Here is a 57,671-nt window from a genome sequence, read left to right on the forward strand (position 1 = left end):
GGCGTATCCGCCGATATTCAGTCTGACGCCTAAAGCGTCTGGAAGCACGTGACTTTAGTCATGTGAGGTTTACTTTACAGGAATCAGTTGTAGGCGAACAGATTTTTGTGTATAATCATAAAGATATATGCCTGTTCAGGCACAAAAAATATTTCGAGAGATGTAAACGGTAACCGGTACATATTTTGAATCTGAAAGATTGTTGCAGAAATCAACTTGTTGATCAGCATGGTTGTTTGTAAAATAATGTACCGTACAGGAAGAAGACAGGAGAAAATATGAGCGATATTTATAGTACATTAAATCCTCAGCAGCAGGAAGCGGTTTACCATACAGAAGGTCCACTGCTGATCCTTGCGGGAGCGGGTTCGGGAAAGACAAGAGTACTTACCCACCGCATTGCTTACCTGATAGATAAAAAGGGAATCAATCCCTGGAACATTCTGGCTATCACATTTACAAATAAAGCAGCCAGTGAGATGAGAGAACGTGTAGATAAAATAGTGGGATTTGGTTCCGAGAGCGTATGGGTTTCCACATTCCATTCTACCTGTGTGCGTATTCTGCGTCGTTATATTGACCGTCTTGGATATGATACCAGATTTGCTATTTATGACACAGAAGATCAGAAAACTCTGATGAAAGAAGTGTGCAGAAAACTGAATATTGATACCAAGAAAACAAAGGAACGTTCTCTTTTGGCGCAGATTTCCCATGCAAAAGATGAACTGATCACACCGGATGAGATGGAACTGAATGCAGGTGGGGACTTTGTTAAAAAGAAGGTTGCTGAGGTATATCGGGAATATCAGGCTGCTTTGCGCAGAAATAATGCGCTGGATTTTGATGATCTGATCGTAAAGACCGTAGAGCTTTTTCAGAACTGCGGAGATGTTCTGGAAAACTATCAAGAACGTTTCAGATATATCATGGTGGATGAGTATCAGGATACCAATACTGCACAGTTTAAATTTATCAGCCTGTTGGCCTCTAAATATGAAAACCTCTGTGTAGTCGGTGATGATGACCAGTCTATCTATAAATTCCGTGGTGCAAATATTGGAAATATTCTTGGATTTGAGCATGTTTTTCCAGATGCAAAAGTTATCCGTCTGGAACAGAATTACCGTTCCACAAAGAATATTCTGAATGCAGCCAATGCGGTGATCGCAAATAATACCTCACGTAAATCAAAAACACTCTGGACTGAGAATTCGGAGGGGGAACGAATCCATTTCCGCCAGTTCATGAACGGATATGAGGAAGCAGAGTATGTGGTAGGCGAGATTTCCAGAGCTCACAGAGAGAATGGTGCGAAGTATAAAGACTGTGCAGTTCTGTACAGGACCAATGCACAGTCACGACTCTTTGAAGAGAAGTGTCTTCTTGCGAATATCCCTTACAAGATTGTAGGCGGTGTGAATTTCTATGCGCGTAAAGAAATCAAAGACCTGTTATGTTATCTGAAGACAATTGACAATTCCAGAGATGATCTGGCAGTCCGCCGTATCATCAATGTACCGAAGCGTGGAATCGGAGCCACAACTCTTGGCAGAATACAGGATTATGCGGATAAAATGAGTGTGAGTTTCTATGATGCCTTGCGTGTGGCAGAGGAGGTCCCGTCTATTGGAAGAAGCCTTTCAAAGATTGATGGATTTGTAACCTTTATTCAGAGTTTAAAGAGTAAGGCAGAGTCTTATACAGTACGTGAACTTCTGGAAGAAGTGATTGAACTTACCGGATATGTGGCAGAGCTGCAGGCTGAAGATACAGATGAATCGAAGGCAAGAATCGAGAATATTGATGAACTTATTTCCAAGACAGAATCCTATCAGGAAGCAATGGAAGAACAGGGACAGACTGCCACACTTTCAGGTTTTCTCGAGGAGATTGCACTGATCGCAGACATTGACAGCGTGGATCCGGATCAGGATTATGTGCTTCTTATGACACTACATAGTGCCAAAGGTCTGGAGTTTCCGAGAGTATTTCTCGCAGGAATGGAAGATGGGATGTTTCCGTCTTATATGTCCATTATATCAGATGACAGATCTGATCTGGAAGAAGAGAGAAGGCTCTGTTATGTGGGTATCACAAGAGCTATGGAGGATCTGACGCTGACAAGTGCCAGACAGCGGATGCTCCGGGGAGAAGTACAGTATAATAAAGTATCCAGATTTGTACGTGAAATTCCGCGGGAGCTTGTGGATCTGGGACAGGAAGCTCAGGAAAAGAAGAAAAAGATTGAAGAGATGATTCAGGCAGACAGAAACCTTGCAAAAATGAAAATGGCTTTTGAGACGAAAACATTCAAGCCCAGAGAATTTAAGGTGACGAAGGCTGCTGCACTGGATTACGAAGTGGGAGACACTGTCCGCCACATTAAATTTGGTGTAGGAATTGTTAAAGACATTGTAGACGGCGGAAGAGATTATGAAGTCACTGTTGATTTTGACAAAGTGGGAATAAAGAAAATGTTCGCAGGATTTGCAAAGCTGAAAAAAATATAGTAATGGGGCAGGTGACTTAAGTCACCTGCGGAGGCTGCGAAAAGCAATAAGCAGTAAGACGAACGATTTTATCCGCTTTATATATGAGACAGGAGTTCAGGAAGTTTCATAAGACTGTCAAATTCATGATCAGGGATGATTTCTGAAGTCTTCTCATGGCTGGGATTAAACCAGATTGTGCGGATTCCGGCATTGATGCCGCCCTGGATATCAGAGGTCAGGCTGTCCCCGATGATTACTGCTGTTTCCTTATGGAAATCAGGGATTCTGGAGAAACAGCAGTCAAAGTATTCCCTGCCCGGTTTATTGTATCCCAGTTCTTCGGAGATAAAAATACCCTCAAAGTAACGGGAAATTCCGGAACTTTTAAGCCGTCCCTTCTGGACACTTAAGGTACCGTTTGTAACCAGATACATCCGGTATTGACCGTAAAGAGTTTCGAGCAATTCTTCTGCACCATCTATGAAATAGTGTCCCTGGGCCAGAAGAGTTTCATAGGTATGTGCAGCTTCTTTTGCAGGTATATCCACATTCAGCTCTGCAAAAAGAAGCCGGAATCTCCGAAGCTTTACCTGGTCTCTGGTGATCTTGCCCTGTTCAAGAAGCTTCCACTGGGCGAGGTTGAGCTCACTGTAACGCTTCAGAACTGAAGGCTCGGGAACAATGTGAAAACTTTTCAGAGTTTTTGCGATAGCTGCTCTTTCTGCCCGGTTAAAATCAAGTAATGTATTATCAAGATCAAAAAAAAGTGTTTCTACCATAAGTATTTATCCTCTCTTATCAGATCGTTGCTGTCGGCATATTTTTAAGTCAGGGGCAAAATTCATTCCAGATTGCCTGCGGCAATGGAATTTTGGCTTGTATGTCTCGGGATTGTGTGAACAGTAACCCCCTGATATCATTATAATAAAGAAACTAACAAAAGTATAGAATAAATGCAGATATCTTATGGTAAAATTACAGAAAAAGTGTTATAATAATTTCATTAAACAGCAGACGGCAGAAGTGTTAAGTGTCAGCTGATGAATTATTGAGAGGATGGTGCGATTATGAATATCAAAATTGAAGAATTATTATCAGCATTAAACAGAAAAGAAGAAGAGAAAGAAAAAAATACAGTCCTCTGGGTACTGGCAATCATTGGCGCAGTTGCAGCAGTAGCAGGTATCGCATTTGCTGTATATCATTTCTTTGCTCCGGATTATCTGGAAGATTTTGAAGAGGATTTTGACGATGACTTCGACGATTATTTCGAAGATGAAGAAGAATAATTACCTGTAATATGAAAATGAAAGAATAGCTCCGGCTTATACCGGGGCTATTTTTATGGAGGTTATATGAAAAAAGGCGAAATTTATGAAGGCGTGATTGAGAAAGTAGATTTTCCCAATAAGGGAATTGTGATAACAGACGGACAAAAAGTTACCGTAAAGAACGGAATGCCCGGACAGAAAGTCCGTTTTATGATCAATAAGAAGCGTTCCGGACGTGCAGAGGGAAGACTTCTGGAAGTGTTGGAGAAGTCTCCGCTTGAAACAAGAGAACCGGTCTGTAGCATTTTTCCGGAATGTGGAGGATGCATGTATCAGACCATGTCCTATGAAAACCAGCTCAAAATGAAAGAATGTCAGGTTCGTGAACTGTTGGATGGTGCATTGAACGGCACTGATTACCAGTGGGAGGGAATTCATGGAAGTCCCATTGAATTCAGATATCGAAATAAAATGGAATTCTCCTTTGGTGATGCATATAAGGATGGTCCGTTGACGCTGGGTCTGCACAAAAAAGGCAGTACCTATGATGTTCTTACAGCAGATGACTGTCAACTGGTTCATGAAGATATGACGAAAATCCTGACTTGTGTGCATGAATATTTCCTGAAACGAAACGTTTCCTATTATAAAAAGATGCAGCATACAGGATATCTGCGCCATCTGCTTCTCCGCCGCGGTGTGACTACAGGAGAGATTCTGGTCCATGTGATTACCACCAGTCAGGAAGAACATGATCTGGAATCTCTGAAAGAAGAACTTCTTGCACTTCCGCTGGAGGGTAAAATTGTGGGAATCATGCATATTATCAATGATTCTCTTTCTGATGTGGTGCAGAGTGATGAGACACGTATCCTTTACGGTCAGGATTTCTTTTATGAAACGCTTCTGGGACTGCGATTTAAGATCAGTACATTTTCATTTTTCCAGCCTAATTCCCTGGCTGCGGAAGTGCTTTATTCTATTGTACGTGAGTATATCGGAGATACGAAGGATAAAGTAGTGTTCGACCTTTACAGCGGAACCGGAACGATCGCCCAGCTTGCAGCCTCCGTAGCGGACGAAGTGATAGGTGTGGAAATTGTGGAAGAGGCAGTAGAAGCTGCAAAGCAGAATGCAGCACTGAATAACCTGAGTAATTGTAAATTTATTGCAGGGGATGTCCTTAAAGTCCTGGATGATCTGACGGAGAAACCGGATGTGATCATTCTGGATCCGCCAAGGGATGGAATCCATCCCAAAGCATTGCCGAAGATTCTTTCTTATGGGGTAGACCATATTGTATATATTTCCTGCAAAGCGACCAGCCTGGCAAGAGATCTTCCGGCATTTCTGGCGGCAGGATATAAGCTGGAAAAAGCCTGCTGCGTTGATCAATTTTGCCAGACTGTTCACGTCGAGACGGTATGTTTATTGTCCAAACTAAATGTCAAGCATCATATTGAGGTGGAAATCACGATGGATGAGTTGGATTTGACGGCAGCGGAGAGTAAAGCCACTTACGATGAAATCAAGGCTTATGTACTTGAAAAATTCGGCTTTAAAGTCAGTCAGCTTTATATCGCCCAAATAAAACGGAAATGTGGCATTATCGAGAGAAAGAACTATAACCAGTCAAAAAAAGAAGATGCCAAAGTGCCGAAGTGCCCGCCGGAGAAAGAAGCGGCGATTATGGATGCGCTCAAGCATTTCCAGATGATTCCATAGAAAAACAGAATAGAGATGCCAGTTTCAGATTTAAAAGGTGTTGCTTTCGGGCAGCACCTTTTGTTTTAAGCATTTAGAATTTCTTAGGAGGGAGGTGTCATTCATGCCAGACCTTGCCATGCTGGACTACTTCTACGGAGATGAAGCGGAACAGTTCACTTTTTACCGGATACCCAAAGTGCTGTTCACTGACCCCAGCTACCGGCGCATATCTTCCGACGCCAAAATCCTGTACGGGCTTATGCTTGACCGTATGGGGCTGTCAGTTCGGAATGGCTGGCTGGACGAATACAACCGGGTATTCATTTTCTTTACCCTGGAGGATGCTTTGGAATATCTGTGCTGCGGGCATACCAAAGCCGTTTCCCTTTTTGGGGAACTGGATAAGGCGGGCTTGATCGAGCGCAAAAAGCAAGGCCAGGGAAAGCCGACAAAAATCTACGTTAAGAACTTTGTTCGGAATGCGGAAGTCTTGACTTCCGAAAAACGGAAGTCTAAAGTTCCGCAATCTGGAAGTCAAGACTTCCAAAAAACGGCCTCTAATAATACTGAGATAAAAGATACTGAATTGAGTGATACTGAACCATCTATCTATCCGGTCAGGGGGCTGCCGGAAGATAAATCGCCTGCGGCAGATGCGATGGATACGATGCGTGTCTATCGTCAGATTATCATGGAGAATATTGAGTACGACATCACTCGCAGGCAGCTCGGCTATGATGCTGACATTCTGGACGAGATTGTTGACATCATGGTGGACACGGTTTGCAGCACAAAGCCCATGATCCGCATAGGCGGCCAGGACTTCCCCTTAGAGGTTGTAAAGAGCCGGCTGCTAAAACTCAATTCGGAGCATATCAGCTATGTGGTGAGCAGTTTGAAATCTAACACCACCAAAGTCCGAAACATCCGGGCGTATCTGCTTACCGCCTTGTATAATGCCCCTACCACTATCAGCAGTTACTACACAGCTTTGGTCAACCATGACCTTTACGGCGGTGGGTAACTGCTTTTTTCATAATCGCCTATGGGCGGCTGCGCCAGTTCCTGGCCAGCCCCCTTAACTGCAAAAATGCAAATGAGCAGCACTGTGTCAAGAACGCACGGTGTGCGTTCATTTTCATTCTTGACACGGGGTTGCTCGTTTGCTACCCGGCACAGCCGGAGAAAGGAGCTTCCCCATGAAAAAGCCATTTGCCTACATTACAGCCGTCTGGAAAGGCGGCGAGTTTACCGTCATTGACCAGGCGGCGGTGTACTGCCGCAAAGTCTATGAAGCCGGGTTTACCCCGATCTGCCCGGTTCTCTATCTTCCCCATTTCCTGCGTGATTCCATTCCTGCCGAACACAAGGACGGCATTGACATTGGGCGTGAACTTCTGCGCCGGAGCCATGTGCTGATCGTCTGCGGGGACGAAGTTGACGAGTCCGTTAAAAACGATATTGCCGTGGCACAGCGGCTGGGCATTACCGCCACTACCCTGGATGGCATTCTGAAAATCCATGCTCAGGGAGAAAACGAGGTGGAGGGCTGATGCCTGATTACCTGTACCGGTTGACGCTGTTTCTGCTGCACCGGCTGGTGGTTCCGCCTTAGACCATTTCCTTTTTCAGCATTCCTGCCAGAGAAAGGAGTGATGAGGTTTGCAGGAAGAAGTTGAAAACAAATCGGTGGCGATTAGTATCAAAGCCACCAAGCTGACTGCCAATGTGCTGAAAGCCGCACTCCTGAAAGCCCTTGCGGAAATGGAGAAAAAGCAGAAAAATCCCAAGGTCTACAAGGGCAAACAGAGTGTGAAACACCTTGTCCGGCAGGGAGTTGGGGTCAGCAACATCGAAATCACGGACGGCAACATCAAGTCTTTTGAGAAAGTTGCCCGGAAATACGGCATTGACTTTGCTCTCAAAAAGGATGTTTCTACACAGCCGCCCCGGTATCTGGTCTTTTTCAAGAGTAAAGATGCCGACGCACTGACGGCGGCATTCCGGGAATATTCCGGTAAAGTCGTGAAAAGCCAGTCCAAGGAGAAGCCGTCCATCCGCAAGCAGCTTTCCAAACTCCAGGAAGTGGTCAAGGATATGGCAAAATCCCTCTCCCGGAACAAGAGCCAGGAGGTGGACAGATGAAGAAATTGCCAAAAATCAATACTTCCAAGCTGCTAAAAGCGGCTTTGCCGTATATCCTGGTCGGCCTGATGGCTACCAAGCTGGGGCAGGCGTACCGCATGGCATCCGGCGGCGATGTGCTGGATCGGATTTTTGGGGCGTTCCTCAAAATCGGGGAAGCCTTTACCAATCCCCTGCCCAGCCTGCATCCGTTTGACCTGCTGGTGGGGGCTGCCTGCGGCGCTCTGCTGTGGTTTATCGTATACCAGAAATCCAAGAATGCCCGGAAATACCGGCGTGGTGCGGAGTATGGGACTGCCCGATGGGGAAATGCAAAAGATATTGAGCCGTTCATCGACCCGGATTTTTCGCAGAATATCCTGCTGTCCGAAACGGAACGTCTGACGCTGGGAAAAATTGCAGACCCCGAAAAGAGAAACGTCAATCTGAATGTGCTGGTCATTGGTGGGAGTGGTTCGGGAAAGACCCGCTACCACATCAAGCCCAATCTTCTCCAGATGAACGCATCGTATGTCTGCTCTGATCCAAAAGGCACGGTCATTGAGGAAGTCGGGCGGGCGCTGGTGCGTGGCGGATACAAAATCAAGGTTCTAAATACTATTGATTTTTCCTGTTCCATGCACTACAACCCCTTTGTCTATCTCCATAGCGAAACGGACATTCTCACCCTTGTCACGGTTATTATGACCAATACCCAGGGAGAAGCCAAAGGCGGGGACGGATTCTGGGAGAAAGCGGAAGCCCTGCTGTATCAGGCACTGATCGCTTATATCTACTATGAAGCCCCAGCCGAGGAGCGCAACATGAATACCCTGCTGGATATGCTCAACGCCTGCGAGTGCCGGGAGGACGACGAGAACTTTAAATCAGCGGTTGACCTGCTGTTTGAACAGTTGGAACAGCGCAATCCCGACCACTTTGCGGCAAGGCAGTATAAAAAATTTAAGATGGCGGCGGGCAAAACTTTAAAAAGCATACTTATTTCCTGCGGGGCCAGATTAGCCCCATTTGATATTGCTGCCGTCCGGGAGATGATGTCCTATGATGAATTAGAGCTTGAAAAGCTGGGTGACGAGAAAACCGCCCTTTTTGCGGTAGTTTCCGATACCGACCCGACGTTCAACTTCATTTCAGCCATGATGTACTCCCAGATGTTTAACGTACTGTGCGACCGGGCGTTGAAAGTCTATCATGGCAGGCTCCCGATCCATGTAACCTGCCTGTTTGATGAGTTCGCCAACCAAAAAATCCCGAACTGGGAGCATTTGGTTTCCGTGATCCGGTCGAGGAATATATCTGCCCACATCGTCCTCCAGACGTTCAGCCAGCTCAAAGGAATGTATAAGGACAATGCGGAAACCGTTGCCGGGTGCTGCTCAACCATGCTGTTTCTGGGCGGGAAAGAGGAAAGCAGCTTGAAAATGGTGTCCGGGCTTTTGGGCAAAGAAACCATTGACACCATGAATGAAAGCGATTCCCGTGGTGCCCAGCGTACCTACGGTCTGAACTATCAGAAGCTGGGCAAGGAACTGATGAGCGTGGATGAGCTGGCCGTCATGCCCTCCAGCCGCTGCATCGTCCAGGTGCAGGGTGTCCGCCCGTTCTACTCCAAGAAGTACGATCTGACGAAGCATCCCCAGTACAAGTACACGGCAGACGCCAACCCCAAGTTTGCCTTTGATGTAAAGGCATACCTGCAACACCGGCTCAAAGTCAAGCCGGAAGAAGAATTTGAGGTCTATGACCTCGGAGAGATAGAACAGCCCCAAGCGGCTGCCTAAAGGCTCCACCGATGCCCCTTTGTGGGCTTTGAAATCGGTGGAGCCTTTTCTTTTTTGCCCAAAACCAGCCGGACACCGGCAATTTCAACACATGGGAGGTCAAAATGGGATTTTACGACGAAGCGGTTCATGTATTGGAAACGATAGCCAGGGCGTTAAACGGCGCTTTCTCCTATGGTTCAATGGCAGATTTTTATAACCGCTCCCCGGAGAAAACCCCGATCTGCCCGGAATTTTCCAAAACGGCGGTGCGGATGAAAAAGCATATCCGTCCGCCTGTCCGGGCAGAGCCTGAAACGGCGCTTCTCCAATCCAAAAATCAAACCGACAACTTATCAACACGTTTTTTAAATTCAAGGAGGATTTTATTATGAGTTTCTTTACGACTGCTGTTTCTACGATGTCTACTCTGGTTGTTGCCCTGGGCGGCGGCGTTGGCGTATGGGGTGTGGTCAACCTCATGGAAGGTTACGGGGCCGACAACCCTGCTTCCAAAAGCCAGGGTGTCAAGCACTTAATGTCTTCTATGTGAAAAGATTTTAAAGGGAAAATGCACATCCTACGCAGATAACATGACAATTTCATGCAAAGCGAAAGGAAACATCATGAAAATCGAATACACAAAAGTTGGAGATTATTATTTACCGAATCTTTACTACCCGGAGGAAACCAGACCAATTGGCTTCTGGGGAATGCTTCGGAAGGAATATCTGAAAGAACATAAATCTGGAACTTATACATATCTTCTTCTAATCGCCAGACTGGACAGCTATCTGGCAGATCTGAATGAACAGGCACAGGAACGCTTTGAGTTGATTGAAGCTCAGATGCGAAGTGCGGAGGGAATTACCGAGGAATTGAAGAGACAGAATCCTATGGAATGGGTGCATCACTGCAACAATATCCGCAACCGGGCTTCTGAAATCATCAAACAGGAACTGATTTATGTATAAGGGGGATTCCAGATATGAGAAGAGAATTGATTGAAAGCTATTATGAAGAATATCAGCGGGAGCTGGAAAAATTTCTTGAATCTGATCCGGAGATGTTCTCTCTGGAAGCAGAAATTCATCATTACATAGAAATACTGGAACCAGTCCTCAGAGATGCCGGACAGGAGATGTGGCAGGCATTGGACAGAATTATCTCAGCGAAAAATGCCATGGAAGGGATTGGGGCAAAAGAAATGTACATCCGTGGATTCCTGGATTATGAAAGGCTGGTGTGTGAAAAGGACAGTAACATTTGAATAATCATCTTACGAGCACTGATCATAATGGTCGGTGCTTCTTTTTTGATTTTTTTTCAAAATCATCTGACATTCTTCAAGTTCCCACGTGTGATTAGTGGAAAAATAATTTTTTCTGCAAAAGTACCGTCCAAATGCCCTCTGAAACTTGCTATTAGTGAGGGAATATTTCATTTATGCGAAAAAAAACTTGCAAAAGGGGGTTGGTAAATACCGTTTCTCAGGCTTTATAGGTAGAGGAACAATTATTTTAAAAATTTTTTACCTAAGTATGTCCGCTTTTGCCTGCCCCAGTACAGAGTAAGTGAAGGGACTAACAAAAGTAAAAGAAAAAATGATAAAAATGCAAAAAAATATCACGAATCTTTTGCATCTTGTCAGGTCATTTGACTTTAGTAATCAGAGGACGTTTTGGAATGTTCCTTCGCTGAACCTTGACAACCGATAAGTGCACCCTGGAAGCCTATCAGGAGTTCTGCCAAGACCTTTCTTTTTCTGAGAGCGAGCGGAATCATAATGACACTCCCGATGATGGGCGGCTGACCGGAGCCTTATGGTCAGTGACCTGCTAATGCAGGCAGAGGCAGTCTGAGACGGCTGCAGGTGACAGGGAAGCGCACGCCAGACCGCCGGACGAATGAAACTGATGACAATGTTTACAGGGCAAAATGCCCGGAAAGGAGCAGTTTATGACAGAACTGAAAATGAAAGAAATGCAACTGATCAACTGGTTTGGATGCCCGAATCTGATCTATACAAGGGAGAGAATCCATCTGGCTGCCATGCTTGCAACCGATGAAGAAATGAAAAAGAATCTTTACAGAGTATGCAGATTCCTTGCAAGAGAAGAAATCGCATATCGGTATCCAATCATGTACGAAATGATCCGGAAAATGTTTTCACCGGACGATACCAATCCACCGGAAGCATGTGCAATGGTTATGCCGGACAATGAAACAGATGATGATGAATATGCAATGGCAGCGTAGCTGCGGAAAGGACAGTAACGATTATGAATAAAGTGATTTTAATGGGAAGACTGACGAAGAATCCGGAGATCAAATATGCCGGGAAAGACAATGATATGGCAGTAGCAAGATACACACTGGCAGTAAACAGAAGATATAAACGTGACGGGGAACAGGAAGCAGATTTTATTTCCTGTGTCACATTTGGAAAAAGTGCAGAGTTTGCACAGAAATATCTTCACAAGGGAATGCGGATTGTGATCGGCGGTCGTATCAGCACCGGCAATTATAAGGACAAGGATGGGAAAACAATTTATACCACAGATGTGATTGTGGAAGAACATGAATTTGCCCAGAATAAGGATAATGGTGTCGGAGCTGATTCATCGGAAACACCGAAAACAGATAAGGATGGATTCATGGAAGTGCCGGAAGGTGAGGTTCCATTTAACTAAACTGAAGTAAATGGTTGGAGAGGTTGCCCTTTGTCGGGGTATCCTCTTTTCCATTTTACAGAAGATATCAAAATTACAGGTATTCAACCTAACGAAATCGTGATATAATCAAAATATGTTTAAACGAAAAGATGGAGGTAGCTTATGGGCGTAAGTTATAACAGATTATGGAAAATGCTCATAGATAAAAATATGAAGCGGATAGAGATGCAGTATCTCACCGGGATAAGCGGAAATATTCTTGCCAGGATGGGAAAAAACCAGTATGTATCAATGGAGACAATTGAGAAAATCTGCAAGAAACTGGACTGTACCGTGGATGAAATGATGGAATTTACAGATGATGAATAACAGGAGGTTGCTGCAATGACAGACACACAGCAAAGAGCAGCGGCGAAAGCATTTGCGAAAAACTGGAAAGACCGTGGATATGAAAAAGGCGACAGCCAGATCTTCTGGGTGGAGCTTCTGACAACAGTATTTGGAGTAACTGAAATCTCAAAGTTTATTTCTTTTGAAGATCAGGTACACCTTGACCACACCAGTTTTATTGACGGGTATATTGAGAAAACCCATGTCATGATTGAACAGAAAAGTATCAACAAAAGCCTGACGGCTGCTATTCGGCAGTCCGATGGCTCCATGCTGACACCATTTGAACAGGCAAAAAGATATTCCTCTGAACTGCCGTATTCAAAAAGACCAAGATGGATTGTAACCAGTAATTTCCAGTCATTCTATATTTACGATATGGAAAAGCCGGGCGGTGATCCGGAGATTATCCAGTTGGAGGATCTGGAAAAAGAATACTACCGATTACAGTTCCTTGTGGACGAAGGAAACACAAATCTCCAGAGAGAAATGGAAGTTTCCATTGCCGCTGGTGAGATTGTAGGATTGTTGTATGATGCACTGGCAAAACAATATGTTGACCCAACAACAGAGCGTGCAATGAAAAGCCTGAATATCCTTTGCGTCAGAATGGTATTCTGCCTGTATGCAGAGGATGCGGGTATCTTCGGACAGCATGGTATGTTCCATGATTATCTGGAAGAGTTTGATACAAGGCACATGAGAAAAGCTGTGATTGAGCTGTTCCAGGTGCTTGATACAAAACCAGAAGACAGAGATCCATATATGGAAGAATCTCTGGCACAGTTCCCATATGTGAACGGTGGGCTGTTTGCAAATGAAGATATTGAAATTCCACAGTTTACGGATGAAATCAGAAATCTTTTACTGGAAAAAGCGTCAGCAGATTTTGACTGGTCAGAAATTAGCCCGACTATATTTGGTGCGGTATTTGAGAGTACACTGAATCCTGAGACAAGACGTTCCGGTGGTATGCACTACACCAGTATTGAAAATATTCATAAAGTCATTGATCCGCTGTTTCTGGATGATCTGAAAAATGAACTGAAAGAAATTCAGCAGATAACGGTTCAGAGAACAAAAGATAAGAAGCTGAGAGACTTCCAGACAAAGTTATCAAATCTTCGGTGGCTTGATCCGGCATCGGGAAGTGGAAATTTCCTTACAGAGACATATATCAGTATCCGGCGATTGGAGAATGAAGTCATAAAAGAATTGCAGAGAGGACAGATTACTTTTGGATTTGATGAATCTTCTCCGATTCATGTTTCCATTGATCAGTTTTATGGAATCGAGATCAACGATTTTGCTGTCACAGTTGCCAAGACCGCATTGTGGATTGCAGAATCACAGATGATGAAAGAGACGGAAGACATCGTTCACATGAATCTGGATTTCCTGCCGTTGACGACCAATGCGTTTATAGTAGAGGGTAATTCTTTACAGATTGACTGGGAGAGAGTTGTACCAAAATATCAGGTGTCGTATATTATGGGAAATCCACCGTTTCATGGATTTACTTTTATGACAGCTGAGCAAAAACAAGACATGCAAAATATTTTTCCAGGTGTGAAGAATCTTGATTTTGTTTGTGCTTGGTATAAAAAAGCGTCAGATTATATTCGGGGAACAAAAATAGAAGTCGCTTTTGTATCAACAAATTCAATTGTACAAGGTGAAACGGTATCCAGATTTTGGGACTTTATGCAGGATGATATTATTAACTTTGCATACAGAACATTTGAATGGGATAGTGAAGCAAGTGTAAAAGCTCATGTACATTGCGTAATCATTGGATTTGCGAAATTCTCACGTTCGACTAAATATTTGTACGATAATGGAAGGACTACAGTGGCTGAAAATATCAATCGCTATTTGATGGATGGAGATGATATATTAGTACGTAGCCGGAATAAACCTTTGTGCGACATTCCTAAGATGATATATGGCAATAAACCAGCAGATGGAGGAAATTTGATTATTGAAGATGAGGACTTAAATGAATTTATTAAAAAAGATCCGAACGCAAAGAAATATATCCATCCTCTTTTGGGAGCTTCAGAATATATCAAAGGAAATAAAAGATGGTGCTTATGGCTTGTTGGTGCAGATCCGGAAGAATTGAAAAAATGTCCAATGATTATGGAGAGAATAAAGAAATGTAAAGAGGCAAGAGAAAACAGCGTTGCTGCAGGAATAAGAAAGTTTGCAGCTACGCCAACACTTTTTGCACAGAGAACTCAGCCGGTTGATAAAGATTTTATTATTGTGCCGAGAGTATCATCACAAGCAAGACGTTATGTCCCTATGGGATTCATTAAAGCTGGAACAATTGTAACGGATAGGGTTCAGGTAATCCCGGATGCTTCACTGTATGATTTTGGAATTATAATTTCAAATATTCACATGGCTTGGATGCGAGTAACATGTATGCGGTTAAAGAGTGATTATAGTTATTCAAAAGATGTTGTATACAATAATTTCCCTTGGCCAGAGCCAACAGAGCAGCAAAGAGAAAAAATAGAGAAGACTGCTCAAAGAATACTTGACGCAAGAGCACTGTATCCGAATAGCAGTCTTGCAACGTTGTATGATGAATTGACTATGCCGCCAGAATTGAGAAAGGCACATCAGCAAAATGATATGGCTGTCATGCAGGCATACGGATTTACAAAAGGTAGTGAAGCCTATAAAAGCGAAGCTGCCTGTGTTGCAGAACTTATGAAAAGATATCAGAAATTGTGTGAGGAACAGAAATAGTAAGGAGCAGAAAAGTTGAAAAATAAAAACACTGAGAAAATAGAGTTTCTAAAAATAGTTTATTTTGATGAAGCTGCTGCACAGGATTATGTTGATGTTACAAATGGAGGACGACTTGATTGGTCAACACAGGAAAATAAAGAAAAAATAGCTAAAATAGTTGCTGAAATTGAAGCTCAGGCAAAAAGTGGCTTTAATATTTTGAATTATATTAAAGCAACATTTCAGGGAAAAGTTGATGCCAGTGCTTCCGCTGAACTGACCAGCGCTTTTGACAAAACAATAAAAAATACGTTGCTTACAGATTATATACAGGCAGCATCGAAGGATAAACACGTAAAAAAATTCGAGAATGGTGGTGTTTATGCTCCGGAAAATTCTGTGACATTATATAAAATGCTCAGTTCATATTTGACCATTGTGCCTAAAGAAGAAATGCCAATAGATATGGAAAAATTAAATGAGGCAATATTAGGTGAACGGGGTTATTATGATATGCTGTTAAAGACAGAGAAAGAGCGGAAAAGCGTATTGAGATTTAACCTTCAAGCATTTAAAAATAATTATAACCTTGTCGATTTAAGCAAAATGAAACTGACATATTTCGGAATAAAGGTTGGAACTTGTGGCGAAAATCATTTATCAATTGATAAAGAGTTTGATTTTCAACCAGCTGAAGACAAGACTACAGCAGAAGAAATTGTTGAGGGAGAAAAAACTGCTGATGAAGAAGAGAAAGAATTAGATGTTTATGATATAGTATTGGCAGGTGTGGTACGTGAAGAAGATTGAAATTTTTGTAGGATCTGATTCTGCTTTTGAAAAGATTGTTCCGAAAAGTGCAAGAAATCTTAGTGAAATGGCAGCGAAACTTGATGATGGTAATAAAAAAATGGATGTGTTTGTTAACATTCCAGGGCAGCCAGAACCTAAGCCTAAGAAAAAGAAGAAACCGAGAGTTCAAGATTTTGTTATTCATGCGGATGAGTACTGTAGTGTTCAGGAACATGTAATTATAAACTTTATAAATTTTATTTTCCAAATGTCCATAACAAATATGTATATTCAAAATCCACCGAAAAATATTCGAGAGCAGATATATCGAACATTTGATAAAAGTATTATTCATGAAAAGCAACAGCCATATTTGGAAGTTTCAAAGGAAATGATACAAACATTTAACAGCCAATATAGTGAAAGAGTAATTGGTCAGGAAAGAGCAAAAAAGAAACTGCTTCAGGCAATATATCCTTTGGTAGATGGTAAGCAGAGTAAGCCTGTTGTAATATTGTTATATGGAGATTCGGGGCTTGGAAAGACGGAATCCGCACAGTATATGGCAGAATTGATGGGTGGAAAATTATTAAGAAAACAGTTTTCCATGTATCAGAATAATGAGTCAGCTAATTACATTTTTGGCGGAAGATATAACGAGAAAAGCTTTGCACAAGATCTTTTGGCTAGAGAAACAAATGTATTGCTGTTTGATGAGTTTGATAAAGCTTTATCTGTATTTCATAGTGCATTTTATCAATTATTTGATGAAGGAATTTATGAAGATCATAATTATAAAGTGGTAGTAAATAAGGCAATTATTATGTGTACTTCAAATTATAAAACAATTGATGAGATAAAAGAACATTTGGGATTGCCGATATATAACCGTTTTGACTCAATTATTAAATTTAATGATTTGTCAGGTATAGCAAAAGAGAAAATTGCAGAGAGGGAAATAGAAAGACTGAAGGAAGATTATGATATTGAAGACAGAGAACTATTTGACAAAATAAAGAAAGGTGCAGTTACTCAGTCAAATGCAAGAGAAATAAAACATTTGATAAAAGACACTTTCTCTCTTGTGGCACTAAAAAAAATATGCGGTGAAACAGAAATATAATTCTCTTAGCAAAGCTAAGAGCGCACTTCTATACAGGCAATTCCATCTGCCTGTATCGTGCGACCTGCGGTGCCATTCCCGGTTTTGAGAAATCTCAATCCGGGAAATACAGCGAAATCAGAGATTTCGGACAAGGGGAGTTTCCCCTTGCGGCACAGGTGCCTATCCCCAATAAAGAGTTTGTGACTGAATATTTCAGATACAGACATATAAAGTGATAGAAAGCGTGAAATATAAATTTGAAGGGTGACTATATATGAAGTATTTATATTTGCATGGACTAGGGCAAAAACCAGACAGTTGGAATAGAGTAATAAAAGAAACGAAAGTATCGAAAAGCAGTTGCAGTTTGAGTTTATCAGAGATGTTAGAAGGGAAATCTATTACATATAAGGAATTATATTTATCATTCTCATCAGAATGCGACAAGGAGAACGAAGAAATTGTCTTATGTGGGCTTTCTCTAGGAGCTGTTTTGACACTTAATTATGCGATAGACCATCCAGATAAAGTAAAGGCACTCGTATTAATTGCAGCACAATATAAAATGCCAAAAAAATTATTGAAAGTTCAGAACATGTTGTTTCATCTTATGCCAAATTCGGCATTCAATAAAATGGGCTTTAAAAAAGCAGATGTTATTAGCCTATGTGGTACGATGGCTGAATTAGATTTCAGTGACTCACTTTATAAGGTGTCTTGTCCGGTATTAATTGTTTGTGGAGAGAAGGACAAAGCAAACAAAAAAACTTCAAAAGAACTTTGTCATTATTTGAACAATTCCGACTTCTATGAACTTATGAAAACAGGTCATGAAGCAAACATAGAAGCTCCGGAAGAGTTGGCGATCGTGTTGCAAAGATTTTATGATAGTATCAATTAGCTTCCCGTTTATCTGGAAGTCACAGAGAGCGAAAAATTGAAATATGTAAAGGAGAAACACTATGGGAATATTTGGAAAAAGCAAAAAAGAACGAGAAAAAGAATATATGAATAAATTAGATGTTAAATCATGCTTAAAAGAGAATTTTGAACTTATCATTGATGATGTGTTTACAATTATTGGAGTAGGAACTGTAGCCACAGGATATATATTAACTGGAATGTGCAGAGTAGGGGAAGATGTGAGTATTTATGTAGCAAATGGCGATGTCTTAAAAACTACAATTACTACTGTTGATGCACATACAAAAGAACGAAAATCAAATGGTTGCGGATATAAAACAGAACATGTTGGCCTTGGGCTACGAGGAATTTCCAAGGAACAATTAGAAAAAGGTGATAAAATAATTGTAAAGAATGCGAACATGTATGGAATGTAATTACAACTTCAAATTTGCAGAATCAAGAAAATCGGAACTGATAAAGGAAAATAATCATATGCAAGATATAAAAAATGAAGAATATGTTACATGTCCTCGCTGCGAGAAAGAAGTCTATAAGGATGCAATAACTTGTCCGTTTTGTAACTTTGGTATTATGGCATGGCTTGAAGGAGAGATTAATGAGAATGGAGAGCCCGTGAAAAAGAGTTCTAAGCAAAAATTTTATTGACCAAGAAATTGAGGAGGATTCATAATGAGTGAGAAAACAGAGATTACTTTCATGCAGACAAGATTAATCCGGCTTGCTTCAGAAGAGTGGCATTTACCTGTTGAACAGATTATCCACTTGTTTAAAGAAGCCGATGTTCTTGGATATATAGAAAAATGCTATGGGATTTTTCATTGTGAGGGTGATGAAGCTGTGCTTGAAGACATTACAGAATTTCTGGAAGGAAAGGGGATAAAGATTAGTGCTTGAGTTAAAAGATAGATTTGTTCTCTATCATGGAAGTTATTGTGAGGTAAAAGAGCCAGATCTTGCCAAATGTGCAAAGAGAAAAGATTTTGGGCAGGGATTTTATTTAACTACATCCAAGGAGCAGGCAGAAAGTTTTCTGAGAACCTCAATAGCCAAAGCAATCGCAACCGGAACAATTGAAGAAGGACAGAAGTTTGGATATATTTCAACTTTTGAATTCAACCTTTCAGGAAATCTTGAAACGCATATTTTTGAAAATGCAGATGTAGACTGGTTACATTGCATTGCCGCTCATCGAAAGAAAAAAATGTTTATCGAAGTGGAACGTGAAATGGCAAGGTATGATATCATTGCAGGAAAGATTGCGGATGATGCAACAAACGCTACCCTTACTGCTTATCTCGCCGGGGCTTTCGGGACAGCAGGCGATAAGGAGGCAGACGATTTCTGCATCAGACAGTTGTTGCCCAATAAACTAAAAGATCAATATTGCTTCAAAACGGAAGCAGCTATTGAGTGTCTGAAATTTGTGAAAGGTGAGAAGATATGGCTGAAGTAACAATTCCAAAGGAAAAAATGAATTATACAATCGACCTTCTTATCACTATGGTGACAGATGAGATTGCAGAAGAAACGGGCAAGGACAGAAAAGAGATATTGACAGATTTTCTTTGTTCAAAGACAGGAAAAGCACTGTATGATGAGAACACAAAGCTGTGGTGCAATGGTCCAGCATATATTGCTGAATTGTATAGGGAAGAGTTAAAGAAATCCGGATATCAGATTTGAGATGAATGCATATCCGGATGGAGTTGAAAACTTCCGCTATTATATCGTTGTGACAACTAAATATTTCAAAAGTTACTGAGGTCAGCATTTCCTAATTATGGAACAATGACCTCAGTTTTTTTTATACCCAGGAATCGGCATTTATGAATGAACCGGTTCTTTTTATTTACAGAAAAGAAGGAGGACGACAGAGTGAGCAGAGCAAAAAATTCGAAATACGAATCCATGTCGCTGGAGGAACTGAAAGCCAACGTGGAAAAGAGCAGACAGGAATTGGAGGCGGCAATCCACAATAAAAATCTTCTGGAGCAGAGAAAAAAACTGGTGGAACGCAGAGAACGTTCCCACCGGCTGATTGTCAAAGGGGCAGAGTTTGAGAAAGCGTTTCCATTGTCAAGGGATCTGGAACAGGAAGAATTTCAGGAGGTAATGAACCAGATGCGTAACAGCAGTTACAACAAGAGTGTTGTGCGGCAGAATTATATAACTGCTTCACAAAAAGACAGACAAGAGATTGCCGAAGCAGTTAAAAAAACAGAGAAGGGAGATGACAGCTAATGGCATTGTATCATTTTTCAGTAAGACATGTATCCAGAGGGAAAGGACAGATGGTGGTCGCTTCCGCAGCCTATATTTCCGGGCAGAGGATTTTTGACAGTTATTACAACAAGATACACGATTATACAAGCAAGTCGGGTGTGATATTTACAGAAATCCTGACACCGGAGTATGTGCCGGAGCGTCTGAATGACAGGGAAACCCTCTGGAACGAGGTGGAGCATGTGGAAAGGAACAACAAGGCGCAGCTTGCCTATTCGTTTGACATTGCCCTGCAGAATGAACTGACACTGGAAGAAAATATCAAATTGGCGAAAGAGTTCTGCCGGGAGCAGTTTGTGGCACGTGGCATGATCGTAGATCTGGCAGTCCATGAGGGAAAATCGGACAATGAAGAAGAACCGGATAATCCACATTTCCATGTGCTTGTCCCAATCCGTCCTTTTACAGAGGAAGGAATCTGGGGCAATAAGCAGAGGCGGGAATATATTCTTGATGAGGATGGAAACCGGGTGAAGGATGCTAAAGGAAAGGAGATGTTCAATGCTGTTTCCACTACCGGTTGGAATGATCCGGAGCTTTTAAAGGAGTGGCGGAGAGCATGGACAGAGAAAGTAAATGGGAAATTTCGAGAGTGCCACATGGCAGCCAGAATCGACCACCGTTCCTACAAAGAACAGGGGATTGACCGGATCCCGACTATCCACGAGGGATATGAAGTCCGGGCAATGGAGAAAAAGGGAATCAAAACGGTGATCGGAGAATTGAACCGGGCAATCCGGCAGTTCAACCAGATGTTCATTTCCCTGAAAGAATCCATTCAGTGGATGAAGACTGCTTATGAAGAAATGAAAGCCGAGCTGGATCGCAGGCAGAACCCGACACTCCTGGAAAGCCTGCAGGACTATTATGATAAAAAGACACAGAGAAGAACGCCACTTCCTAATTTCTATGCGGAGATGAAACGAAGAGGGAAGAATCTCTCAAATCTACAGGAATTTTCAAAATCCATCAATTATCTTCAGACACATCAGATAGAGACGATGAATGACTTGCAGGAACGGATTGAGGAATTGAACGGTGTTGTTTCCGTCAGCAAAAAAGAAATTTCAGAAAAGCGGAAACAGTTAAAGGAACTGGAGAATCTGGAAAAAATGGCAGAGGTAATCAAGACGAACCAGCCATTGATTGATGAGTACAATCATTTCTTTTTCCAGAAAAAACGGGAGAAATATTATCAGCAGCACAAAAAAGAAATCAATTATTACCGTAAATGTGAACGGGAACTAAAACAGCATCTGGATCAAAATGGGAAAGTCCCAACTGCCAGATGGAAACGGGAGAAAGAAGAACTCCAGGCGGTGATCGAAGAGCTGAAAGCAGATAATCAGCCGTATCAGGAGGAACTTGCATTTGTAAAAAAGGTACAGAGTTGTGCGGATATTGCCAGACGTGACCGGGAAATGGCAGAAGCAGATACTTCCGGGCGTTCAGAAGAAAAAATGGAGGAGCAGAAACCAGAAAAGAAGACTTCCCTCTTGAGAAAACTGGATGAAAAGAAGAAAGAATGTGCAGAGCGTGATGCAAAACAACAGGCAGTGAAGAAAAAACGGAACTATGAGATGAGTTTATAACAGTCTGTCAGCAGGACAGACAGGAAAGGATGAGGAAAATGCAGTATACGGAAGAACAGATTATAAGAGCAAACCAGACAGATCTTGTATCTTTTCTGAACGCACAGGGAGAACAACTGATGAAGAGTGGAAAGGAATACCGTTGGAAAAAGCATGACAGTGTAACAGTGTCTGGAAATAGGTGGTACAGGCACAGTCAGGGGAGAGGTGGCTATCCGGTGGATTTTGTGATGGAATTTTACAATGCTACGTTTCCGGAAGCTGTCAAGATGCTGACCGGGGAGGAAGGCGAAGGCAGGAACAGTGCCTGCCCCGCCCCGTCCCCTGACTTCCGGTTGCCAGAGAAAGAGGAAAATAATGATAGAATCATCAGATATCTGACAGAAAACAGAGGGATTGAAAAAAATCTGGTGGAGAAATGGATCAGCAGTGGGGATATTTATGAAGAAAAGAAGCACCATAATGTGGTGTTTGTCGGCAGAGATGCAGATGGTATTCCAAGATATGCCCATTGCAGGGGGACAGGTGAGATAAAATACCGGGGAGATGTGGCTGGATCTGATAAATCTTGCGGATTCAGTCACAGAGGAACGGATAATCAGTTGTTTGTGTTTGAAGCAGCCATTGATCTGCTTTCTTTTATCCAGTTATTTCCCAAAGACTGGAACAAGCGGAGCTACCTGAGTTTAGGTGGCATCTCCGGTGTGGCACTGATGGCTTTTCTTTCTGAACGCCCTCAGATTACTTCTGTATTTTTGTGCCTGGATAATGACCAGCCAGGGAATGAAGCCTGTGAGAAACTGGCAGAAGAAATCCCGGACGGATACAGTATCATCCGTCTGAAACCGTCCCGAAAGGACTGGAATGAAATCCTCTGCGATAAAAGTGCGGACAGGAAGAAAGCAATCATTGAAACAGTTACAATGAAAGCACCGGAAGAACTGGTGCCGATGCTGTGCTATGAAGATATTGAGCAGACCAGTGTAGAATGGCTGTGGTTTCCCTATCTGCCATTTGGAAAACTGACAATTATCCAGGGCAATCCGGGAGAGGGAAAAACTTATTTTGCCATGATGCTGACCGCAGCCTGTACGAACCGGAAGACTTTTCCGAATATGGAAGAGATTGAACCATTCAATGTAATATACCAGACTGCAGAAGACGGTATGGGAGACACAATCAAGCCGAGACTGGTAGAAGCCGGTGCTGATCTGAGCCGGGTTATGGTCATTGATGATACAGAAGAAGCACTGACATTATCCGATGACCGTATCGAAAAGGCAATCCGTCAGAATCAGGTCAGACTTTTAATCATTGATCCGGTACAGGCATTTATCGGTGCCGACGTGGATATGAACCGGGCAAATGAAGTGCGTCCGGTATTTCGAAAACTGGGAATGATTGCTGAAAAGACCGGCTGTGCGATTGTGTTGATTGGACATCTGAATAAATCTTCTGGTACGCAGAGTACTTACCGGGGACTTGGCTCTATTGATATCATGGCGGCAGTGAGGAGCCTGCTTTTCATCGGAAAAGTAAAGAAAGACCCGACAACAAGAGTGCTGATTCATGAGAAAAGTTCTCTTGCACCTCCGGGTGAGACGATGGCATTTAAACTTGGAGATGAAGAAGGTTTCCGATGGGTGGGAGCTTATGAGATTTCTGCCGATGATCTTCTGGATGGAAAGGAAGGAAAGCCGACAGAAACAAAGCTGCAACGAGGAACGAAACTGATCTATGAACTGCTTGCAGACGGAAATGCAGTCACAATCCGGGAACTGGATGAAAAGGCAAAATCACAGGGAATCTCCCAGAGAACCATGCGTGAAGCCAGAAGCCGGATGAAAGAAGAACTGGATTATCAGATGAATGAAAAACAGGAAAATACCATTCGATTAAAAAAATAAAAGAGAATGGGTGACGGCAGGATTTTGGAGTGGACGGCAGGCTTTATAGATACCCTATTTGCCGCCTGCCGTCTGCCAGTGCAAGGCAATCGAACGAAAATAGTAGGTATCCATACGAAAATAAAAAAATGCAACCAACAGTCTGGGCAGTTAATCTGAAAAATGGATTAGCTGCTCTTTTTTTGCAAAAAATGGAGATTTTACAATGGCAGCGAAGAAGAAAATCATCAATATCAGAGTATATTTTGACGGTGATCAGGACGCAAAAGAAGTATTTGCCGAGGTGATCGCACAGAAAATACGTGACACGAAAGTAAAAGATAAACTTGCAATAATGAAAGATAAGCAGTATAATGATTATGAGTTCAGTAATCTGAAATCTGCGTAGGATGTGCAACGTAACGGAGGTATCAGATGAACAACAGATATATGAGTAACAATACAGACAGAAATGCAACATGGAGAGTTGGCGTATATTGCCGACTTTCCAAAGATGACGAACTGACCGGAGAGAGTGCCAGCATCTCCAACCAAAGGGACATTCTGGTGAATTACTGTCAGTCACAGGGCTGGCAGGTGGTGGATGTGTTTCAAGACGATGGTTATACAGGACTGAACACAGACCGACCGGACTTACAGAGACTTCTCAAAGCCTGTGAAAAAGGACTGGTGAATCTTGTAATCACCAAAGATCAGAGCCGACTGGGACGAAACCATGTACAGACAGGATTTCTGATGGAAGAGTTTTTTCCGAAGCATGGAGTAAGGTATATCGCATTATACGACAATGTGGATACCTTTGACGGGGACAATGAGATTGCTCCGTTTAAGAATGTACTGAATGAGATGTATTCCAGAGACATTTCCAAGAAAGTCCATGCGTCCTATCACCTGCAGGCAACCAAGGGCAAGTTTACAGGCGTTGTTCCACCACTGGGATATCAGAAAGACCCGGAGGAAAAGGGACATCTCCTGATTGACGATGAGACAGCACCAATTGTCCGGAAAATCTTCCAGTGGGCGGTGGATGGTCATGGGATTAACTTCATATCCAGAGAACTGGAACGACAGCAGATTCCCTGCCCGTCATGGTGGCACCGGAAACGGGGACTCCGTACCTATTACACAAAATGGGAAAAGAAAGACCCTGAAAATGGGAAATATGTATGGGATGAATCCTATCTGAAATCCCTGCTGATGAATCCCGTTTACTGTGGTGACATGGCTTCCCAGAAGAGGTACTACCGTTTTAAGATTGGCAATCAGGGAGATAAAGCTCCGGAGGACTGGATCACAGTCAGGGATACCCATGAAGCAATCATTCCACAGGATGTATTTGCTCTGGTACAGGCGAAGATGAAAGGCAGGAAACGCCAGACAGAACAGGGAGAATACAGTATGTTTGCCGGTTTACTCCGCTGTGCAGAGTGTGGCGGTGCATTAACATTAAAGAAGACACACACCAAAGACCAACATGAAGTTTATACCTGTTCCACTTATATCCATAAGGGAAAAGCACACTGCACCCAGCACCGGGTGGACGCTGATGATCTGTATGATGCAGTCCTTACCAGAATCCAGGAATGTGCAAAAGCAGTCACCGGAGAGGGAACAGAACTGGAAGACAGGGTAAAAGAGTTGTGTGAGGAAGATACGCAGGGACACAGAGACAGTCTGGAGAAGCTGGTATCAAAGCAGAAAGACCGTCTGGAGACGTTAGACCGGCTGATTGCAAAACTGTATGACGACCTCATCAATGACAAGATTACAGAATCTGTTTTTGATAAGATGTTGGAGAAGACACAGAAAGAGCAGGCAGATATCAAAAAGGAACTTTCCCAGAATGAGAGTGTGCTGAATACAGAAGAAAAACTGGATGCACAGTCCCAACAGTGGATTGACGATATCAGTGAGTATGCGGATATCAAAGAACTGGATGCCAATCTTCTGAACCGGCTGATCAGTAAAATCATTATCTCAGAACCGCAGGAGAAAGACGGAAAAGAAAATTACCGCCGTACTCCTGAAACGGTTACAATGGAAATTCATTTCAATTTAAAACCAATACCGGAGCTTGGAACCATCGAAAGAGGTTCCGGCTCCCATAAATAAGAAAAATCTATCAAAATTTAATCTATTTTAATCTTTTCAAGGCTCATTTCGAGCCAATATTTTCTCATAAAAGACATAAAACAGCTTATGGCGGGCGGCGGCATTATGCTTCTCGGCCTGAAGGTGGTTCCGCTGCTGTCCAGCCTGATTACCGTCTAATCGGCACGGGTAGCGGCTTATGCAAAGCATAATCGACGCCATTGAACAGTGGCTGAAAGACTTCTTAATCGGAGCCATCACTGGCAATCTGTCGAGTATGTTTAGCGATGTCAACAGCAAGGTCGCCACAATCGCAACCGAAGTGGGAAAGACGCCGGAGTCCTGGAACTCCAGCGTCTTTTCCATTATTCTTACGCTGTCTAAGAATGTGGTAGTTCCCATAGCGGGGCTTGTGATAGCCGCCGTCCTGACGTATGAACTGATTTCCATGATTATCGAGAAGAACAATATGCACGACATTGATACCTTTATGTTCTTCAAATGGGCGTTCAAGTCAGCGGCGGCGGCAATCATCGTTAATCATACCTTTGATTTCATCATGGCAATTTTCCAGGTTGCACAGACAATGGTTCAAAGGAGTGCCGGTGTCATAGATACCAACGCCAGCATCGACATTTCCTCTGCAATCGCCAACATCACGACGGAGCTTCAGGCCACGGGGCTGGGAGATCTGTTTGCCTTGATGCTGGAAACCTGGGTCGTATCCTTTGCCATGAAAGCGATGGGGCTTATCATCACGGTCATTTTGTATGGCAGGATGATTGAAATTTATATTTACGCCAGTGTCGGCCCGCTGCCCTTTGCTACCTTTATGAACCGGGAATGGGGCAACATCGGCACCAACTACGTCCGGGGGCTTGCCGCCCTGGGGCTGCAAGGCTTCTTAATCATGATCTGTGTCGGCATCTATGCCGTGCTGGTCAATGCTCTTTCCCTGGGCGGGGATTTGCAGGCTTCCATCTGGAGCTGCGCCGCCTACACGGTGCTTCTGTGCTTCAGCCTGTTTAAGACCGGCTCCGTGGCGAAAAGCATCCTAAACGCACACTAAGTTTTGAGAAAGGAGGGTTTCGATTGGCTTATGTGACGATTACCAAAGACTTGACCGAGGTTAAGGACAAGGTGGCTTTTGGGCTGACCAAGCGCCAGATTGTCTGCTTTTCCCTGGGCGGGATTGCAGGCGTGGGCACTTATTTCTTAACCCGGCACTCCCTGGGGAATGACCTTGCCCTGCTTCTTCTGATTGCCCTGGCAGCGCCCTTTATGCTGTTCGGGCTGTATGAGAAGAACGGTCAGCCATTGGAAAAGATTCTGAAAAATATCATCCGTGTCCGGCTGCTCGCACCTGCGGCCAGACCTTACCAGACCAACAACCGGTTTGCCGCCCTGGAGCGGCAGGCACGCTATGAAAAGGAGGTACAACAACTTGTTTCCATTCAGAACAAAGCCACCGGCAAAAACAGCCGTGGGCTGGGAACATCTCGTGATCCGGCCCGATACCAAGCTGACCGCCGCCGACAAAAGGCGTGTGGAAAAGGCAATCCGGCGGGCAAAAAAAGAGGGTAAAATCGCAAAGACCGCCCAGCAGACTATTCCCTATGAAGAAATGTACCCGGACGGCATCTGCCGCATCACGAACCGGCTTTACAGTAAAAGCGTCCTCTGTGACGACATCAACTATGCCGAAGCGTCTGACGATGAAAAGGCGGTTCTGTTTGAGCTTTACTGCAAGCTGGTCAACTATTTCGGGCCGTCTGTGGGCTTTGAACTTTCCGTGATCTGCTATCCGGCAGACCTAGTGGAATACCGGAAAATGCTTGCCCTTAACCCCCAGGGCGACCAGTTCGATGAAATCCGAAAGGAATACAGCGATATGCTGGTGCGGCAGGTTTCCAAGAGCCGGTATGAGCGCCGTATTTGTCTGACCTATACTATCGAAGCAGACGGCATCAGGCAGGCCCGTTCCCGCCTGGAGCAGATCGACAATGATGTGGTGGGGCATTTCCGTGCCCTGACGGTTGCCGCACATCCGATGGACGGTTATGAACGGCTGACGCTTCTTCATCGGTGCCTGCATCTGGAGGAGAACCGGAAGTTCCGTTTTAACTGGGATTCCTTAAAGCACACAGGGCTGTCCAGCAAAGACTATATCGCCCCCAGCTCGTTCTTCTTCAAGGATGGGCGCTATTTCCGCTCCGGCGCATCTTTCGGGGCGGTTTCTTTTTTGCAGATCCGGGCGACCAAACTGTATGACACGCTGTTAAACAGCATTTTGAACATGGAGGGAAGCCAGATCGTCAGCATCCATGCCAAAGCCCTCGACCAGAATGCCGCTCTGAAAGCAGTCAAGCGCAAGCTGAGTGATCTGGACAAGGCAAAGATCGACGAACAGAAACGGGCCGTCCGCTCCGGTTTTGATATGGACATCCTGCCGCCCGATCTTGTGACATTCGGCAAGGAAGCCCAGAAACTTTTGGAGGATTTGCAGAACCATGACGAGAAAATGTTTATGGTCACAATCCTGGTTGTCCATGCGGCGTCCAGCCGTCAGAAGCTGGAAAATCTGATTTACTCCGCAAACGGCATTACCAATACCCAGAACTGCGATCTGATCCGGCTGGACTATCAGCAGGAACAGGGCTTTGTGTCTGCGCTGCCCATCGGCATCAACCAGGTGGAAATCCAGCGTGGGCTTACCACCAGCGGGGCGGCAATCTTTTTGCCGTTCCGTGCCTGTGAGGTATTCCAGCCCAAAGGCGTTTACTATGGGCTAAACGCCACCACAAACCGGATGATTCTGGCTGACCGCAAAACGCTCAAGTGCCCCAACGGAGTGGTGCTTGGCACTCCCGGTTCCGGTAAATCCTTTAGCTGCAAGCGGGAAGCGGCAGACGTCTATCTGCATACCACGGATGACATTTTGTTCCTCGATCCTGAGAATGAATATACTTCCCTGTGCCAGCAACTTTCGGGACAGGTGATCCGGCTTGCCCCGGACAGCCACGATTATATCAATCCGCTGGATGTAGATTTGACCACGAATACCGGCGAGAATCCGCTTCTGATGAAAGCGGACTTTATCATGTCATTCTGTGAACTGATTTTGTCTGCCGCCCAGGGCGGCCTAAAGCCCATTGAGAAATCGGTCATTGACCGCTGTATCCCGAAAATCTACCGCCAGCTTATCAAAGACCCCAGGCCGGAGAATATGCCGATCCTGGGGGATTTGTATGAGTGTCTGCGGGCACAGCAGGAAGAACAGGCACAGGAACTTGCCACGGCACTGGAACTTTATGTGTTTGGTTCCCTCAATTATCTGAACCACCGAACTAACGTCAATGTTGATAACCGTGTGGCCTGCTATGACATCAGCGGTCTGGGGCAGAACCTGAAAAAGCCCGGTATGCTGACCGTCCAGAATAACATCTGGCAGCGCACCACCGTAAACCGCTATGCCGGAAAGACCACCCGCATCTACTTAGATGAGTTCCACCTGCTTTTAAAGGAGCCGCAGACGGCTGCCTACACCGCAGAAATCTACAAGAGATTCCGAAAATGGAATGGCATCCCGACAGCTCTGACGCAGAATGTCAAGGATCTGCTGGAAAGCCCGGAGATTGAAAATATCCTGGAAAACAGCGATTTTATCCTGATGTTGAACCAGGCGGCCAGCGACCGGAACATTCTGGCGCAGCGTCTTGGTATCTCTCCCCAGGAGCTGGGTCACATCACGAACAGTGACGCCGGTGAGGGGCTTTTGTTCTTTGGAGATAAGATTATTCCCTTTGTTGATAAGTTCCCCACGGATACAAAGCTGTACCAGGTTATGACCACGAAGCCTGCGGATTTGGCAGCATAAGGAGGTCTGCCATGAAGAAAAAAGCCAACATCTACGATGCTGACGATGTAGAGCGCAGCAAACGGCTGAATTTCACCCCGGAGGAACGGGCTGCCCGTGCGGAACACAAGGCGGAGGTTTTGGGTACGAAGCTGGAAAAGGCGAAAAAGAAAGTGCCTAAGAAGAAAAAACTGCGTCTGCAAAAAGAACTTGATCCCGAAAAAAGCAGGCTGAAGCACACACTCCGGTTTGAGGAAGTGGAGAAAAAACGTGGGCAGGAAACCCTGCCGAAAAAGGCGGGCAGGCGCATGGTACAGAGTGCCAGTGCCACCGTCCACTCCAAGATTCATCAGGTGGAGGAAGAAAACGTGGGTACGAAAGCCGCCCATCGGACAGAGCTTGCGTCTGAGGGGGCCGCTGCTCTCGCCAGCCATGAAATCCGCAAGTACCGGCAGAACGCCCCGTATAAGCGTGTGGAGAAGCTGGAAGCCCAGGTCAACCGGGCGAATGTCAGTGCCGCTTATCGTGCCGCTGTCCGGGATAACCCGGAATTGCAGGAAAATGCCGTCAAGCGTCTTATTCAGAAACAGCGCATCAAGCGCCAGTATGCCAAAGAGTTTCGGAAAGCAAAGCAGGCTGAGAAACCGGGTTCGGCATTTGTCCAGAAAGCAAAGGATATGTTTGGCAGTATCGGTCAGACCGTGGCGACTGCGGTGCAGGAGCATAAAGGCGGGCTGGTGATGGCTGGTGCGATTGCCATGCTGATTATTATGGTGTTTTCGTCCCTTTCTTCCTGCTCTGTGATGATGGATGGAGCCATGAGCGCCGTGCTGGGCACTTCCTACACTTCGGAAGATCCCGACATCATTCAGACAGAAGCCAATTACACCGCCCTGGAAACCGCTCTGCAAAATGAATTGGCGAACATCGAGCGCACCCACCCCGGCTATGATGAATACCGGTACGATGTGGACAGCATCGGGCATAACCCCAATGAACTGATTTCCTATCTGACGGCAAAGTTTGACGCTTTTACGCCTGCCCAGGTGCAGGCAGAACTGGAAGCCATGTTCGACAGGCAGTACAGCCTGACCACCCGTGAGGTGGTGGAGATCAGAACCCGCACGGTTACTTCCACCGACCCGGAAACAGGGGAAACCACGGAGGATGAGGAGGAATATGAGTATTACATCCTCTATGTGACCCTTAGAAATAAAGGGTTCGGGGCGGTTGCCCTGGAGAACTTGGACGAGGAGCAGAAAGAACGCTATACGGCCACCCTTTCCTTAAAGGGGAATAAGCCTTATCTGTTCGGCAGCGATATTTACGCCAATGAAAGCGCCGGTGAAGATTACGACATTCCGGGGGAAGCCCTGGCTGACCCTGATTTTGCCGCACTGATCGCAGAAGCCGAAAAATACTTAGGGTTCCCCTATGTCTGGGGCGGTTCTTCTCCAAGCACCAGCTTTGATTGCAGCGGATTTGTATGCTACGTTTACACGCACAGCGGCGTCCACAACCTGCCCCGCACCACCGCCCAGGGCATTTATAACCAATGCGCCCATATTCCAATGTCAGAAGCCAAGCCCGGCGACATTATTTTCTTTACTGGCACTTATAACTCCCCAGGGCCAGTGAGCCATGTGGGAATCTACGTCGGCAACAATATGATGATTCACTGTGGGTCGCCCATCCAGTACGCAAGGACTGACAGCAGCTATTGGTCGCAGCATTTCTATGCCATCGGCAGATTAAATTAAGGAGGTTTTGATTTGAGTAACAAGTTGCAGAAAGTCTTGTCGGAGATCGACAAGGTAAAAGAAAAAATCGCTGTCCAGCAGACCCGGCTTAGGGAACTGGAGCAGCAAAAGACCGAACTGGAAAATATGGAGATTGTCGGTATGGTTCGTGGGCTGGATGTAGCCCCGGAGGAACTGGCAGCATTTATCAAGGCGTTCCGTGGCTCTAAAGCCGGGACGCCTGATTTTATGGAAAGCGAGGATAACGAACATGAAGAATCTGAACATGAAGCGGAGTAAGCGGCTGACCGGAATGGTCTGCATGATGCTCTCCATCTTCCTTTTGACGATGCCCCTTTTGGGCATGGCTGCGGCGCAGGACGTATCGGGCAACGATGCGCCTGCCTGTATTTGTGATACGAAATGCTCTGTGGAAACTCCCAATCAGGAATGCCCGGTGTGTAAGGAAAATGCCGATGCCTGCAAAGGGCAAGCGGCAGAGCCGAACACGCTGCCCTGTTTTTGCGAGAAGAAATGCACCAAGGGCGATCACAATACCGAGTGCCCCGCCTGCGCTGCCGATATGGATTTGTGTACCGCTCCCCCGGCAGGAGAACCGGCAGCTTGTATCTGCACGGTTCTGTGCCAGGAGGGTGCGGTGAATCCTGACTGTGCTGTCTGCCAGTCTGACCGGGCACAGTGCATCGGGAAAGCACCGGATACGTCCACGGAGCCGGAACAGCCTACGGAACCGGATACGCCTACGGAACCGGACACGCCCACGGAGCCGGAACAGCCTGCCGAACCGGAAAAATGCACCTGCACCGATAAATGTGCCGCTGGTGCGGTCAATACAGGCTGCGTGATCTGCAAGAATGACCTGACAAAATGCGAGGGCAAGGAGCCGGAAGTAGCTGACCCCAAGTTTACCATTTCCATTCTTGCCCCGGACGGCTGGTACACCAATCGGGCAAATGTGGAAATCCGCATTAAGGATGTCAATAAAACCGGCTGGGATACCGTGGAAGCCAAGATTAACAGCGGCGGCAGTTGGATTGATTTAACGGACGATCTGGTGGATAAAGACAAGGTATCCCTGGAAATCTCCGAAAACTGCACCATTTATGTGACCGTAACCGATAAAAACGGAAAGTCCCACACCAAGAACCGTTACATTGAGGTCTTTGACCGGGAAGCCCCGACAATCCGTGCGGGGATTGAGGGCGAGCTGCTCCGTGTGGAAGCAAGCGATGACCTCTCCGGCGTGGACAAAATCTACGTCTGCGGCAATTCTTTTTCCAAGCTGAATAATGGCACCTTGGATATTCGTCTGAAAGATTATGCGGACAATTATGAGCAGATCACGATCCAGGCCACTGACCGTGCCGGAAATAAGAGCCGCATGACCCAGCTTAACAATCCCTATTATGAGGAACCGAAAAAAGACAGCGATAAGACGTCCAGTTCTCCCACCAGCCCGTCTATCCCTGCATCCACGGTTACAACGCCCACGGGCGGGGGCACCGGCACCACGCTTTCACAGTCTGGCACTGGCGGGACTGCTTCTACCGGGCAGACGGCAAAGCCTACCGGCGGCACTATTTCTTCCTCTAATAAAGCGGATACCGGAAAAGACCCGTCTGCGGTAAGCCCGGTTGCCACGGAGGAAACGGAGGATAACCCGTTTACCCCGGATGGCAGCGCCACGGTGGTTGATAACGCTACCGATGAACAGGGCAAGGAGTTTTATACCATTATGACCCCGGATGAAAATGTGTTTTACCTTATTATCGACAAGCAGCGTGACAGCGAAAATGTGTATTTCCTCAATGCCGTAACGGAAAGCGACCTGATGGCGCTGGCACAAAAAGACATGGACAGCCAGACTGTCACACCGACCGCACCGTCAGAGCCGGAACCCGCCGCTCCTGCCGAGCCGGAGGAACCGTCAGAACCGGAAACACCGGAACCCGAACCGGAGCAGCCCGCCCCCAAGAGTAACAACAGTATGATGTTCCTTATGATCGTGGCTGCGCTGGCGGCTGGCGGCCTGGGCTACTATTTCAAGGTTTATAAGCCGAAGCATGATCTGGATGATGCCGAGGACATCGACGATTTTGAGTTTGAGGGGCCGGAGGAGCCTACTGTCAACGAAGATGAGGAAGCAACCGGCGAGGATGCAGGTCAGGAGGAACTTTCCGAGGAAGAAGAAGCCGAACAGCGCAGGCTTTATGAAGAAGATAACGAGGACATTCCCATCGAGGGCGACGATGACCTTGTTTTCTAATAACCCCGGACTGGAACGGATGATGCAGCAGAAACCCGCTGGGCGGCAGGTGTCGGAGGAAAGGCCGGCACCTGCCCCCGATTCCCCCTGCTATGACTGTGGTTATGGCAAGGGGCGGCGCTGTGTGGGTATCTGCTACAAAAAGCTGATGAGCGAAAGGAGGAAAACGGCTTGAAGTTAGTAATTGCAGAAAAGCCCAGCGTGGCGCAGAGTTTAGCCGCCGTGCTGGGCGCAAAGGAACGTGGACAGGGATATTTGCAGGGTAACGGCTATGTGGTGTCCTGGTGTGTGGGGCATCTCATCGGGCTGGCGGCGGCTGACGCTTATGATGCCCGGTATTCCAAATGGTGCTATGAAGATCTGCCCATTATCCCGGAAGAATGGAAATACACGGTGGCACCGGATAAAAAAGACCAGTATGAGGTGCTGGTTTCCCTGATGAACCGCCCGGATGTGGAAAGCCTTGTGTGCGCTACGGATGCGGGGCGTGAGGGGGAATTGATTTTCCGGCTGGTCTATGACCATGCTGGATGCACAAAGCCCTTTGAACGGCTGTGGATCAGCAGTATGGAAGATTCCGCAATCCGGGAGGGATTTGAGAACCTGCGCCCCGGTGCAGAGTATGATCTTTTGTATCAAGCTGCCCTGTGCCGTGCCAAGGCGGACTGGCTGGTGGGCATTTCCGGCACCAGGCTGTTTTCTACCCTGTACCGGAAAACTTTGAACATCGGCAGGGTTATGACCCCGACCCTTGCTCTGGTAGTAGACCGGGAAACTGCCATTTCCGATTTTAAAAAGGAAAAGTTTTATACGGTGGTGCTGGACTGCGGGAAGTTTACCGCCGCCAGTGAACGGTGTGAGAACCGAAAAGCCGCCGACCATCTTTCAGCCGCCTGCAGCACGCAGGCGGCTGTTGTGCAGTCCGTGGAAAAGAAGCAGAAGTCCACACAGCCGCCCAAGCTCTATGACCTGACTTCGCTTCAGCGGGACGGGAACCGGCTGTTTGGCTATACCGCCCAGCAGGTGCTTGACTACGCCCAGGCACTGTATGAGAAAAAGCTGTTGACCTACCCCCGGACGGATTCCAACTATCTGACGGAGGATATGAAAGACACCATTCCAGAGCTGTGTGAGCTGGCGGCATCCGCCCTGCCATTTTCCGTGGCGGCTCTCAGCGTGGATGCGTCCCGTGTCATCAATAACAGCAAGGTCAGCGACCACCACGCATTACTGCCCACAAAGCAGATTTCCGGCGCTGACCTCTCCTCACTTCCTGCCGGGGAGCGCAATATCCTGGCATTGGTAACGGTGCGGCTGTTGTGTGCCGTGGGGGAAAAACATCTTTATGAGGATACCACGGCTGTTCTTCTCTGCGGCGGCGTTACCTTTACGGCAAAGGGGCGTGTGGTGGTATCGCCCGGTTTTAAGGAGATAGAACAGGCTTTTTTTGCCACGCTGAAAAAGAAGCCGGAGGACGATTCCAAGGACGAGGACGCCAAAGCCCTGCCGCCGCTTATAGAGGGGCAGACCTTTGAACAGGTCAGGGCTTCTACCAAAGAGGGAACCACCAGCCCGCCCCGGCACTTCACGGAAGATCTGCTTTTATCGGCTATGGAACACGCCAGCGCCGAAGAATTTGCCGAGATCGAGGGCGCAGAGCGCACGGGCCTGGGCACACCTGCCACCCGTGCCGGTGTGCTGGAAAAGCTGGTGCGTGGCGGTTTCCTGGAACGCAAGGGCAGGCAGCTTCTCCCCACCAAAAAGGGGTTCAACCTGATTGTGGTGCTGCCGGACAGTGTGAAGTCCGCCAGGCTGACCGCCCAGTGGGAAGCTGGCTTAAAAGCTGTGGAGCGTGGCGAACAGGCTCCCGATGTGTTTATGGGCGGCATTGAACAGATGGTGTCCGATCTGGTTGCCCAGTACAGTGCCGTCAAAGCGGATACTTCCCTGTTCCAACAGAGGGAGGTTATCGGGAAATGCCCCCGCTGCGGCTCTGATGTGCTGGAGAGCAAGAAGAATTTTTTCTGCTCCAACCGGGAGTGCCAGTTTTCCATGTGGAAAGACGACCGCTTTTTCACTTCCAAGCACAAGGAACTGACCAAACCGATGGCGGCGGCACTCTTAAAGAATGGGCGTATCAAGATGAAAGGTCTGTTCAGCGAGAAAAAGGGCGTACTCTATGACGCTGTGGTGGTGCTGGCGGATACCGGCGAAAAGTATGTGAATTACAAGATAGAGCTGCCGCCCAGACCGAAAACCAAAGGAAAGGAGTAACCTATGGCGGATATAAACCGGAATGAAGAAAAAGTACCTGCCCCGGAGGAGATTCACGGGCTGGCGGCTGCCCTTGACCAGTTTGGTGAGGATTTTGACCCTTATGAGTACATGGATACCGTTGAGGACAAAGAACAGAACATCCGGGATACCGAAGCGATGCTGCTTGCGGGAAAAACGGATGGGCTGAAAAACTATCTGATGGGCTTTATCGACGATAGCCGTGATCCCCAGGCGGTGCAGGCAGCACAGGAACTTATGAAACGGCTGGAAGAAATCGCCCCGCAAAATGCTTTGCGAACCGCCGAAATGAGCATGGAGCAAAACTGCAACATGATTGACGGGATTCTCAACAACCTGCCAAACCCGGAAGAAGCGGGATTATCCATTGACGGCGGTTCCCGTTACCTGGCAATCCAGACCTGTGACAGCGGCTACGATTACACCTTTTTCAATCAGGATTTTCAGGAATTGGACGGCGGGCAGCTTGACAACCCGGAATTTTCCATGTCGAGGGCAATCTATGAACTGCTCTCCGATGAACGTTTGCAGGAGGCAAAGCTGGAAGCCATAGACTATGCGTTTTTAGTGGAACAAGCGGAAGCTGCTGAAAAGGAAAAGCGTGCGGCGGTGCTGGCGGCACAGGAAATGCAGGAGCAAAAACAGGAAACGCCGATTTTGCGGGTCGTGCCGGTCAACCGCTTTGAACGGTATATCGAACCCGGTGAGATTACCCAGGATCAGTACATTGTCAAAGGCGGTATCCTTTTAACGCCCTGTGCGTCCAACCCGGATTTTTATGAGTCCTCCAACCGCAGGGTAAACGGCAGCTACATTGATGCCCATATCTATGAAGTTGCCGAGAGGAGCAAACGGGGCAAGCCTACCGCTTTTCGTGTGGTGGAGGATGTGCCAGTGGAGAATCCCTTTGAGCCGGTGGGCAGAGAAATCGCCATTACCCAGTCTGGCGGGATTCCCTGCGGCCTGGTCTATAAGCATGAAATGGAGGGTTTTATCCTTTCCGATAAGACCGTGCTGCTTCAGAAAGAACGGGACGCCCACGGGAATTATTACGGCGGTATCAGTCTGGATGGCATGATGTTTAAGATTCCGAAAATGTATACCCCTGTCACGGATGAAACCGGCAGGATCACCGCTTTTAGGCAGATGCGGGAAAAGGATTTTTCCAGGGAGCAGCCGCAAAAGAAGCCGGAGAAAAAGCCCTCGATCCGGGAGCAGCTCGCAAAAAAGCCGGAGCAGCATACGGCAGCCAAGCCCCCGGCGAAGCGGAAAGATTTGGAGAGGTAATGCCTATGAGATTAACAAAGTATGAGCAGGAAACGATCATCCTCTTTAATGAGAGTGAATCTACTGCTGCGGTTTATACCTACAACACAGGCTTGCAGAACACGCTGAACAGCTTGTGCCAGAGCCACCCGGAGCAGGTCACGCAGACCGGCGACAATGGCTACGGCGGCCTGACATACTCACTTCCCAAGAAGTGGGTCAAGGTTGCCCCGCCCAGGGTGTTGTCTGAAGCACAGAAAAAGGTTTTGGAGGATATGAACCGGAAAAATAAAGAACGGAAACAGCAATAATCATTTATCGGCGGTCGGTGTGGTTTCGCACTGCACTGGCCGCTTTTCTTTTGAAAGGAGGTCACAATGGCAAACAGATGGTTTTTGTATATTTCCGAGCTGGCGCAGAAAGCCCAGCAGGAAGTCACAAGAACACCGGAAAACTGGCAGAAGTTTCTGACCACGGCATCCCGGTTTTATAAAAGCTATGATTTTGACGACCAGCTTTTAATCTATATCCAGCGCCCGGATGCGGTCGCCTGTGCGGACATTGAAACGTGGAATAACAAGATGCACCGCTGGGTCAACGCCGGTTCCAATGCAATCGGCTTGATCCGCAAAGGCACAGGCGGCAGGCCCTATATCCAGAACGTCCACGATGTTTCCGATACCCATAGGGTAAAAGGCGGCAAAGACCCGTGGCTTTGGAGAATGGAGGAAGCCTATCATGCCCCGGTTATGGAACGGCTGGCAAAAGTGTTTGGCATCCCGGAGGGCGGCGACCTGGGCGAGTGCCTGATGGAAGCGGCTTCAAAGGTGTCGGAGGAACATTATGGGGAATATCTCCGTGACCTGCACTATGAGGTGGAGGACAGCTTTTTAGAGGGACTGGACGACCACAACATAGAGGTCATTTTCCGTGACACCATAAAAGCCAGCGTCCAGTATGCGGTTTTAACCCGCTGCGGGCTGGACGCTTCCCTCTATATCGACGCAGACGATCTGCGGGGCATTACGAACTTTAACAACGTGGGCACCCTGGCCTGCCTGGGCACTGCCACCGCCGAAGCCAACCGCACCATTTTAATGGAGATCGGTGAGGCGGTAAAAAATATCCAACTGGAACAGGTCAGACAGGCGAAAAAAATCCTTGCCAAACAGCCGGATGTGTCCTATAATAAAGATGAACAGTTTAACACTTTAAAGCGTGAAAGGAGCGGCGAAGATGAGCGAATTGACATACACCAACCGGAACGGTTATCAGATTCCGAACATCGTGATGGACAGCAGGGAGAACGAACCGGAAACCCTGACCCGGTACGGCAGGGCGAGGGAGAAATATCTGATGGAACACCGGAAAGCGGCTTACACGGCGATGCTGCTGAAAGGAACCCTGTGGGCACATCTGACGGAGATCGACCAGGCGGCGAACCAGCAGATAGAGAGCATGATGGCGGAACTGGCGATGAGCGAGGGCGTGACGGAGGAACTGAAAGCAGCCAACCAGATGGAATGGGTACAGCGGATGAACAACATCCGGCAGAGAGCCGAGGAGATCGTGATGGCAGACCTGATTTACAGTTAAATACAGACACCCGGACGGCAGGCGGCGAGCCTGCCGTTTTATCGTCTGTGGAGATGGACGGCCCGTATTCCGATGCCAGCCCGACTTTTACACAAATGTCCCTGTTCCCCACCGTGGAGGAACAGATTGAACAGATCGCCCAGTCACAAGCGGAGGCAAGCACCCCCGCTTTTTCTGTGGGCATGGTGCCGGAGCAGGCAGTTGAGCGGATTTTGTCTGCCGGAACCAACGAGCCTGCCGGGGCGCTCCGTATTTATGCCCAGTATCAGGCTGGCGCTCCTGCGGGAGAAATGGCGGTATCTTTACGCAAAGAGTTCGGCACCGGCGGGCGTGGCTTTACCATAGGCGGCGCTCCCTATGCGGTCTGGTTTGATGAAAACGGGTTTTCTATCAACAGCGGCAAAAGCGCCCGCTATGACAAAGAGAGCCTGCGCCTGTCCTGGACGGAAGTAGAAAGCCGTATCCGCAGGCTGGTGGAAACCGGTAAATATCTTTCTGCGGAACAGGCAGGCCAGGTCAAAGGGAATGAGTTTAAAGAACTGGCGGCGCAGCTTTGGTATCTTAGGCAGGATTTTGGCGATGGGGCAAAGGAAGCCGGACTTCTCCCCACTGTGGATGGAGTCTATATGCAGAGGGGCGGTTTCCCGGAGGATACGGCTAAGTTAGAAAAGCTGCTGCAATCCCCGGAGCAGTTGGCGGCTGTTGTAAAAGAAATGGAGGGCTTCTGCGATGCTTACCAGGAGAACCGGGAAATCCTGCGGTTCCATTTTCACCGCCCCAACGCCATTTTGCACCGGCTTGAGCAGGCGCAGATCCCGGCAGAAGTCTTTCCCCTGGATGGGCAGTTCAAGGAAGAACGCCCCACTTTCATTACAGAGGACGAAATCAATGAGGTGCTTGCCCCTGGCGGCGGCTATTCGGACAGCAAGCTGGCGGCGTATGTGTTTTTCCAGAATCACACAGACCGCAAAGAAAGACAGGATTATCTGAAAGAGTCTTTTGGCACTGGCGGCAGTGGCAGCTCTATCCGTGATACCTGGCATGATGCCAAAGGCATGAAGATCAAGCGCAGCTACGGGAAGCCTTATGCGGAAACTTCTTTGAACTGGAACCAGGCCGAGCGCCATATCCATCAGCTTATGGAAAGCGGGCGGTTCCTTACCCCGGACGATAAGGCACGGTTCCCGGAATATGAGCGTTTTATCCTCTCCCGTGATGTGGATTCCTTTTTCCACTATGCAGCCAAAGAACAGCGTCCTTATCAGGTGGAGGGATTCTTTGACGGCTGGAAGCAGGTTCGCCCCATGCTTGATAATCCGGCGCAGGTGGACGGCCTGCTGTCTGTGATGAAAGACGGCTTGCAGTCCCTGACACCCAAACAGTATGGCTATGAAGTCTGCACCAGGGCGTATGACAGGCTTTCCGCTTACAAAGACGGCTCCTATTCGCTGATCCAAAGGGCGGCGGATATGCCCCAAAAGGCGGCACCGGCGAAACAGCCGAAAGCCAGCCGGGAACAAAAGCCCCTGGATGCCGCCCAGTCTGCCCTGCGGCGGTTAAAGAGCCAGAGCCTCAAAACGGCAAAAGCGGACGAACCGGAACAGCTTTCCTTTGATTTTTCGGAAAGTGCGGTGCAGACGGAACCGGAAAAACCGGATGCTCCATCCTCCCGTGAGAAAATCATTTTACAGGCACAGGAACTGTTGGATAAACAAGGGCTTGTGGTTTCTGAAGAATATTTGAATGACGCTTTTGAGGAATTGGGAAGTGAAACCCCGAAGCCGGAGGAACTGGCAGACCACACCCGGTCTATGCTGGAGCGTGACGAAGCGGAGGCCGCCCTGGAGCCGGAACCGGCAAAGCGCACTGTCCGGGATATTTATGAGCAATTCCAGCCCGTGGTCTTAGCCCAGATCTTACAGGATAACGCCTTTGCCAACGCCCTGGAAAATTCCGATGAGGAAAATATCAAAATCGAGTGCGACGCCGCTATCAGGCGGGCGGTGCTTGCCGTGGACGATGTGGAACTGACCAAAGCCTATTTTGATGTGTCCGCTTTCCATAACCGTCTGCACAAGGAAGTGCTTGCCCAGGCAACGGAACAGGCAGCCCTTACCCCGAAACAGCTTTATGAAGCGGCGCTGCCGGAACTGATCGGATTGATCGAACAGAGTGAGATCTATCCTTTCCTGCGTGACCGGGATACAGATGTGCTGGATGCCCAGGAAGAACTTTCAGCAAAACTGGACGAACTGCTGTCCGGTCTGAAAGACAGCCGTCCCGCCCTTTATGAAGCCTACACCACGCTGCCGGATTTCAGGGAATACTTAATCGACGATATTTTAGAGCGTACTTATCAGGATATGGTAACGGATCGCCGTACCAGCGTGGAACAGCACGAAAATGACTCCGATGCTCCTGCGTGGGTAACGGGAAAGACAGAACCGGAAGAACCGGCTGAAACGTCTGGCTCTACAAACCTTTTACCCCATGTGGATGCCTACAACGCCTTAAAAGAAAAGCACCCGAAAGAATTGGTCGGTATCCAAAACGGCGGGTATTGCCTGTTTTACGGTGAAGATGCCCGGACTGCCTTTGAAGCGGTGCCGGTATCCTGGCTTCTGCCGGTTGATCTGCCGGGAATAGGCGAAGTGACCGTGGCAGGTATCCGGGAGGGCTGGCAGGAAGCCGCTGACCGGTTACAGACGGCGGGCCTGCCTGCGATGTTCTTCCAGGATAACGGCGAAACTTATACCGCCCTGGGGCGCACACTGACCTTAAAGGAAGCCGGACAGGAAAGTACCCTGCCCCAGCCGGAACGTACTGACAGGGAAACCCGTGCGGGCGCACCGTCAGAGGAAGAAAGCCCCCAGCCGGAGCCGAACCTTACGCCGCTGACCGAAGAATACTTAAAGATCAAAGCAGAATACCCCGGCCATATGGCAGGTGTCCGAGTGGATGATCTGTACCTGTTCTATGGCAAGGATGCGGAAACTGCCGCCAAAGCCCTGGGGAGCAAGATCGTTACCAGAGAAATACCGGGACTTGGAGAAACTGCCGTCACCGGCTCTGCCGCAAGCTGGCAGGCATTGGGGGAAAAGCTGCTCCAGCACGGAAACAGCGCCCTGTTTGCCCACCCGGAGGGAGAAACCTACGAAGTCCAGAAAGTCTTGGAGATTGCAGACTATATCCCCATTGGGATGCAGGTCACAGACGAGGGACGCACTTTTACCATTGACAGCGTGGACTATGATTTTGGTTCGGTCAGCCTGCGGGATGATACCTTTGCGGCCGGAACCGGATTCCCGGTTTTCAGGAATGAGCCGGTGTCTTACGTCCGGGAACTGGTCAAAGACGCTCGGGACAAGGAACTGGAAGAACTGGCTGCATCCGGCGCTCCGCTGTCGGAGCCGTCCGAACCGGCAGCACCTGTGCAGCCCCAACCGCCTAAAGCAGAAAATTACCGCATTACTGCTCCCGATCTGGGAGTGGGCGGCCCGAAAGCAAAGTATCAGGCGAATGTGGCTGCTATCCGGCTGTTAAAGGAACTGGAAGCCGATGGCCGAAACGCCACGCCGGAGGAACAGGAAACCCTGTCCCGTTATGTGGGCTGGGGCGGCATTCCCCAGGCGTTTGACGGTTCCGATGAAAAGTGGAAAACAGAATATGCCGAACTGAAAGGGCTTTTAACACCGGCTGAATATGAAGCCGCCAGAGGTTCGACCCTAAACGCCCATTACACCGCACCGGTCATCATTGAAAGCATTTATCATGCCGTGGAGCAGATGGGCTTAGAACCAAAAACCATGCTGGAGCCTGCGATGGGCACCGGCAATTTTTTTGGCATGGTGCCGGATTCCATGAAAGATACTGCCCTTTACGGCGTGGAACTGGATTCCATCACGGGCAGGATCGCCAAGCAGCTTTATCCCCAGGCGCATATCACAGTGGACGGGTTCGAGCGTGTCAACTTTGCCGATAACCGGTTTGATTTGGCGGTGGGCAACGTGCCCTTTGGCAACTACCAGATAGCCGACGCCCGGTATGATAAGCAGCACTTTTTCATCCACGATTATTTCTTTGGAAAGACGTTGGATAAAGTGCGCCCAGGCGGTATCGTGGCATTTATCACATCAAAAGGCACACTGGATAAGCCGAACACCGCCGTCCGGGAATACCTGGCAGAGAGAGCCGACCTTTTGGGCGCTGTCCGCCTGCCGGACAATGCGTTTAAAAATGCCGGTACGGAAGTGACCAGCGACATCATCTTTTTGCAGAAGCGGGCCGCACCGCCGGAACAGATGCCGGACTGGGTAGATGTTTCCCAGACCGCTGACGGTATTCCCGTCAACAAATATTTTGAACAGCACCCGGAAATGGTTCTGGGTTCTATGGTATGGGAAAGCGGCCCCTACGGGCAGGAAACTGCCTGCAAGCCGCTGCCGGATGCCGACTTAAAAGAACAGCTTGCCGCTGCGGTGGCAAATTTAAGCGCACCGGACAAAGCCCTGCTGATGCAGGAAGCGGCGGCACCGGAGCAGGATGCCGAAACCCTGGACGCCCCTGCCGAAGTCCGCAATTTCAGTTACACCGAAGCAAACGGAAAACTTTACTACAAGGAAGATGGCGGGCTGATTCCGGTCGAAGTCCCGGCTGCCACGGAGGAGCGCATCCGGGGCATGATCGCCCTGCGGGACATTACCCGGAACTTAATTGAAACCCAGCTAAACGGCGGTTCCGATGCGCAGATTGCACAGCTTCAGGCACGGCTGAACTCGGCTTATGACAGCTTCACCGCAAAATGGGGGCTTCTCAACAGCACCGGAAACAAGCGTGCGTTTGAGCAGGACAGCTCCTACTGCCTGTTATGTTCCCTGGAAGTACTGGACGAGGACAGGAACCTGGAGCGCAAAGCGGATATGTTCTCCAAGCGCACCATCAACCAGGAAAAGCGCATTGACCATGTGGATACCCCGGTGGAAGCCCTGGCGGTGTCCATTGGGGAGCGGGCCGGGGTTGACCTTTCCTTTATGGCGGAGATATTAGACCGTCCCGGTGAGGAACTGGAGATTGCCAAGGAACTCTCCGGCGTGATCTTTAAGAACCCGGAAAAAGGGCTGGATCATCCGCTGGAGGGCTGGGAAAACGCTGACGAGTACCTTTCCGGCAACGTGCGGAAGAAGCTGGCGGCTGCCAGGGCTGCGGCGGAACATGACCCGGCGTATGCGGTCAACGTATCTGCGCTGGAGCAGTCACAGCCCAAAGACCTCTCTGCGGCTGAGATTGATGTGCGGATCGGCGCAACCTGGATTGACCCGAAGTATTACACCCAGTTTACCTATGAACTTTTAAAGACCCCCGGCTATCTCAGGGGCGATACCATTGCCGCACGGTATTCCGCCGCTACCGGCGAGTGGAACATCAGCGGCAAGACCCGTGACAGTACGAACAATACCCTTGCCTATGTGACTTACGGAACCAAGCGCAAGAACGCCTATGCTATCATTGAGGACAGCCTGAATCTGCGGGACTGCCGGGTGTATGACACCATCCACGATGCAGACGGCACGGAAAAGCGTGTCCTCAACACGAAAGAAACCATGCTGGCCCAGCAGAAACAGGAAATGGTGCGGGAAGCCTTTAAATCCTGGATATGGAAAGACCCGGAGCGCCGGGAAGTGCTGTGCCAGAAATACAATGAGATCTTCAACAGCATTAAACCCCGTGAATATGACGGCAGCCATATCCGCTTTACCGGTATGACACCGGAAATCAAGCTGCGCTCTCACCAGCAGAATGCCGTTGCCCGGATGCTTTACGGCGGGAACAGCCTGCTTGCCCACTGTGTGGGCGCTGGCAAGACCTTTGAAATTATTGCGGCGGCTATGGAGGGCAAACGGCTGGGCTTATGCCGGAAAAACCTTGTAGTGGTTCCTAACCATCTGACGGAACAATGGGGCGCAGATTTTCTGCGGCTCTATCCCGGTGCCAAAGTGCTGGTTGCCACAAAGAAAGACTTTGAACCCCAGAACCGGAAGAAATTTTGCTCCCGGATTGCTACCGGCGATTATGATGCGGTGGTGATCGGGCATTCCCAGTTTGAGAAAATCCCCCTCTCCCCGGAGCGGCAGAAGGCAATCCTGCGGGAGCAGATCGACCAGGTGATTGACGGCATTGAGGAAGCCAAAGCCCAGAACGGTGAACGCTACACCATCAAACAGCTTGAAAAATCCCGGAAATCCTTGCAGGCAAAACTGGAAAAGCTAAATGACCAGAGCCGCAAGGATGATGTGGTCACTTTTGAGGAACTGGGCGTGGATAAGCTGTTTGTGGATGAGGCACACGGATTTAAAAATCTTTTCCTCACAACAAAAATGCGGAATGTTGCCGGTATCGGGCAGTCCGAAGCCCAGAAATCCAGTGATATGTTTGCCAAGTGCCGGTATCTGGACGATCTGACCGGAGGGAAAGGCGTGGTGTTTGCCACCGGAACCCCGGTCAGCAACAGCATGGTGGAACTTTACACCATGATGCGCTACCTGCAATATGACCTGTTAAAAGAAACCGGCCTTGACCATTTTGATAGCTGGGCGGCAGCATTTGGCGAAACGGTCACGGCGCTGGAGCTGGCACCGGAGGGCGGCGGTTTCCGCGCCAAGACCCGGTTTGCCAAGTTTTTCAACCTGCCGGAACTGATGGCCATGTGGAAAGAGGCGGCGGACATCCAGACTGCTGAAATGTTAAAGCTGCCGGTTCCGGCATCGGAAAATATCACGGTAGTCACAAAGCCCAGCGAGTTTCAAAAAGAGCTGGTTGCCGAACTGGGGGAACGTGCGGAGGATGTGAGAAACCGCTTAGTGGAACCCAGGGAGGACAATATGCTCAAGATTACGTCGGACGGCAGGAAGCTGGCGCTGGATCAGCGTCTGGCATATCCCGAACTGCCTGACGACCCGGAAAGCAAAGTCAATGCCTGTGTGGGGAATGTGCTGCAAGTCTGGCGGGATACGGAACCCCAGAAAGGTGCCCAGCTTGTTTTCTGTGACCTCTCCACGCCCCACGGGGACGGCTCCTTTAATGTGTACGATGACATCAAACAGAAGCTGATGGCGCAGGGCGTTCCGCCGGAACAGATCGCCTTTATCCATGACGCAAAGACTGACGTTCAGAAAGCGGAACTGTTTTCTAAAGTGCGGAAAGGCCAGGTGCGTGTCCTTTTAGGCTCCACCTCCAAGATGGGGGCTGGCACAAACGTCCAGACACGGCTTGCGGCGCTCCACCATTTGGACTGCCCGTGGCGGCCTGCGGACATCGAACAGCGTGAGGGGCGCATTCTGCGCCAGGGCAACCAGTTTAAGAGTGTCAAAATCTTTAAGTATGTGACAGAGGGAACCTTTGACGCTTATAACTGGGGGCTGATCGAGAACAAGCAGAAATTCATCGGCCAGCTTATGAGCGGCAAGAACCCGTCCCGCTCCTGTGAGGATGTGGACGAAGCTGCCCTTTCCTATGCGGAAGTCAAGGCGCTGGCATCCGGAGACCCCAGGATTATGGAAAAGACCGAACTGGATGGGCAGGTCACGAAGCTAAAGCTGTTAAAAGCCAACCATGAAAGCCAGCGGTACGCCCTGGAGGATAACCTGATTAAGTTCTATCCCCAGGCAATCAAACGGGAACAGGAAACGATTGCTGACCTGGAAACGGACATCCGGCACCTGGAAGCCCATACGCCGCCGGATAAGGAGCATTTTTCCATGACGGTCATGGGCACTACTTACACCGAAAAGAAAGAAGCAGGCCAAGCGATCATCGCTGCGTTTGAAAGCCTGAAAGATTTGAGCGACAAGGTGGAACTGGGCGAATATCGTGGGTTCCCCATGACGTTATGGGTATCCGACAGCGGACTGTCCCCGAAGCTTCAGATTACTTTGAAGCATACCCGCTCCCATACTTTTGAACCGGGCAGCGACCCCTTTGGCAACATCACCCGTATGGACAATGTGCTGGAGGGAATGCGGGATAACCTGGAACAGCATCAGACGGTTCTTGGAAACCTACTCCAGCAGATGGAGGACGCCAAGGTTGAGGTCAAGCGCCCATTCCCCCAGGAAGCGGAGCTTGCGGAAAAATCGGAGCGTCTGGCTGCCCTAAATGTGGCGTTAAACATCGGCGGCAAAGACAAACCAAACAGCCGGGAACGGCAAAAGCATGACGGCAAGACTTCCATCAAGCGGCTCCTGCGACGCATGGGTGTGGAGTCCGCCGCCAGTGCAGCACCAAAGAAAGATAAAGAGATGGAGGTGGCAATCTAATGAATCCACGCAGCGGACGCACCATTCCCTTGTACTTCAAGGTATCGTCCGAAGAAAAAGAGATCATTGACAAAAAGATGGAACTGCTCGGCACGCACAACCAGAGGGCGTACCTCAGAAAAATGGCGGTGGACGGCTACGTTGTCCGGGTAGATATGACAGACGTTAAGGAACTGGCCGCCCTGCTGCGCACCTGCTCCAACAATTTGAACCAGATCGCAAGGCGTGTGAACAGCACCGGCAATCTGTATGAGGAGGACATCGCAGATTTAAAAACCAGATACGGAGAACTGTGGGGAGCGTTCAGCTCCCTGCTCTCCAAGTTTGAGGACTTGTGACAGGTTTTACTTGACTTTATGACTTTAAAGCGATATGGTGAGCTTGCAACGAGAATTGATTCAAGGAGGTATCCGGTATGATTAGATTTTTAATAAAGCTGGCGTTGTTCCCTGTAACCTTGATCTTGACCCTGCTGGTAGCTTTTGCACGGTTTTTCTGTCTGTTTTCCGGCATGGTTTTGAATGTGATTGCCGGAGCCTTGTTTCTGTTCGGAGTCCTGATGCTGTTCATCGGAGAATGGCATGGCTTTCTCGGCTTTGCGGTTTTGGCCTGGGCGATAAGCCCCTATGGGCTGCCGGGGGCGGTTGTCTGGCTAACAGAACGAGTGGACGATATAAACAGTATGCTAAAGGCAATTTAACAGTATAACCCCTACCGGGCACGGCAGTATTTTCAAGCTGCCGTGCCCGGATTTTAGCTGTACAAGAATCCTTTTTACAGATATAATAATAAGACGGTTATGATTTTTAAGGAGGTTCACAAAATGAATGAGTTGGAACCCGTTTACGTTGACGATTTTGAAAAAATCAGGCAGATTATTGAGCAGGCAAGACAAGAAGCTGCTTATAAGGTAAATGAAACCATCATCAGTCTATATTGGAACATCGGAAAATTCGTTTCGGAGAAAGCACAGCAAGATGGATGGGGACGTTCTACTGTAAAGCAATTATCCCAGTATATTCTATCTAAGGAACCCGGCATTCGGGGATATTCGGCACAGAATATCTGGCGCATGAAACAGTTTTTTGAAACTTATCAGGATAAGCCAGAACTCTCAACACTGTTGAGAGCAAATACATGGTCGAACAATCTTCACATTATGTCAAAAACCAAGACAGATGAAGAAAGGGCATTTTATCTAAAGCTGGCTTCTAAGGAGAAATATAAGGCAAGGGAACTGGAGCGCCAGATTGACAGCGGTTACTATGAGAGGCTTCTTCTGTCTGATGGGAAAGCGCCGTCAGGAATTGACCATACGGAAAATACAGGCATGATTCGTGATTTGTATATGTTGGAATTTTTGAATTTGCCGGAGCCGTATAAAGAATTTGATTTGAAGCAGGCCATTTTAAAGAACATGAAGCAATTTCTTTTGGAATTTGGCCGTGATTTCATCTTCATGGGTGAAGAATACCATTTGCAGGTTGGGAAAAATGATTACTTTGTGGATCTTCTCTTTTACCACCGGGAATTGCAGTGTCTGGTTGCCATTGACTTAAAGATTGACGATTTCAAACCAGAATATTTGGGTAAAATGGAATTTTATCTGGAAGCATTAGACCGTGATATAAGGAAACCCCATGAGAATCCAAGTGTCGGCATTATTCTTTGCAAAAGTAAAGATGAAGATGTAGTGGAATATGCGTTGAGCCGTAATATGAGTTCCACCATGATTTCTGAATACCGCACCAAATTAATCAGCAAAGAAATTTTGCAGAAAAAACTGGAAGAATTATATGATGCGGCGGACGAAAGACAAAACTCTCAACAGTGTTGAGAGAATTTCAAAACTAAAAATTTAAATAACAGCCGCAGATCACAAAATATGGTCTGCGGCTGTTATGATTTTACAGGAAAGGAGCCGCTGTATGGCGATCTCAAAACTCAAACCCCGCCATGCCAGCGAGGGGCGCAGCATTGCCGCTGTGTTAAAAGACCGGCTGGACTATGACAAGAATCCAGAGAAAACAGACGGCGGCTTACTGGTCACTGGCTATCAGTGTTCCCCGGATACGGCATGGCAGGAATTTGCGGTATCCAAGCAGATTTATACCGCTACAACCGGGCGCAAACGTGCCCCGGATCAGGATGTGATTTCTTATCTGATTATCCAGTCCTTTGAGCCGGGAACCATCACGCCGGAGGATGCCAATAAGCTGGGATATAAATTGGCTTTGGAGTTTACTGGTGGAGAACATCAATTTATTGTGGCGACCCATGTGGATAAGAAGCATATCCATAATCACATCGAATTTAACAGCACCGCTCTGGACTGCTCCCACAAGTTCAACAATGTGAAAAACAGCTTTCTCCCTCTGCGGAAAGCCAATGACCGGATATGCCAGGAATTTGGTCTGAACATCATTGAAGAACCCCAGGAAAAAGGCAAGCACTATGCGGAGTGGGCGGCAGAGAAAACCGGCACGAGTTGGAAAAATCTCTTGCGGAAAAATATTGACCGGATACTGCCTGCGGTTAAGACTTTTGATGAATTTCTGGAAGCTATGCGGCAGGAGGGCTATGAGGTCATCCAGAGTAAAAAGATTTTGAAATTTCGTGCCCAGGGACAGGAGCGTTTTACCCGCTCCCGGACACTGGGAGCCGATTACACGCTGGAAGCCCTGCAAGAGCGCATTGGAAAGACCCAGTTACCCCGCCGTAAAAAGAAAGTCAATCTGGAAAAGGATACCCGTATCAATCTGCTTATGGACATTCAGGCCCGCCTGCAAGGGCGTGGCCCTGGCATGGAGCGGTGGATGAAGATTCACAATCTGAAAGAGGCCGCAAAGACCCTCAACTACCTTACAGAGCATGGTATCACGGAGTATGATGTTCTGGCAGCCAGAGTGGAAACGGCTACGGCAGATTTTGAAGCGGTTTCTACCTCTATCAAGCAGATGGAACATCGTATGGAACAGATCGCAGCCTTAAAGACGCATATCATCAATTATGCCAAGACCCGGAATACCTATCTGGCTTACCGGAAAACCAAAGCGGCGGATAAACCGGCGTTTAGGGCAGCCCATGAAACAGATCTGCTTTTGCATGAAGCGGCGAAGCGGGCATTTGATGCCCAGGGTGTGAAGAAGCTGCCGACGGTCAAGGTGCTGCAAGCGGAGTACACCGACCTGCTGGCAAAGAAAAAAGCAGCCTATGAGGATTTCAAGCGGCTGCGGCAGGAAAATCAGGAATTGCAGGCGGTCAAGTCAAATGTGGACAGCCTGCTTCAGATTAAGCAGGAAGAAAAGAAAGAACAGGAACAAGAGAAAAAACAGGAGCAAGACCGCTAAGGTATTAGGGAAACCGGAAGCCGTGGCATAGTGCCCAGCTTCCGGTTTTTTCTTTTATAAGCGAAGCGTAGCCACCACAATTATGTGGTGTTCGGTCAGAGTTGCGCCAGCACTCTGTCGGGGGCTTGGGGAACTCCCCAACAAGCGGAAAGGGATAAACTTCTGCCAGCCGCCCCATAAGGGGTGGAGGGCAAAAGGATATCCCTTTCCATTGCTTGCAAAATCTTTCGTTATTTGCTCCCGTGTACCGCATCTTGCTACTTTCCAAAGTAAGCGTCAAATAAAACAGTGTATAGAAAAATAACCGTCAGCCTTTTATACTAAAAGGTCAACGGTTATCGACAGAATTCTTTTACAAGAGGATTCCAAGGCAGATAATCATCCAGATATTCAGGATGTTCAAGAAAAGCACTCCCCGGCATGTCGGACAGGATATATTTTATATATTTCATCGGGGCAAGCCCATTCGCTTTCGCTGTCTCTACCAGTGTATAGATTCCTGCACTGGCTTCCGCCCCTTTCGGACTGCCAGAGAACAGCCAGTTCTTTCTGCCGATCACAAAGGGACGGATACAGTTTTCCGCAAGCGAATTACTGATGGAACAATTCCCGTCTTCCAGATAATTCCAAAAACCTTCACGGTTATTTAAGGCGTAATGAAAAGCTTTTGAAAGTTTGGATTTCGGCAGCTCTCCGATGGCACTTTTTTCTGCCCATGACCAAAAAGCCTCGAGAAGCGGTTTCTCGCGGATAAGACGTTCTTTTTTCTTCTGATCAGGAGGGAGCGCCTCCAACTCTGACTCTATGTTAAAGAGTTGATTCAGACGGAGGATTGCTTCCGCAGGTTTTGATGCTTCCGAATTATGGATGTCTTTTGGGAGCGCATCCACGAAAGCCCGGCGCAGATGCGTATAGCAAAGACATCTTTTTACTCCTGAAACTGCATTGTATCCGGAGTAAGCGTCTGTATGGATATAACCTTCATATTCCCTCAGAAACGCTTCCGGATATTTCCCGCTTCGTCCCGGCTGGTACTCGAAGTAGCGGATGGGATTTATAGCATCTCTGATGCTACAGTAAACCCACATATAGGAATCGGACGTATTTTTCCGTCCCGGTTCTTTCAGCACCTGTACATGTGTTTCATCGATATGAAGGTATCTCTGTTTCAGAAGTTCCAGCTTCAGACGGTGGACGATGTGTACAAGCCAGTCCCGATAGACAACCAGAAGCCAGTTTGACATAGTCGCTCTGCTTAAACGTAATCCCAAAGCCTCCCATTCTTTTTCCTGTCTGTACAGCGGGATGCTTAATTCAAACTTCTGGTGGATGAGCCAGGTGATGGTAGATGCAGATGCCAGAGAATGCAGGACGGGAGGATATGGCACCGGAGCCTTCTCCATATAAGGAGTTCCGTTTTTCCGGCACGACCTGCATTCATACGTTTCCCGGTAATGGTCAATCACCTTGAGTTTTGCAGGGATAAACTGTACTTCCGTGCGGACGAATTCTTCCCCTACTTTCACCATCGTACTCCCGCAGTTATCGCATATCTGTTCCCTTTCATCTATGGTATGGAGTACTTTGCTGTGATGGAGATTTTTTACCAGTTCTTCCCGCTGACCGGTGTACTTCCTTTTACGTAGGTGCTTCTCTATCTCAACAAGCTCCGGTTCGTGTGCATCAGGATCCGCACAGGTTTCGATTTCATTAAAAAGAGACATCTGCCCCTCGATTTCGAGAGTAGATGTCTTCTCGGATTTTGTTCCATAAAGTTTACGGGTCAGGAAATCAACCTGCTCTTTTAGGAGCCGGACCTGCTGTTCCAGTTCTTTGATATGATTTTTATACTCCTGTTCCGTAGCTGACATAACCTGAAAACCCTTTCGCTTCGATAGGATTATTATACCATAGAATCGTCAGATTTCCCAGCATTTCTAAGGATTTTCAGTATTTTCAGACTTATGCGGGAGCCATTTCTGAACCGCCTTTGGCTGCTCCGGGTTCAAACCTTCCAGAAGCCAGCGCAACTGCTGATCAGAAATCTGTTTTGCTTCTTTGCCGGTCCGCGGCCATTGGAGACGTCCGTTTTCGTACCGTTTGTATAAAAGGCAGAAACCGTCTCCTTCGTAATGGACTGCTTTGATCCGGTCAGCCCTCTTTCCACAGAACAGGAATAAGGAATTGCTGTAAGGATCCAGTTTGAAGTTGTACTGGATGATATCCAGCAAGCCATTGAGCTGCTTCCTCATATCGGTGTAGCCGCATCGGATATAGATTTTCTCCACATGGGAAAGCTCTCCTAACATGACTGCACGGCTTTCAGAATGTTTTCCAGCATCTGGGCAGATGTGTCTTCATAAAGTTCCACTGTTATGGATCCGATATGAAGTATGGCTGCAGGAGTGGAACGGGAAATGTTTCTGTCCGGAAGTGAAAGCTCCGCAAACTCAGCCGGGGATTCCGTTAAAGCAGTTGACTGTTGGTCTGTACACATGTGGATGCCGTTTTTCTTGCGGGGCAGTTCTTCCAGGGCAAGCTTTCGAATTTTGGAAAGCCAGTAATAATAACTTTTCAAAGAGATATCGTGTTGTTCACACCAGATCTGATTTGTCAGTCCGGAGGCCCTGCATTGCCGTATTACATCCAGCCAGTATTGAAGTTTCACCTGTTTGTCTGGAGTCAAAGAAGAAAGATTCATAAGCCTGCTCCTTAGATTAGATTTAGAGTTTTTAGAGTCAACTCCCAAAACTCTAATCAATAGTTTACATGCAACAGCCAGAAATTTCGATACACCCTCTTATTGGACGCTTACTTTCCAAAAGGATAGTGCCTTTCAAAAAAGTACATTCTTGTTTAGATTTGTCCGGGATGATACCCTAAACATGAATACATAGAAAGGACATATACTCATGAAAGATATAGAAATTGGGCCTATTCGCCCGCCCTCTGAGAGTAATAGCCTACTGATACGAGTTACAAGAGGATGTCATTGGAATAAGTGCTATTTCTGTGGGCTTTATAAATCCATGCAGTTTTCCATGCGTCCCATCGACGAAACCATAGAGGACATTAGACAGCAAGCCCAGTTTTATCAGGGCAAGAAAATCAATTCCTGTTTCTTGCAGGACGGGGATGCTCTGGTGTTGAAAACAGATTATTTGCTTCGCATATTGGACGCAATCAATCAGTATTTCCCCGACATTCAATACATCACTTCCTATGCCCGTGCGGATAGTATCACTCGGAAAACTCCAGCAGAGTTAAAGATACTCCGGCAAGCTGGACTAAATCATCTCTACTGCGGAATGGAAACCGGTTCAGCTCAGATATTGAGACTAATAAATAAAGGATTCGATTCAGATACGGTTGTACGAAGTGGCTGCATGGCAAAAGACGCTGACATGATTTTGTCAGAGTTTATATTGCTTGGGATCGGCGGTAAAGAGTTATCGGAAGAAAATGCGATCCAGACGGCAAAAGCATTGAACGTGATCCAGCCTGATTTTATCCGTGTCCATGCTACGGGTATTAAACCGGAATCCAAGCTGGGGGAGTTCGTCCGTGATGGCTCTTTCACCTTGCAATCAGAAGAAGAAATTGTAATAGAGCAAAAGATGTTTTTGCAGCAGTTACAAGCGATGGACAGCTACTATGTAAATGAACACATCATCAATCTTCTTCTGGAAGTCCGGGGCAATTTGCGGACAGAGAAACAGGAAATGCTATCGGCGATTGATCGGTTTTTGTCTTTATCCCCGGATGAAAAACTTCTTTTTACGATTGGCAGGCGGCTCAACATTTTCTTTCTGCTGGATGATCTGAAAAAGCCGGAGCTGCATAAAAAGGCGGAAGAAAGCTTGAAAAATATTTTGGGTAAAAGTCCAGATGTTGACTTTGTTGCGCTGTGTAATTATATTAGGCAATCCCAAATTTGATTTCTCAATTTTCTTTCTAGAAGTGTCGGACGTAGCGGCCCATCGGACGCTGCATCCGGCATTTCTTTATTTGATCTGTTCCTAAATGCGCAAGGTATCCTATCATTACACTTAAAATACAATTTACCTTTCTAACTTAACAAGATACTCTGTGGTATCTTCTTCAAATTTTTTCTGACCTGTTAAATGAAAGCCATGCCTTTGGTAAAAAGAAATTGCTCTAACATTTTTCTCTAATGCCCATAAGTTATCTGCGTAGAGTTCTCTAACTGCAAATTCAATTAACTCATTGCCAATTCCCTCGCTCTGAAAAGATGTATCTACATACAATTTACAAATCTCTGCTCCATTCATTTGAATAAACCCTTTTATTATTCCGTTATCATATACATATATGTTTTCGATAATATCTTCTCTTTTGAAGTAATTATCTATCAATGGAACAACTTGCAACTCACCAAAGGAAAAAACTTCATCTTTGAATATAGGGAAAAAATTAATCCTATTATTGAATACATATATTTCAGCTACTCTTGATAAATCATCTATTATTGCTTTTCTAATATTCATCTTATATCTCCTTTACAAATTCCAGATTTATTGGCTCATATTATGACAGTTTGGTTCTTATGATACAACACATTCTAACAAAGCACAACATACGGGTAGTTACCATGAAAAGGCGATTACCCAATTTTTGTATTATTGAGAGTTATGATTTTGACAGCATGGTGCCTGAACATCCAGCCCGTCCAGATAACTGTTTCCCCATTGGCACATTGCGTCCAAAATAGGGATAAGGCTCCTGCCAAAAGCAGTGAGGGAATACAGAGTTTTTGGTGGCTTTTCCGGTATAACTTCACGATGAATGATACCACTGTTTTCCAGATCATGGAGCTGTTGAGAGAGCATTTTAGGGGTTGCTTTTGGTATGAGTCGCTGCAATTCAGCATAGTGCAGGGGATGGTCTATCAGAAACCAGAGAATTACCGGCTTATATTTGCCGCCGATTAAGGACAATGTTACTTCAATAGGGCAGTTATTTGGGTTCGTTTCGCATTTCATTTAAGATAACTCCTTTCACGCAAGATGCTATCTTTTGGGATAGTGCCTATCAAAAAAGTGCATTCTTGCGGTTTTCATTCTAAGTGCTACAATAAATTCAACGGTTGATTTGACACAATACATGATTACAGAAAGGACTTCATACTATGGATTTTATCAATATCGCAAAACAGCGTCACTCGGTACGCAGTTACACTAACCAGAAAGTTGAGCCGGAAAAGCTGGAGCAGATTTTGGAAGCCGCTCATGTGGCTCCGACTGCGGCGAACCTCCAGCCGGTTCATCTGCTTGTCGTTCAGAGTGAGGAGGGCCTTGCCAAAATCAGCAAGGCAGCGGGCATCTACGGTGCGCCCCTGGCAATCATCGTGTGCGCCGATCACAACAAGGCATGGACACGGCCTTTCGATAAGAAGCAGAGCGGTGACATCGACGCTTCCATTTTGACAGATCACATGATGCTCCAGGCCACAGAGCTGGGACTTGGCACGGTATGGGTTTGCTATTTCCAGCCTGATGTGCTGAAGCAGGAATTTAACCTCCCGGCCAACTTGGAGCCGGTCAACATCCTGGTTGTCGGCTACTCAGATGAGGAGGACGCTGACACCAATCGTTTCGATTCCCAGCGTATCCCGATGAGCCAGTTGGTTTCCTACGAAAACCTGTAACGAGCGCCCAGCGCAGCCCCTGCCCACAACGCAGGGGCTGCCTTTTCATCTTTCTGAAATATGGGCATAGGTTTCTTCCAGTACCCATCCGATATGTTCATCCTGCAAGGAATAGATTACTTTCTTTCCCTCTTTGCGTGACCGGACTAATCGAACAATCCGCAATGCACGGAGTTGGTGGGATAAAGCGGATTCTGTAACACCGATTTCCTTGGCAAGATCACTGACGCAGTATTCTTTCTGCGTTAGATGCCAGAGGATTCGCATTCGGGTATGGTCGCCCATTGCCTTATGCAATTCAGCCAGTTGCTCCAATTCGGCAGCGCTGGGAATTGCGGAAACAATTTTTTCTGTTTTGTCCATGTATTTTCTCCAATCTATATAAGCTGTTTGACAGATAAAATCGATGCAGGTATCATTATTTCAGGAAGGAGCTGAGCCTTATGCCGCATTATAATTTACCTCATAACCACGGGCAGAATATGGAACGGGTTTTAAATAAAATGCCTCACACAGAGGACTTCACGGATATAGCTTTTCTGTTTCAGCAGCTTGGAGATCCGACACGCCTGCGGATATTATGGCTTTTGTGCCATTGCGACGAATGTGTCTGCAATATTGCGGCGGCTGTTGATATGAGTGCCCCGGCTGTATCTCATCATCTGCGGATACTAAAGAAAAGTGGCATTATATCCAGCCGGAGGGACGGAAAGGAAGTCTATTATTCTTTAGCCGACACGCCACAGGCAAAGCTGCTGCACCGTTCCATAGATGCGTTGTTTGAAATATCATGTCCGACTGATTTGTAATAGAGAAATGCGCCGCAGAAGAAAACAGCGGCGCATTTCTGCTTTTATTCTCCAACCTGTATTTTCTTTACGCAGTCATATTCGGCTGCTTCACACGCATGGCCCGGATTGCGTTCAGGATAGCGATGACAGAAACACCTACGTCAGCGAATACCGCCGCCCACATATTTGCATACCCCAAAGCGCCTAAAACCAGTACCAGGAATTTAACGCCCAGGGCAAATACGATGTTCTGATTGGCAATACCAATGGTCTTACGGGCAATCTTCATAACGGCGGCAATCTTGGACGGTTCATCCGTCATCAGAACGACGTCGGCAGCTTCGATAGCAGCGTCGGAACCCAAACCTCCCATAGCAATACCTACATCGGCTCTTGCCAGCACAGGGGCATCATTGATACCATCCCCGACAAAGACCAGCTTGCCCTTTTCGCTTTTCTGCTTCAGCAGATCTTCCACACGGTCAACCTTGTCAGCCGGGAGCAGTTCGGTATATGCCTGATCCAGACCAAGGCGGCCGGCTACCTTTTGCCCAACCGCATCTGCATCACCGGTCAGCATAACAGTTTTGCGGATACCGGAAGATTTCAGCAGCTTAATAGCTGCCGGT

General features: G+C 47.3%; 54 protein-coding genes (1 of these 54 running past the window's edge). 46 read left to right on the forward strand and 8 right to left on the reverse strand.

Annotated elements, in window-relative coordinates:
* Window positions 1-278 precede the first annotated feature (278 nt).
* Entirely contained in the window at window positions 279-2,513 is a 2,235-nt protein-coding gene (gene pcrA, locus LJE12_RS05400; RefSeq protein ID WP_055058613.1) for a DNA helicase PcrA, read from the forward strand.
* A 77-nt stretch (window positions 2,514-2,590) separates the two neighbouring features.
* Here pcrA and LJE12_RS05405 read toward each other — a convergent pair whose 3' ends face one another.
* Window positions 2,591-3,274 (reverse strand): YjjG family noncanonical pyrimidine nucleotidase, encoded by a 684-nt coding sequence (locus tag LJE12_RS05405; protein ID WP_161276575.1) that lies wholly within the window; start codon window positions 3,272-3,274, stop codon window positions 2,591-2,593.
* A 288-nt stretch (window positions 3,275-3,562) separates the two neighbouring features.
* Here LJE12_RS05405 and LJE12_RS05410 point away from each other — a divergent pair, with 288 nt between their 5' ends.
* From LJE12_RS05410 to LJE12_RS05620, 42 genes are all read left to right on the forward strand, one after another.
* Window positions 3,563-3,784: a hypothetical protein gene (locus LJE12_RS05410; RefSeq protein ID WP_008706577.1), complete on the forward strand. Its 222-nt coding sequence runs from the start codon at window positions 3,563-3,565 to the stop codon at window positions 3,782-3,784.
* A gap of 66 nt (window positions 3,785-3,850) precedes the next feature.
* Window positions 3,851-5,491: a 23S rRNA (uracil(1939)-C(5))-methyltransferase RlmD gene (gene rlmD / locus LJE12_RS05415; protein ID WP_227292108.1), complete on the forward strand. Its 1,641-nt coding sequence runs from the start codon at window positions 3,851-3,853 to the stop codon at window positions 5,489-5,491.
* Between the two features lie 103 nt (window positions 5,492-5,594).
* On the forward strand, window positions 5,595-6,497 hold the full coding sequence (locus LJE12_RS05420) for a DUF6017 domain-containing protein (protein WP_227292109.1): 903 nt from the start codon (window positions 5,595-5,597) through the stop codon (window positions 6,495-6,497).
* Window positions 6,498-6,672: 175 nt separating this feature from the next.
* Complete coding sequence (locus tag LJE12_RS05425; protein WP_154265425.1) at window positions 6,673-7,026, forward strand: DUF7768 domain-containing protein; 354 nt, start codon at window positions 6,673-6,675, stop codon at window positions 7,024-7,026.
* Between the two features lie 109 nt (window positions 7,027-7,135).
* Window positions 7,136-7,618 (forward strand): PcfB family protein, encoded by a 483-nt coding sequence (locus tag LJE12_RS05430; RefSeq protein ID WP_112090103.1) that lies wholly within the window; start codon window positions 7,136-7,138, stop codon window positions 7,616-7,618.
* Window positions 7,615-9,399 carry a VirD4-like conjugal transfer protein, CD1115 family gene (locus LJE12_RS05435; protein WP_227226756.1) on the forward strand — a complete coding sequence of 595 codons (1,785 nt, stop codon included), beginning with the start codon at window positions 7,615-7,617 and terminating at the stop codon, window positions 9,397-9,399. The genes LJE12_RS05430 and LJE12_RS05435 overlap by 4 nt, the downstream gene beginning before the upstream one ends.
* A 104-nt stretch (window positions 9,400-9,503) precedes the next feature.
* Complete coding sequence (locus LJE12_RS05440) at window positions 9,504-9,773, forward strand: hypothetical protein (protein WP_227226755.1); 270 nt, start codon at window positions 9,504-9,506, stop codon at window positions 9,771-9,773.
* The gene (locus LJE12_RS05445; RefSeq protein ID WP_227226754.1) at window positions 9,770-9,931 is read left to right on the forward strand and encodes a Maff2 family mobile element protein; all 162 of its coding nucleotides are present in this window, start codon (window positions 9,770-9,772) and stop codon (window positions 9,929-9,931) included. The genes LJE12_RS05440 and LJE12_RS05445 overlap by 4 nt, the downstream gene beginning before the upstream one ends.
* Before the next feature lie 73 nt (window positions 9,932-10,004).
* On the forward strand, window positions 10,005-10,352 hold the full coding sequence (locus LJE12_RS05450; RefSeq protein WP_227222534.1) for a TnpV protein: 348 nt from the start codon (window positions 10,005-10,007) through the stop codon (window positions 10,350-10,352).
* Window positions 10,353-10,366: 14 nt separating this feature from the next.
* On the forward strand, window positions 10,367-10,648 hold the full coding sequence (locus LJE12_RS05455; protein ID WP_227222533.1) for a hypothetical protein: 282 nt from the start codon (window positions 10,367-10,369) through the stop codon (window positions 10,646-10,648).
* 689 nt (window positions 10,649-11,337) lie between these two features.
* Window positions 11,338-11,637, forward strand: coding sequence for a hypothetical protein (locus LJE12_RS05460; protein WP_227222532.1), 300 nt, complete (start codon window positions 11,338-11,340; stop codon window positions 11,635-11,637).
* Window positions 11,638-11,660: 23 nt separating this feature from the next.
* The gene (locus LJE12_RS05465; protein ID WP_129795767.1) at window positions 11,661-12,071 is read left to right on the forward strand and encodes a single-stranded DNA-binding protein; all 411 of its coding nucleotides are present in this window, start codon (window positions 11,661-11,663) and stop codon (window positions 12,069-12,071) included.
* A 144-nt stretch (window positions 12,072-12,215) separates the two neighbouring features.
* Window positions 12,216-12,422, forward strand: a complete 207-nt coding sequence (locus tag LJE12_RS05470) for a helix-turn-helix domain-containing protein (protein WP_005341250.1) — start codon at window positions 12,216-12,218, stop codon at window positions 12,420-12,422.
* Window positions 12,423-12,437: 15 nt separating this feature from the next.
* The gene (locus tag LJE12_RS05475) at window positions 12,438-15,203 is read left to right on the forward strand and encodes a DNA methyltransferase (RefSeq protein WP_227222531.1); all 2,766 of its coding nucleotides are present in this window, start codon (window positions 12,438-12,440) and stop codon (window positions 15,201-15,203) included.
* A 15-nt stretch (window positions 15,204-15,218) separates the two neighbouring features.
* Window positions 15,219-15,995, forward strand: coding sequence for a DUF6414 family protein (locus tag LJE12_RS05480; RefSeq protein WP_227222530.1), 777 nt, complete (start codon window positions 15,219-15,221; stop codon window positions 15,993-15,995).
* Window positions 15,982-17,100 (forward strand): AAA family ATPase, encoded by a 1,119-nt coding sequence (locus tag LJE12_RS05485; protein WP_227222529.1) that lies wholly within the window; start codon window positions 15,982-15,984, stop codon window positions 17,098-17,100. Before LJE12_RS05480 ends, LJE12_RS05485 begins: the two co-directional genes overlap by 14 nt.
* Before the next feature lie 256 nt (window positions 17,101-17,356).
* Window positions 17,357-17,983 (forward strand): alpha/beta fold hydrolase, encoded by a 627-nt coding sequence (locus LJE12_RS05490; RefSeq protein ID WP_062807152.1) that lies wholly within the window; start codon window positions 17,357-17,359, stop codon window positions 17,981-17,983.
* 61 nt (window positions 17,984-18,044) lie between these two features.
* A complete protein-coding gene (locus LJE12_RS05495; RefSeq protein WP_227222528.1) occupies window positions 18,045-18,422 on the forward strand; it encodes an EF-Tu/IF-2/RF-3 family GTPase in 378 nt (125 codons plus the stop codon).
* 58 nt (window positions 18,423-18,480) lie between these two features.
* Window positions 18,481-18,654, forward strand: a complete 174-nt coding sequence (locus tag LJE12_RS05500) for a hypothetical protein (RefSeq protein ID WP_227222527.1) — start codon at window positions 18,481-18,483, stop codon at window positions 18,652-18,654.
* 24 nt (window positions 18,655-18,678) lie between these two features.
* Entirely contained in the window at window positions 18,679-18,903 is a 225-nt protein-coding gene (locus LJE12_RS05505) for a DUF3791 domain-containing protein (protein WP_005341260.1), read from the forward strand.
* On the forward strand, window positions 18,896-19,462 hold the full coding sequence (locus LJE12_RS05510) for a DUF3990 domain-containing protein (protein ID WP_062807154.1): 567 nt from the start codon (window positions 18,896-18,898) through the stop codon (window positions 19,460-19,462). The genes LJE12_RS05505 and LJE12_RS05510 overlap by 8 nt, the downstream gene beginning before the upstream one ends.
* A complete protein-coding gene (locus LJE12_RS05515; RefSeq protein WP_055158449.1) occupies window positions 19,450-19,692 on the forward strand; it encodes a hypothetical protein in 243 nt (80 codons plus the stop codon). Before LJE12_RS05510 ends, LJE12_RS05515 begins: the two co-directional genes overlap by 13 nt.
* 192 nt (window positions 19,693-19,884) lie before the next feature.
* Window positions 19,885-20,250: a DUF3847 domain-containing protein gene (locus tag LJE12_RS05520; RefSeq protein ID WP_227222526.1), complete on the forward strand. Its 366-nt coding sequence runs from the start codon at window positions 19,885-19,887 to the stop codon at window positions 20,248-20,250.
* Entirely contained in the window at window positions 20,250-21,884 is a 1,635-nt protein-coding gene (gene mobQ, locus LJE12_RS05525) for a MobQ family relaxase (protein WP_227222525.1), read from the forward strand. Before LJE12_RS05520 ends, mobQ begins: the two co-directional genes overlap by 1 nt.
* 38 nt (window positions 21,885-21,922) lie before the next feature.
* A complete protein-coding gene (locus LJE12_RS05530; RefSeq protein ID WP_227222524.1) occupies window positions 21,923-23,791 on the forward strand; it encodes an AAA family ATPase in 1,869 nt (622 codons plus the stop codon).
* 205 nt (window positions 23,792-23,996) lie between these two features.
* Window positions 23,997-24,179, forward strand: coding sequence for a hypothetical protein (locus LJE12_RS05535; RefSeq protein WP_227222523.1), 183 nt, complete (start codon window positions 23,997-23,999; stop codon window positions 24,177-24,179).
* Between the two features lie 26 nt (window positions 24,180-24,205).
* The gene (locus LJE12_RS05540) at window positions 24,206-25,903 is read left to right on the forward strand and encodes a recombinase family protein (RefSeq protein WP_062807159.1); all 1,698 of its coding nucleotides are present in this window, start codon (window positions 24,206-24,208) and stop codon (window positions 25,901-25,903) included.
* Window positions 25,904-25,978: 75 nt separating this feature from the next.
* A complete protein-coding gene (locus LJE12_RS20510) occupies window positions 25,979-26,062 on the forward strand; it encodes a Maff2 family mobile element protein (protein WP_334303177.1) in 84 nt (27 codons plus the stop codon).
* A 19-nt stretch (window positions 26,063-26,081) separates the two neighbouring features.
* Window positions 26,082-26,951, forward strand: a complete 870-nt coding sequence (locus tag LJE12_RS05550) for a VirB6/TrbL-like conjugal transfer protein, CD1112 family (protein ID WP_112090109.1) — start codon at window positions 26,082-26,084, stop codon at window positions 26,949-26,951.
* Window positions 26,952-26,983: 32 nt separating this feature from the next.
* On the forward strand, window positions 26,984-27,466 hold the full coding sequence (locus LJE12_RS05555) for a PrgI family protein (protein WP_227226760.1): 483 nt from the start codon (window positions 26,984-26,986) through the stop codon (window positions 27,464-27,466).
* The gene (locus LJE12_RS05560; protein ID WP_420314562.1) at window positions 27,387-29,759 is read left to right on the forward strand and encodes a VirB4-like conjugal transfer ATPase, CD1110 family; all 2,373 of its coding nucleotides are present in this window, start codon (window positions 27,387-27,389) and stop codon (window positions 29,757-29,759) included. Before LJE12_RS05555 ends, LJE12_RS05560 begins: the two co-directional genes overlap by 80 nt.
* A gap of 11 nt (window positions 29,760-29,770) precedes the next feature.
* Window positions 29,771-31,498: a C40 family peptidase gene (locus LJE12_RS05565; protein ID WP_227226753.1), complete on the forward strand. Its 1,728-nt coding sequence runs from the start codon at window positions 29,771-29,773 to the stop codon at window positions 31,496-31,498.
* A gap of 12 nt (window positions 31,499-31,510) precedes the next feature.
* Window positions 31,511-31,777 carry a DUF4315 family protein gene (locus tag LJE12_RS05570; RefSeq protein ID WP_112090112.1) on the forward strand — a complete coding sequence of 89 codons (267 nt, stop codon included), beginning with the start codon at window positions 31,511-31,513 and terminating at the stop codon, window positions 31,775-31,777.
* Window positions 31,749-33,764 (forward strand): DUF4366 domain-containing protein, encoded by a 2,016-nt coding sequence (locus LJE12_RS20515; protein ID WP_227226752.1) that lies wholly within the window; start codon window positions 31,749-31,751, stop codon window positions 33,762-33,764. Before LJE12_RS05570 ends, LJE12_RS20515 begins: the two co-directional genes overlap by 29 nt.
* A gap of 171 nt (window positions 33,765-33,935) precedes the next feature.
* A complete protein-coding gene (locus tag LJE12_RS05580; protein ID WP_227226751.1) occupies window positions 33,936-36,038 on the forward strand; it encodes a DNA topoisomerase 3 in 2,103 nt (700 codons plus the stop codon).
* Window positions 36,039-36,041: 3 nt separating this feature from the next.
* Window positions 36,042-37,346, forward strand: coding sequence for an LPD16 domain-containing protein (locus tag LJE12_RS05585; RefSeq protein WP_227226750.1), 1,305 nt, complete (start codon window positions 36,042-36,044; stop codon window positions 37,344-37,346).
* A 5-nt stretch (window positions 37,347-37,351) separates the two neighbouring features.
* Window positions 37,352-37,636: a hypothetical protein gene (locus tag LJE12_RS05590; protein ID WP_154265436.1), complete on the forward strand. Its 285-nt coding sequence runs from the start codon at window positions 37,352-37,354 to the stop codon at window positions 37,634-37,636.
* A gap of 66 nt (window positions 37,637-37,702) precedes the next feature.
* Window positions 37,703-47,233, forward strand: coding sequence for an N-6 DNA methylase (locus LJE12_RS21035; protein WP_331466078.1), 9,531 nt, complete (start codon window positions 37,703-37,705; stop codon window positions 47,231-47,233).
* Window positions 47,233-47,571: a plasmid mobilization protein gene (locus tag LJE12_RS05605; RefSeq protein ID WP_227226748.1), complete on the forward strand. Its 339-nt coding sequence runs from the start codon at window positions 47,233-47,235 to the stop codon at window positions 47,569-47,571. Before LJE12_RS21035 ends, LJE12_RS05605 begins: the two co-directional genes overlap by 1 nt.
* A 77-nt stretch (window positions 47,572-47,648) precedes the next feature.
* Window positions 47,649-47,933, forward strand: a complete 285-nt coding sequence (locus LJE12_RS05610; protein ID WP_154265440.1) for a CD1845 family protein — start codon at window positions 47,649-47,651, stop codon at window positions 47,931-47,933.
* Window positions 47,934-48,056: 123 nt separating this feature from the next.
* Window positions 48,057-49,070 carry a PDDEXK nuclease domain-containing protein gene (locus LJE12_RS05615; RefSeq protein ID WP_227226747.1) on the forward strand — a complete coding sequence of 338 codons (1,014 nt, stop codon included), beginning with the start codon at window positions 48,057-48,059 and terminating at the stop codon, window positions 49,068-49,070.
* Window positions 49,071-49,161: 91 nt separating this feature from the next.
* Window positions 49,162-50,583 (forward strand): relaxase/mobilization nuclease domain-containing protein, encoded by a 1,422-nt coding sequence (locus tag LJE12_RS05620; RefSeq protein WP_227226746.1) that lies wholly within the window; start codon window positions 49,162-49,164, stop codon window positions 50,581-50,583.
* Between the two features lie 335 nt (window positions 50,584-50,918).
* Here LJE12_RS05620 and LJE12_RS05625 read toward each other — a convergent pair whose 3' ends face one another.
* From LJE12_RS05625 to tnpA, 3 genes are all read right to left on the reverse strand, one after another.
* Window positions 50,919-52,454: an IS66-like element ISRob1 family transposase gene (locus tag LJE12_RS05625; RefSeq protein WP_227226745.1), complete on the reverse strand. Its 1,536-nt coding sequence runs from the start codon at window positions 52,452-52,454 to the stop codon at window positions 50,919-50,921.
* 66 nt (window positions 52,455-52,520) lie between these two features.
* Window positions 52,521-52,871, reverse strand: a complete 351-nt coding sequence (gene tnpB / locus LJE12_RS05630; protein WP_005342326.1) for an IS66 family insertion sequence element accessory protein TnpB — start codon at window positions 52,869-52,871, stop codon at window positions 52,521-52,523.
* A 14-nt stretch (window positions 52,872-52,885) separates the two neighbouring features.
* The gene (tnpA, locus tag LJE12_RS05635; RefSeq protein WP_005342327.1) at window positions 52,886-53,284 is read right to left on the reverse strand and encodes an IS66 family insertion sequence element accessory protein TnpA; all 399 of its coding nucleotides are present in this window, start codon (window positions 53,282-53,284) and stop codon (window positions 52,886-52,888) included.
* Window positions 53,285-53,495: 211 nt separating this feature from the next.
* On the opposite strand from tnpA, the gene LJE12_RS05640 reads away from it, so the two are divergent.
* Window positions 53,496-54,521, forward strand: a complete 1,026-nt coding sequence (locus LJE12_RS05640; RefSeq protein WP_112090124.1) for a radical SAM protein — start codon at window positions 53,496-53,498, stop codon at window positions 54,519-54,521.
* Window positions 54,522-54,644: 123 nt separating this feature from the next.
* Here the strand turns inward: LJE12_RS05640 and LJE12_RS05645 are convergent, their stop codons facing one another.
* Together LJE12_RS05645 and LJE12_RS05650 are read right to left on the reverse strand one after the other, a co-directional pair.
* Window positions 54,645-55,091, reverse strand: a complete 447-nt coding sequence (locus tag LJE12_RS05645) for a GNAT family N-acetyltransferase (protein WP_227226744.1) — start codon at window positions 55,089-55,091, stop codon at window positions 54,645-54,647.
* A 132-nt stretch (window positions 55,092-55,223) separates the two neighbouring features.
* Entirely contained in the window at window positions 55,224-55,586 is a 363-nt protein-coding gene (locus LJE12_RS05650; protein WP_112090125.1) for a winged helix-turn-helix transcriptional regulator, read from the reverse strand.
* Window positions 55,587-55,732: 146 nt separating this feature from the next.
* Here LJE12_RS05650 and LJE12_RS05655 point away from each other — a divergent pair, with 146 nt between their 5' ends.
* Window positions 55,733-56,251: a nitroreductase family protein gene (locus LJE12_RS05655; protein ID WP_112090126.1), complete on the forward strand. Its 519-nt coding sequence runs from the start codon at window positions 55,733-55,735 to the stop codon at window positions 56,249-56,251.
* Window positions 56,252-56,296: 45 nt separating this feature from the next.
* On the opposite strand, the gene LJE12_RS05660 is transcribed toward LJE12_RS05655, so the two are convergent.
* On the reverse strand, window positions 56,297-56,614 hold the full coding sequence (locus tag LJE12_RS05660) for an ArsR/SmtB family transcription factor (RefSeq protein WP_112090127.1): 318 nt from the start codon (window positions 56,612-56,614) through the stop codon (window positions 56,297-56,299).
* A gap of 80 nt (window positions 56,615-56,694) precedes the next feature.
* On the opposite strand from LJE12_RS05660, the gene LJE12_RS05665 reads away from it, so the two are divergent.
* Entirely contained in the window at window positions 56,695-57,060 is a 366-nt protein-coding gene (locus LJE12_RS05665) for an ArsR/SmtB family transcription factor (protein WP_112090128.1), read from the forward strand.
* Window positions 57,061-57,127: 67 nt separating this feature from the next.
* On the opposite strand, the gene LJE12_RS05670 is transcribed toward LJE12_RS05665, so the two are convergent.
* Window positions 57,128-57,671, reverse strand: partial view of a heavy metal translocating P-type ATPase gene (locus LJE12_RS05670; protein WP_154265444.1) — the 3' portion only. It continues 1,319 nt past the right edge of the window; the window shows 544 of its 1,863 coding nt (coding positions 1,320-1,863); its start codon lies beyond the right edge, outside the window — the gene reads right to left on this strand; the stop codon is at window positions 57,128-57,130.

Source organism: Blautia sp. DFI.6.71, assembly GCF_020593585.1.
GTDB lineage: Bacteria > Bacillota > Clostridia > Lachnospirales > Lachnospiraceae > Blautia_A > Blautia_A wexlerae.

Coding starts and splice junctions, on each gene's coding strand:
- LJE12_RS05500 (WP_227222527.1), top strand. CDS start 18,481: ATGCAAGATATAAAAAATGAAGAATATGTTACATGTCCTCGCTGCGAG.
- LJE12_RS05585 (WP_227226750.1), top strand. CDS start 36,042: ATGGCGGATATAAACCGGAATGAAGAAAAAGTACCTGCCCCGGAGGAG.
- LJE12_RS05450 (WP_227222534.1), top strand. CDS start 10,005: ATGAAAATCGAATACACAAAAGTTGGAGATTATTATTTACCGAATCTT.
- LJE12_RS05465 (WP_129795767.1), top strand. CDS start 11,661: ATGAATAAAGTGATTTTAATGGGAAGACTGACGAAGAATCCGGAGATC.
- LJE12_RS05665 (WP_112090128.1), top strand. CDS start 56,695: ATGCCGCATTATAATTTACCTCATAACCACGGGCAGAATATGGAACGG.
- LJE12_RS05620 (WP_227226746.1), top strand. CDS start 49,162: ATGGCGATCTCAAAACTCAAACCCCGCCATGCCAGCGAGGGGCGCAGC.
- LJE12_RS05565 (WP_227226753.1), top strand. CDS start 29,771: ATGAAGAAAAAAGCCAACATCTACGATGCTGACGATGTAGAGCGCAGC.
- LJE12_RS05490 (WP_062807152.1), top strand. CDS start 17,357: ATGAAGTATTTATATTTGCATGGACTAGGGCAAAAACCAGACAGTTGG.
- LJE12_RS21035 (WP_331466078.1), top strand. CDS start 37,703: ATGGCAAACAGATGGTTTTTGTATATTTCCGAGCTGGCGCAGAAAGCC.
- LJE12_RS05405 (WP_161276575.1), bottom strand. CDS start 3,274: ATGGTAGAAACACTTTTTTTTGATCTTGATAATACATTACTTGATTTT.
- LJE12_RS05655 (WP_112090126.1), top strand. CDS start 55,733: ATGGATTTTATCAATATCGCAAAACAGCGTCACTCGGTACGCAGTTAC.
- LJE12_RS05455 (WP_227222533.1), top strand. CDS start 10,367: ATGAGAAGAGAATTGATTGAAAGCTATTATGAAGAATATCAGCGGGAG.
- LJE12_RS05425 (WP_154265425.1), top strand. CDS start 6,673: ATGAAAAAGCCATTTGCCTACATTACAGCCGTCTGGAAAGGCGGCGAG.
- LJE12_RS05640 (WP_112090124.1), top strand. CDS start 53,496: ATGAAAGATATAGAAATTGGGCCTATTCGCCCGCCCTCTGAGAGTAAT.
- LJE12_RS05440 (WP_227226755.1), top strand. CDS start 9,504: ATGGGATTTTACGACGAAGCGGTTCATGTATTGGAAACGATAGCCAGG.
- LJE12_RS05445 (WP_227226754.1), top strand. CDS start 9,770: ATGAGTTTCTTTACGACTGCTGTTTCTACGATGTCTACTCTGGTTGTT.
- LJE12_RS05475 (WP_227222531.1), top strand. CDS start 12,438: ATGACAGACACACAGCAAAGAGCAGCGGCGAAAGCATTTGCGAAAAAC.
- LJE12_RS05645 (WP_227226744.1), bottom strand. CDS start 55,091: ATGAATATTAGAAAAGCAATAATAGATGATTTATCAAGAGTAGCTGAA.
- LJE12_RS05530 (WP_227222524.1), top strand. CDS start 21,923: ATGCAGTATACGGAAGAACAGATTATAAGAGCAAACCAGACAGATCTT.
- LJE12_RS20515 (WP_227226752.1), top strand. CDS start 31,749: ATGAAGAATCTGAACATGAAGCGGAGTAAGCGGCTGACCGGAATGGTC.
- LJE12_RS05515 (WP_055158449.1), top strand. CDS start 19,450: ATGGCTGAAGTAACAATTCCAAAGGAAAAAATGAATTATACAATCGAC.
- LJE12_RS05420 (WP_227292109.1), top strand. CDS start 5,595: ATGCCAGACCTTGCCATGCTGGACTACTTCTACGGAGATGAAGCGGAA.
- LJE12_RS05590 (WP_154265436.1), top strand. CDS start 37,352: ATGAGATTAACAAAGTATGAGCAGGAAACGATCATCCTCTTTAATGAG.
- LJE12_RS05550 (WP_112090109.1), top strand. CDS start 26,082: ATGCAAAGCATAATCGACGCCATTGAACAGTGGCTGAAAGACTTCTTA.
- tnpA (WP_005342327.1), bottom strand. CDS start 53,284: ATGAATCTTTCTTCTTTGACTCCAGACAAACAGGTGAAACTTCAATAC.
- pcrA (WP_055058613.1), top strand. CDS start 279: ATGAGCGATATTTATAGTACATTAAATCCTCAGCAGCAGGAAGCGGTT.
- LJE12_RS05605 (WP_227226748.1), top strand. CDS start 47,233: ATGAATCCACGCAGCGGACGCACCATTCCCTTGTACTTCAAGGTATCG.
- LJE12_RS05615 (WP_227226747.1), top strand. CDS start 48,057: ATGAATGAGTTGGAACCCGTTTACGTTGACGATTTTGAAAAAATCAGG.
- LJE12_RS05505 (WP_005341260.1), top strand. CDS start 18,679: ATGAGTGAGAAAACAGAGATTACTTTCATGCAGACAAGATTAATCCGG.
- LJE12_RS05470 (WP_005341250.1), top strand. CDS start 12,216: ATGGGCGTAAGTTATAACAGATTATGGAAAATGCTCATAGATAAAAAT.
- rlmD (WP_227292108.1), top strand. CDS start 3,851: ATGAAAAAAGGCGAAATTTATGAAGGCGTGATTGAGAAAGTAGATTTT.
- LJE12_RS05535 (WP_227222523.1), top strand. CDS start 23,997: ATGGCAGCGAAGAAGAAAATCATCAATATCAGAGTATATTTTGACGGT.
- LJE12_RS05410 (WP_008706577.1), top strand. CDS start 3,563: ATGAATATCAAAATTGAAGAATTATTATCAGCATTAAACAGAAAAGAA.
- LJE12_RS05650 (WP_112090125.1), bottom strand. CDS start 55,586: ATGAAATGCGAAACGAACCCAAATAACTGCCCTATTGAAGTAACATTG.
- LJE12_RS05495 (WP_227222528.1), top strand. CDS start 18,045: ATGGGAATATTTGGAAAAAGCAAAAAAGAACGAGAAAAAGAATATATG.
- LJE12_RS05610 (WP_154265440.1), top strand. CDS start 47,649: ATGATTAGATTTTTAATAAAGCTGGCGTTGTTCCCTGTAACCTTGATC.
- mobQ (WP_227222525.1), top strand. CDS start 20,250: ATGGCATTGTATCATTTTTCAGTAAGACATGTATCCAGAGGGAAAGGA.
- LJE12_RS05625 (WP_227226745.1), bottom strand. CDS start 52,454: ATGTCAGCTACGGAACAGGAGTATAAAAATCATATCAAAGAACTGGAA.
- LJE12_RS05540 (WP_062807159.1), top strand. CDS start 24,206: ATGAACAACAGATATATGAGTAACAATACAGACAGAAATGCAACATGG.
- LJE12_RS05460 (WP_227222532.1), top strand. CDS start 11,338: ATGACAGAACTGAAAATGAAAGAAATGCAACTGATCAACTGGTTTGGA.
- LJE12_RS05435 (WP_227226756.1), top strand. CDS start 7,615: ATGAAGAAATTGCCAAAAATCAATACTTCCAAGCTGCTAAAAGCGGCT.
- LJE12_RS05660 (WP_112090127.1), bottom strand. CDS start 56,614: ATGGACAAAACAGAAAAAATTGTTTCCGCAATTCCCAGCGCTGCCGAA.